Here is a 57,671-nt window from a genome sequence, read left to right on the forward strand (position 1 = left end):
GTCAGTTCCAGATACGCCCGCCCGAGCTCCGCGCCATCGCGGCTCACCCGCGCCGCGCCTTCCCAGTACACCGCGCCGGTCGACTGCCGCGAGTCGAGTTCCTGATCGTCCATCAGCGGATCGGGCTGCCAGGTCAGCAGGCCAGGTAAGTCATCCCCGCGTTCCTGAACCGACGGACACACAACACATCGTCCCGTCCCCGACTTTCCGTCCTACTTCTCTACCGCCAGAAACCGCTGCGCAAGCCGCACCCAATACGTCGAGCCGATCGGCAGCAACTCATCGTTGAAGTCATAGCTCGCGTTGTGCAGCATGCAGGGGCCTGCACCGTGGCCGGCGTCGCGATGGCCGCCCTCGCCGTTGCCAAGAAACGCATAACATCCCGGCTTCGCCAGCAGCATGAACGAGAAGTCCTCCGCGCCCATCGTAGGTTCGACCGAGTCGTCCACCTTTTCTGCGCCGACAACTTCCTTCATAACGGCGGCCGCAAAGCGCGCTTCCTCACTGCTGTTGATGGTGGGCGGATAGTTTCTGTGGAAATGAACGTCGACCGTGCAATCGTAGGCGTCCGCCGTGCTTTGAGCGATTTTGCGCATGCGCGCTTCGATCAGATCGAGCGTTTCAGTCGTAAAAGTCCGTACGGTGCCCGCGATCCACGCATCATTAGGGACGACGTTGACTGCATCGCCGGCATGAATTTGCGTGATCGAAAGCACAGCCGTATCCAGCGGCTTCTTGTTCCGCGTGATGATGCTTTGCAAGCCGTTAGCGATCTGCACCGCGGTAAAAACCGGATCGCGTCCGTTGTGCGGCAGCGCTGCGTGCGAGCCAACACCTTTGATTTCAATGCGGAATTCGTTACTGGACGCCATGATCGGCCCTTCGGTTACGCCGAAGTGGCCCGCCGGCATGCCCGGCCAGTTATGGATGCCGAACACTGCGTCCACGGGAAATTTTTCGAAAAGGCCGTCGTCGATCATGGCCTGCGCGCCGGCGCCGCCTTCTTCGGCAGGCTGAAAAATGAAAACGATGGTGCCGTCAAAATCGCCATGCTTCGCCAGATGCCGGGCTGCGCCGAGCAGCATCGCCGTGTGTCCATCGTGACCGCACGCGTGCATTTTTCCATCGTTTTTCGACCGATGTTCGAAGCTGTTCAGCTCCTGAATCGGCAACGCGTCCATGTCGGCGCGCAGCCCGATCGAGCGCTTGCCATTGCCACGCTTGAGCACGCCGACAACACCTGTCTTGCCCAGTCCGCGATACGTTTCTATACCCCATGACTCGAGCGTCTTCGCGACCAGCTCCGAAGTCGCTGTTTCTTCATAACGCAGTTCGGGATGAGCGTGGATCGTTCGTCGAAGAGTCTGGATTTCTCCGTGAGCAGCCTGAATTTCGGGGATCAGTTTCATAATAGAGTGCCGATGTGCTTGCGCTTTGACTTGCATGGAATCGCTCGGGCGACATGCGCCCGGACGCAGTGCTAACGATTCTACGCCGAAGGCTTTTTGGCGGCAGCATGCAGGCAACCGCCGGCGGACGTAATAAAATCCCGCGTTGCGCCCTGCTTACCGTCTCCTGAATGGTTACCCAATGAACGCTCCGACCGAATTCGTTCGCGCAGTTTGCCCGCACGACTGCCCCGACACCTGCGCGATGCGGGTAACAGTCGAAGGCGATCGGGCAATCAAGGTCGTCGCCGATCCAGATCATGCTCCGACCCAAGGCGCGTTGTGTACCAAAGTCAGCCGCTATGCGGAGCGCGTTCATCATCCGCAACGCCTGACGACGCCCATGAGGCGCGTCGGCCGCAAGGGCGAGGGCCGTTTCGAGCCGATCGGCTGGGAAGAAGCGTTGGAGCTGGCCGCAAAGCGCCTGCGGGAGATAGCCGGCCGCGTGCCGCAAGCCATCCTTCCATATAGCTACGCGGGCACGATGGGCCTCGTCCAGGGCGACAGCATCGCGCAGCGGTTCTTCCACAAGCTGGGCGCGTCGCAACTGGACCGTACCATCTGCGCGGCAGCCGGCGCCGCTGGCTTGAAATACACCTACGGCGCGAGCATCGGCATGCTCACCGAGTTTTTCGAGGAAAGCGAGGTCATCCTCATCTGGGGCTCCAACCCGATTGCGTCGAACCTGCATTTCTGGACGCGCGCGCAGCAGGCCAAGCGCCGAGGCGCGCGCCTCATTGCAATTGACCCATATCGGTCGCTCACCGCGGAGAAGTGTCATCAGCACATTGCGCTGAAACCGGGCACCGACGGCGCCTTGGCGCTCGGCATGATGCACGTCTTGATCTCCGAAGACCTGCTGGATCACGCTTACATCGCCGCGCACACGTTGGGCTTCGCCGAACTGAAGGCTCGTGCGCTCACCTATCCGCCGTCGCGGGTGGCAGAAATTTGCGGCATCGACGAGCAGGTTATCGTCGACCTCGCGCGACTTTACGGCAGCACGAAGAAAGCGGCGATTCGCCTGAACTATGGTCTGCAGCGAGTGCGCGGCGGCGGCAACGCGGTGCGCGCGATCGCGTGCCTGCCATCGCTCACCGGCGCGTGGCGCGAGCGCGCGGGCGGCGCCTTGCTGTCGTCGTCCGGTTGGGCGCCGGTGGACTCGCATGCGCTGCAGCGTCCGGACCTGATGCCCGGCTGGCCGGCGAGCCCGAGCCGCGTCATCAATATGAATGCAATCGGCGACGCGCTGCTGCACCCAGGCGACGCCGAGTTCGGTCCGAAAATTGAGGCGATCGTCGTGTATAACTCGAATCCGGTTGCTGTTGCGCCGGATTCGGAGCGCGTCGCCGCCGGCTTCGCTCGAGAAGACCTCTTCACGATCGTGCTTGAGCACTTCCAGACCGACACCGCCGATTACGCCGACCTTCTGCTGCCCGCCACCACGCAGCTCGAGCATCTCGACGTGCATAAGTCGTACGGCCACACGCACGTCATGGCGAACTTGCCGGCGATTCCGCCGGTCGGCGCGGCGCGTCCCAATACGGAGATCTTTCGCGGCCTCGCGCGGCACATGGCGCTGGATGAACCGGCGCTCTTCGAAAGCGACGAGGCCGTTGCTCAAAACGCATTCCGCTGGCAGGACAAGAAGCTCGAAGGCGTGAACTGGGAAGCGCTCAAGCAGGCCGGCTGGGCAAAGCTGAACCTGCCCGACGCGCCTTTTGCGGAAGGCGGCTTTTACACGCCATCGGGGAAGTGCGAGTTCTACAGCGAGCGGCTCGCGCAGCAGGGTCTTGACCCGCTTCCGGATTATCTGCCGCCCTATGAGTCGGCGGAATTCGCGCCTGAACTGGCCGCCCGCTATCCGCTCGCGATGATCTCGCCGCCCGCGCGCAACTTTCTGAACAGCACGTTCGTCAACGTCGAAAGTCTGCGGTCGACGGAAGGCGAGCCGCATCTCGACATCCACCCGGCGGACGCCGAGCCGCGTCACATCGCCGACGGCGATTACGTGCGCATTTTCAACGACCGCGGCTCGATGCAGGCGCGCGCCCGCGTCACCGACCGTGCGCGCGAAGGCCTTGTGGTCGGCTTGTCGATCTGGTGGAAAAAGCTCGCGCCCGACGGCCGCAACGCCAATCAGGTCACGAGCCAGGCGCTTACCGATCTCGGTGGATCGGCAACTTTCTACGACTGCCTCGTCGAAGTGGAGCGCGTCTGACGCGCTCTTGCAACATCGCGCAAGCCTCGCCAACAAGGCTTCCGAAGGTTCGAGGCAGCAGTCTAACGCAGCCGTTTTTCGCGAATAGCGCAGGGACGCCCATGCTACGATGCGTTTTTAGCACGACCATTCGAAAATAAAGAAGGAGACGCTGCATGGATAAAATCTGGCTGAAATCCTACCCGCCCGGCGTTCCCGCAGAGATCGACCCGACCCGCTATTCGTCCGTCGCCGAACTGCTCGAGGAAGCATTCCGCGAGCACCGCAACAAGCCGGCGTTCGTCTGCATGGGAAAGGGCATCAGTTACGGCGAACTCGACGCGCTTTCGCGCAAGCTGGCCGCGTGGTTTCAGTCGAAGGGCCTTGCGCGCGGTGCCCGCATCGCAATCATGATGCCGAACGTGCTGCAATATCCGGTCGCGATTGCGGCGATTCTGCGGGCGGGTTATGTGGTCGTGAACGTCAACCCGCTCTATACGCCGCGTGAGCTCGAGCATCAGTTGAAAGACAGCGGCGCGGAAGCAATCGTCCTGCTCGAAAATTTCGCCGTCACGTTGCAGGCCGTCGTACGCAATACCGCTGTCAAGCACGTCGTGGTCGCCGCAATGGGCGATCTGATGGGCGTGAAGGGCGCTGTCGTGAACTTCGTCGTGCGCCGCGTGAAGAAAATGGTGCCCGCCTGGAGTTTGCCCGGTCACGTCAAATTCAACGCGGCCATCGCCGAAGGCGAGCGCCAAACTTTCAAGCCCGTCCAGCAAGGCCCCGACGATGTCGCGTTCCTTCAGTACACCGGCGGCACGACCGGCGTGGCCAAGGGCGCCACGCTGCTGCACAGGAACCTGATTGCGAACGTGCTGCAGTCCGAAGTGTGGCTCAATCCGGTTCGCGCAAACCGCACGGACATCGAGCAGTTCATCACGGTTGTGGCCTTGCCGCTGTACCACGTGTTTGCGCTGGCGGTGTGCGGTCTGCTGACCATCCGCACAGGCGGACTCGGCGTGCTGATCCCCAATCCGCGCGATATTCCCGGCACGATCAAGGCGCTCCAGGGTTACGCAATTACCACCATCCCGGCGGTCAACACGTTGTACAACGCGCTGTTGAACAGTCCCGACTTCGACAAGCTCGACTTTTCGAAACTGATCGCGGCAAACGGCGGCGGAATGGCCGTCCAGGAAGCTGTCGCAAAGCGCTGGTTCGAGCACACGAAGACGCCGATCATCGAGGGCTATGGCTTGTCCGAGACCTCGCCGTGCGTCACCTGCAATCCTGTGACGGTGACCGAATATAGCGGCACGATCGGGCTGCCGTTGCCGTCGACCGAAGTCTCCATCCGCGACGACGACGGCAACGAAGTGCCGCTCGGGCAACCGGGCGAGATCTGCATCCGCGGCCCGCAGGTGATGGCTGGCTATTGGAACCGGCCTGAAGAAACCGCGAAAGTCATGACGCCGGACGGCTTCTTCAAATCGGGCGATGTCGGCTTCATGAACGACCGGGGTTTCGTGAAGATCGTGGACCGCAAGAAGGACATGATTCTGGTTTCCGGCTTCAACGTGTATCCCAACGAGATCGAGGACGTGGTCGCGAAGCTGCCCGGCGTGTTCGAAGTCGCGGCGGTCGGTGTGCCGGACCAGCATTCGGGCGAGGCGGTGAAGTTGTTTGTCGTCAAGAAAGACGACGCGCTGACGGACGCCGACATATTCGCCTACTGCAAACAGCAGCTAACCGGCTACAAGCGGCCGAAGATCGTCGAGTTCCGCACCGAGCTGCCGAAGAGCAATGTCGGCAAGATTTTGCGTCGCGAACTGCGTGATGGGCGGGTGTGAGCGGAAGCCCAACATCGCGGACGCTGACACGCCGTAACGCATAGGCATCAGCAGCATTCGAAGGCCCGGCTGACGCGACAGGTCAGCCGGGCTTTTTCGTTTCCCCGCATCCCGCCACAGCCATAAAAAAAGGCGCCCGAAGGCGCCTTTGAGGCAAACTGCTTTTTTACGACTTATTAGAACTTGTGGCGGATGCCGACGCGAGCTGCGAGCTGGTTCTGGTTCGACGAGCCCGACAGGCCGTTGATGCCAGCCGTTGCCGTGACGACGGCGCCTGCCGCATTCACGGTTTCGCCCGTAGCGTGCTGGTACACACCGATCACGTAGACGTCGGTACGCTTGGACAGGAAGTAGTCCACGCCCAGCGCGCCTTGGTGGTACTGAGCGCGCGAGTTGCCGTTGACTTCCGAACCGCGCGTGTAGTCATACGCTGCGCCGACCAGCAACGCCGGGGTCAACTGGTACTTGAAGTTGACTTCCGCGTTGTTGAACGTAGCCGTTTGGCCCTTGAACGGCGATGCGTACGACGCGCCCAGGTTTGCAAAACGGATGTTCGAGTACGTCAAGCCGAGGGTTGCTGCGCCGAACGTGTAAGCACCGCCTGCACCGATAACCTGGTACGTGTTAGCCGATGCGAAGCCAGCGTAGACCGGCGACGTCACTGCGCCAGCCGGCGTAGCTGCCGTGCCGCCGTTGTTGAACAGACCACCCGAAGCTGCCGGCGTGCGCGCGTTCAAATAACCAACGCCCAAGACCAACGGACCGTTGTTATAGCCAGCGCCCAACGACCAGATCTGGTTCTGCGAGAAGTTGCCTGCAACACCGCCGAAGCTGTACGTGCCGCCGAACTTCAGGCCGCCGTAATCCGCGCTCGTGTACTTGACCGTGTTGTTCGTACGGTATGCGTTGTTGAAGTTGTCGATGTCGCCCGGGTGAGCAGCGATGTAGCCGCCCCACTGGTCGCCGGCTTCCAGCGGACCGACGTAGTCGACGACGGAGTCGTACTGACGACCCAGCGTGACCGTGCCGAACTGGCTCGACAGACCGACGTAAGCTTGACGACCGAACATCAGGCCGCCTTGACCCAGCTTGCCGTTGTTCACGTCAAAGCCGTTTTCCAACACGAAGATTGCCTTCAGACCGCCGCCCAGATCTTCCGTGCCACGCAGGCCGAAACGCGAGCCTTGCATGACGCCGCTGGACAGGTTGTACAGGTGCTTGCCACCCGAGTTGGTGTTGATGTTGAAGCCTTCGTCAATGATACCGTACAGGGTCACGCTGCTCTGAGCATGTGCGACGCCTGCGAATGCGCCCAGTGCTGCGAGAGCGAGAAGCGACTTTTTCATCGAATGATCTCCAAGGATTACGAATCTTTTTTACAAGGCGAATATTTATGTAGCGTTGAGGCCTTGCTTGTCCAACTTCGCGAGAAGTTGCACGTAATGTAACAAAAGGGCTACATGGCACAAAGAAAAAGGACGCTGCCTGGACGGCTCCTGTTTCGTTTACGCAACATGATCTAAAATCGAAATCTTGATGCCTTCAGCGGCTGGATCAGCCCCGCGCGAAGGCCGTGTTTTTTCCCGCGAAGCCTTGTCGCGCGGGCCATGAAGAACGCGAAGCAAGTTGTCGAATCACGGAGTGCCGAATGTTTCTGGACGAGTTGATTACTGAATTTGATCGGGGTTTACGCTCAATGACGGGCGTTTCGCGCATGAGCCGTCCTTTGCCAGTTCCGCAAGAATCGGCGGCTTCGGCGGAGGCGCCCGAGCTCTCGCCGGCCGAGCGCGCGCACTCCGCGGGTCTGATGCGCGTGAACCACGTCGGCGAAGTCTGCGCGCAGGCGCTTTACCAGGCACAGAAGCTCGCGACCAGTTCGCCGTCGTTGAGAAGCGTGTTCGATCGCGCCGCAGTCGAGGAAGAAGATCACCTCGCGTGGACGGCGAAGCGTCTCGAGGCGCTCGACTCGCGTCCCAGTCTGCTGAATCCGCTTTGGTACGCAGGCGCGCTCGCCATCGGGCTCGCGGCCGGACGCATGGGCGACCGCGTGAGCCTCGGCTTCATGGCCGAAACCGAGCGGCAGGTCGAACAGCATCTGGACAGCCACCTCGATCGTCTGCCGGTCGGTGATCGCGAATCGCGCGCGATTGTCGAGCAGATGCGCGTCGACGAAGCCGGACATGGAAAAGCCGCAATTGACGCCGGCGGCATCGAGTTGCCGTTCCCCGTGCGCGCCATGATGCGCGCGATGTCGAAAGTGATGACCCGCACCGCGTACTACATATAAGAACCGCCGAGTTTCCGTCTCACCACGCAAGGTGGGACGACGCCCCGCGCGTCGTCCCCGCGTAGCCGCCGAAAACCCCGCCGCACACCTTCCAGACGCCCTTCACGATCGCTTACGCCCCGCGCTGTTCGCCCGCACTTTTCACGTATCACCTTCAGAAGCCTCAGTAGTCCCTTCATTTATAACGATTTTCCGTTTTTCGTCTGACATGAAGGACTCGCGCTAAGTCCTTGTTCTAACAAACAAAATTCGCTCGAAAACGGCCTGTCTCCCTTGACCCGTGTTTAGCGTTCCTCTAAAGTGGGAGACAGTGTGAGAAAGTGTATTTTTGTGTGATCTCACGGGTGGTTTCGGGTAGATTTTTACGAATTGGGCAGCCGGCGCAAAGGCGCGGGCCAAGAGGGAGAGCGAAGTGTTCCAAGGGGCGTCGGCGCTGACGCTCGATGCGAAAGGGCGGATGTCTATTCCGTCCCGCTATCGGGATGCGCTGCAAACACAGGCAGAGGGCCGGGTGACGATCACCAAGCACCCGGACGGCTGCCTGTTGCTCTTTCCGCGCCCGGAGTGGGAAATCTTCCGCGACAAAGTCGACAAGCTGCCCATGAACGCAGCCTGGTGGAAGCGCATCTTTCTCGGCAATGCAATGGACGTCGATATGGACGGCGCGGGCCGCGTGCTCGTGTCGCCGGAATTGCGCGCGGCCGGTTCGCTGGAAAAAGAAGTGACGCTGCTCGGCATGGGGCGCCACTTCGAACTGTGGGACGCACAGATTTACGCCGCGAAGGAACAGGCGGCCATCGCCGAGGGCATGCCCGAAGCGTTGAAGAATTTCACGTTCTGATCGCGGCATACATATATGGCATCTGCGATGAGAAACGAATTGCAGCATCGCACGGTGCTGCTGGAAGAAGCGGTAGCGGCGCTGGTCACGCGCGCGGACGGCGTCTATGTCGACGGCACGTTCGGGCGCGGCGGCCACAGCCGTCTGGTGCTGGACAAGCTGGGGCAAGCGGGGCGTCTGATCGCGTTCGACAAAGACCCGCTCGCCATCGCCACGGCGCAGCAGATCGGCGATCCGCGCTTTGGCATCGTGCACGAGAGTTTTGCTTCACTGCGCACCGCGATTGCGGAGCGCGGGATTGAACGGGTGTCGGGCGTTTTGCTGGATCTGGGCGTGTCGTCGCCGCAAGTCGACGATCCGGAGCGGGGTTTCAGTTTCCGCGCCGACGGCCCGCTCGACATGCGGATGGACCCGACGCGCGGCGAGTCTGCCGCTGACTGGCTGGCGCGGGCCACGGTGCAGGAACTGACGGAGGTGATACGAGATTATGGGGAAGAACGGTTTGCTTTTCAGATTGCAAAGGCGCTTGTTGCTCGCCGGGCAGAGTCCGACCGTCTTGGGCCTCTCGTCAGCACGGGCGAGCTTGCCCAAATCGTGGCTAACGTCGTCAAAACCCGTGAGAAGGGCAAGGATCCGGCAACCCGCACCTTTCAGGCTATACGGATTCACATCAATCAAGAGCTTGCGGAGCTGCAAGTCGTTTTAGAAGCAGCGTTGTCGCTGCTGGAGCAAGGGGGGCGGCTGGTGGTCATCAGCTTTCATTCGCTCGAGGACCGGATCGTCAAGCGATTCATGCAGGCACACGCCAGTGCGCCCGCGGTCGATCGTCGTCTGCCGATTCGTGCCGTCGACCTGCCGAGCCCTCCGCTCAAAATCATCGGCCGCGTGTTTGCGAGCGACGCTGAAGTCGCCGCGAACCCGCGCGCCCGTTCTGCCGTGATGCGCGTGGCGGAGCGGATCGCACCATGAATCGCCTCAATATCTTCCTGCTGATGATCGTGATGGGCTGTGCGTTGTCGGTTGTCAACGCAACGAACCAGCAGCGCCAGATCTTTATCCAGTTGCAGCGCGCGCAGTCGCAGGAGCGCCAGTTGCAGCAGGACTATTCGCAGCTTCAATATCAGCAGAGCGCGCTCTCCAAGACGTCGCGCATCGAGCAGTTCGCGACCACGTCGCTGAAGATGCAGGCGGTCAGCACCGGGCGCACGCAATACCTGACGCTCGATCCCGGCGCCGCAAAGGCCGAAGACGCGCCGATTCCGACTTCGGCTCCGGCATCGGCGCCGTCGGCGACTCGCAGCGGAGGCGTTCGATGAAAAAATCGTCCAGCCGCAAGAGCGTCGCTTTCTCGGCTAATCCGATCCTGTCCGTGCGCCTGCCGATGTGGCGCTCGAAGCTCGTCGTGTTTCTGCTTTTCATGGCGTTTGTCGCGCTGACCGCACGCGCCTTCTGGATTCAGGGACCCGGCAACGCGTTCTATCAGAAGCAGGGCGAAATCCGCTATCAGCGCCGCCTCGAATTGCCGGCCACGCGCGGCAAGATTCTCGACCGCAATGGCCTCGTGCTGGCCACGAGTCTGCCGGTGCGTGCGATCTGGGCGATTCCGGAATCGGTGCCGGACGACCTCGGCGCGGACAAGCTGAACTCGCTCGGCAAACTGCTCGGCATGACCGATAAGGAGTTGCGCAGGAAGCTCTCGGAAGACAAGAACTTCGTGTACGTCAAACGTCAGGTGCCGGTGGATATTGCCGAGAAGGTGAAGGCGCTCGACATCCCCGGCATTTACGCGCGCGACGAGTACAAGCGTTTCTATCCGGAAGGCGAGATCACGGCTCACCTGATCGGCTTCACCAACGTCGAGGACGAAGGCCAGGAAGGCGTCGAACTCGGCGACCAGAAGCTGCTCGCCGGCATGTCGGGCAGCCGTCGCGTGATTAAAGACCGCATGGGCCACATCATCGAGGACGTGGACGAGCAGGTCGTGCCGCACAACGGCCAGGACGTGGATCTCTCGATCGACAGCAAGATCCAGTACATCGCGTACACGAACCTGAAAGCGGCCGTCGAAAAGTTCAAGGCGAAGGCCGGCGCGGCGATGGTGATCGACGTGCGGAGCGGCGAAGTCCTCGCGCTCGTCAATTACCCGACCTACAACCCGAACGACCGGTCGCACATGACCGGCGACCAGTTGCGCAACCGCATCCTCACCGACACGTTCGAGCCGGGCTCGATCATGAAGCCGTTCACGGTGTCGCTCGCGCTCGACCTGCACCGCGTCACGCCGACTACACTGGTTGATACAGGCGGCGGCCGCTTCGTGCTCGACGGTGCGCCGATTACCGACGACAGCGCGTTCGGTGTCCTGACGGTCGGCGGCGTGATCCAGAAGTCGAGCAACATCGGCGCGACGAAGATCGCGATGCAGTTGAAGCCCGAAGAGATGTGGAACATGTACACCAGCATCGGTCTTGGCCTCGCGCCGAAGGTCGGTTTCCCGGGTGCGGCGGCGGGACGTCTGCGTCCGTGGAAGAGCTGGCGCCGTATCGAGCAGGCGACCATGTCGTACGGCTACGGCCTGTCGGTGTCGCTGTTCCAGCTCGGCCGCGCGTACACGGCCATCGCGCACGACGGCCAGATCATGCCCGTGTCGATTTTCCGCACGCCTGGCGACCAGCCGGCAACCGGCCCGCAAATCTTTTCGCCGACCACCGCCCGCGAAGTGCGCGCGATGCTCGAAACCGTCGTCTCGCCGGGCGGCACGTCGCCGGATGCGGCGGTGCCGGGCTATCGCGTCGGCGGCAAGAGCGGTACGGCGTATAAGCACGGCCCTCACGGCTACGATCACTCGAAGTATCGCGCGTCGTTCGTCGGCATGGCGCCGATGCCGAATCCGCGCATCGTCGTCGCGGTATCGGTCGATGAACCGACGGCGGGCAGTCACTTCGGCGGTCAGGTGTCGGGTCCGGTGTTCTCGGGCATCGTCGGCGATACGCTGCGCTCGCTGAACGTGCCGCCGCAAATGCCGGTCAAGCAGATGGTCGTGTCCGACGACTCCGCGTCCGCTGCGCCTTCGGCCACTCCCGCGCCGTCCGCAACGAAGAAGATTTCGGCGAACGCGAGCGCGAAGAAGATGACGATTTCCGCGAATGCGAAGACCCATGCGGGAGTCGTTCGATGAGCGCGCTGCGCAACAATCATCCGTCGCATCGGCAAATTGCCGAAGCGTTGAACTGGCTGCAAGCGCACCTGCAGCGAGGCGCGCATCTGCACGCGGACACGCGTTCGCTCACAGCCGGCGACGCGTTTTTCGCCTACGCCGTGGATGGCGCGGACAACCGCGCGTTCATCGACGGCGCGCTTGAACGCGGCGCTGCCGCGGTGCTCGTTCAGCCGGAAGGTTTCAGCGGCGCGATCGACGCGTCCACCACGCTCGCGGTGCCCGCGTTGAACGAGCTCGCGGGCTCGATTGCCAGCGCGTGGTACGGCGATCCGAGCGACAGCATGCTCACGGTCGGCGTCACGGGAACGAACGGCAAGACGTCGTGCAGCCAGTGGATTTCGGCGGCGCTCACCGCGCTTGGCAAACGTTGCGCGATCATCGGCACGCTCGGCACCGGCTTGCCGGGCCAACTCGTGCACACCGGCTTCACGACACCCGACGCGCCGCAACTCCAGCGCAGTCTCGCGCAGTTGCGCGACGCGGGCGCAAAGGCCGTTGCAATGGAAGTGTCGTCGCACGCGTTGCACCAGGGGCGCGTGAACGGCACGGCGTTCGACATCGCCGTGTTCACGAATCTCACGCAAGACCATCTGGACTATCACCACACGTTCGAGGCGTATGAGGCCGCGAAGGCGCGCCTCTTTGCCTGGCCGGAACTGCGTGCGGCCGTGATCAATCGCGACGACGCGGCGGGTCGCCGTTTGCTGGCAAGCACGCAAGGCCACGCACGCACGATCGCGTATGGTCTCGATTCCGCACAACAAAGCGCGCCGCAAGCCGACGCGTCGCTGCTCGCATCGAACGTGCGCGCGACGCCCACCGGCACCGCGTTCCACCTGAGCACATCAGACTGGGGCAATGCCGAAGTCGAAGTGCAAACGCTCGGCGCATTCAACGTCAGCAATCTGCTCGGCGTACTCGGCGCGTTGCTCGCCGCTGAGATTCCCTTCGATGCCGCCCTCGCCGAACTCGCGAAGCTCGAATCGGTGAACGGCCGCATGCAGCGCCTCGGCGGCCGCTTGCAAAACGACGAACCGCTCGTCGTGATCGACTACGCGCACACGCCCGACGCGCTGGAAAAAACACTCGAAGCGTTGCGTCCGATGGCGGCCGCGCGAGGCGGCGAACTGATCTGCATGTTCGGCTGCGGCGGCGATCGCGATGCAACCAAGCGTCCGCTGATGGGCGCCATCGCCGAAAAGATGGCGGACGGCGTGGTGGTCACGAGCGACAACCCGCGCAGCGAAGATCCGCAATCCATCATCGAGCAGATCGCAGCGGGAATGAAAGACGCGTCGAAGGCACGCCGCATCGAGGACCGCGCGAGCGCGATCCTTCAGGCGATCCGCGGCGCCGCGCGCGAAGACGTCATCGTGCTGGCTGGCAAAGGGCACGAAGCAACACAGGAAATCATGGGTAAAAAGCGCGCTTTCTCCGACCAGGACCACGCCCGCCTCGCGCTCGCCGCGCGGGCCACGCAGGCACGCGGAGGTGGCGAATGAGCGCGCAAGGCAATGCGATGTTCACGCTGCGTGAAGCGGCCGCGCTGATTCCAGGCGCAACGGTTATCGGCGACGACAGCGTTGCGTTCGAACGCGTGTCGACCGACAGCCGCAGCGCAGGTCCCGGCGATCTGTTCGTCGCGATCAAGGGCGATCGCTTCGACGCGCATGACTTCCTCGCCGACGTCGCCGCGCGCAACGTGAGCGCCGCGCTCGTCGCGCGCGTGCCCGGCGGCTGGAGCGTGCCCGCCTTGCGCGTGGCCGACACGCGCGTTGGACTCGGCGCGCTGGCTCGCGGCTGGCGTCGCAAGTTCAGCATGCCGCTCGTCGCCGTGACCGGCAGCAACGGCAAGACCACGGTCAAGGAAATGATCGCGTCGATTTTCGCCGCAGCCGTCGGCGTCGATGCGCGCCTTGCCACCGCCGGCAACTTCAACAACGACATTGGCTTGCCGCTCACGCTGTTTCGTCTGAATGCCGCGCATCGGTTGGCGGTCGTCGAACTCGGCATGAATCATCCGGGCGAAACGTCGCTGCTCGCGAAAATCGCCGAGCCGACCGTTGCCGTGGTGAACAACGCGCAGCGCGAGCATCAGGAATTCATGGCGACCGTCGAAGCGGTCGCGCTCGAGCATGCGAGCGTGATTCACGCGCTCACGCCTGATGGAATCGCTGTCTTCCCCGCCGACGATGCCTACGCAAGCATCTGGCGCGTGGCGGCCACGGGCAACCGCATCGTCGACTTCGCGCTGAACACGGCCGAGCGCACAACGGAAGCGGCGGTTACGGGCACGTTCGACGGCAAAGTACTCAGCATCCAAACGCCCGAAGGCCACACAAATATCACGCTGCAAGTGCTCGGCAATCACAACGCGCACAACGCGTTAGCTGCGACGTCAGCGGCGCTTGCCGCAGGCGTTTCGCTCGACGCTATCAAGCGCGGCCTCGAATCGTTCGGCGCGGTGAAAGGCCGCCTGCAGGTCAAGCACGCCGCGCTCGGCACGCTCGCGGGCGCGACCGTGATCGACGACACCTACAACGCCAACCCCGATTCGATGCGCGCCGCGATCGACGTGCTCGCGTCGCACGCATCGCCGCGTGTGCTGGTGATGGGCGACATGGGCGAAGTCGGCGACAACGGGCCGGAATTTCACCGCGAAATCGGCGCCTATGCGAAGGAACGCGGTATCGACGCGCTGTACGCAATGGGCGACGCCTCGCGCGACGCCTGCACCGCGTATGGCGCAAGCGCGCATCACGTCGCCGACGTCGGCACGCTGGTCGCGCAATTGCAGCAGGCCGGTTTCGGTCCCGCTGCAACGCTTCTCGTGAAAGGCTCGCGCTTCATGCAAATGGAGCGCGTGGTGGACGCCGTAACGAGTCCACAACCCAACGCAGCGGGCAGCGCGCCCGCTGCACACTGAAATAGAAGGACCGAAGCATGCTACTGGCGCTGGCGCAATGGCTGCAGAATGACGCAAGCTTCTTGCGCGTGTTCAGTTATCTGACTTTCCGCGCGGTGATGGCCACCATCACCGCGCTGTTGATCGGGCTCGTCTGCGGCCCGGCTGTGATCCGCAAGCTGACCGCGATGAAGGTCGGCCAGGCTGTCCGTAAAGACGGCCCGCAAACGCATCTCGTGAAATCCGGCACGCCGACGATGGGCGGCGTGCTGATTCTGCTCGGCATCGCCGTCGCTACGCTGTTGTGGGCCGATCTGACCAACCGCTTTATCTGGATCGTGATTCTGGTCACGTTCGGCTTCGGCGTGATCGGCTGGGTCGACGACTATCGCAAGGTCGTCTACAAGGACCCGCGCGGCATGTCGTCGCGCGAAAAGTATTTCTGGCAGTCGGTGATCGGTCTCTTCGCCGCCGTGTATCTCGCGTTCAGCGTGTCCGAAGCGAGCAATGTGCGCGTGTTCGATCTGTTCATGGCGTGGGTGCGCAGCGGTTTGTCGATGGGCTTGCCCGCGCGCGCCGATTTGATGCTGCCGTTCGTCAAGTCGATCAGCTATCCGCTCGGCGTGTGGGGCTTCATCGTGCTGACATATCTGGTGATCGTCGGCGCGAGCAACGCGGTGAATCTCACCGACGGCCTCGACGGTCTCGTGATCATGCCGGTCGTGCTGGTCGGCGCATCGCTCGGCGTGTTCGCTTACGTGATGGGCAGCTCGGTCTACTCGAAATACCTGCTGTTTCCGCACATTGCAGGCGCAGGCGAATTGCTGATTTTCTGTTCGGCGATGGGCGGGGCCGGCCTCGCGTTCCTCTGGTTCAACACGCACCCGGCGCAGATGTTCATGGGCGACGTCGGCGCGCTCGCGCTTGGCGGCGCGCTCGGCACGGTGGCGGTGATCGTGCGTCAGGAAATCGTGCTCTTCATCATGGGCGGCATCTTCGTCGCGGAAACGCTTTCGGTGATGATGCAGGTGACGTGGTTCAAATTCACGAAGCGCCGTTTCGGCGAAGGGCGGCGTCTCTTCAAGATGGCGCCGCTGCATCACCATTTCGAGTTGTCGGGTTGGAAGGAAACGCAGGTGGTCGTGCGCTTCTGGATCATCACATTGATGCTGTGTCTGTTCGGATTGTCCACGCTCAAGCTGCGTTAAGCAGAAGGTATTAAAGGGAAGCAGACGATGTTCGGCGAGAAGTTTCGGGATCGGCAAAAGCCGATGGTGCTCGTGCTGGGACTGGGTGAATCCGGTCTCGCGATGGCGCGCTGGTGCGCGCGGCACGGCTGTCGGCTGCGTGTGGCCGATACGCGCGAAGTGCCGCCGAACCTGTCCGCGCTGGAAGCGCACGGCGTCGACGCTGCGTTTGTCGGCGGCCCGTTTTCGCCGGTGCTGCTCGAAGGCGTGGAACTCGTCGCGATCAGCCCCGGTTTGTCGCCGCTCGCCGCCGATTTGTTGCCGCTGATCACCGCGGCGCGCGAGCAAGGCATCCCTGTGTGGGGCGAACTCGAACTCTTCTCGCAAGCGCTGAAGACGCTCGGCGAAAGCGGTTATGCGCCGAAGGTCGTCGCGATCACCGGCACCAACGGCAAGACCACGACGACGAGCCTCACGGGGCTGCTGTGCGAACGCGCGGGCAAGAAGGTCGCGGTCGCGGGCAACATCAGCCCGGCGCTGCTCGACAAACTGAGCGAAGCCATCGACAACACCGCGCTGCCCGACGTGTGGGTGCTCGAACTGTCGAGCTTCCAGTTGGAGACTTCGCATACGTTCGAGCCGGACGCGGCGGCGATCCTCAACATCACGCAGGATCACCTCGACTGGCACGGCGGCCTCGATGCGTATGCCGCTGCGAAAGGCCGCATCTTCGGTACACAAACCGTGCGCGTGCTCAATCGCGACGACGCGCGCGTCATGGCGCTCGCGCCTTCGGAGCCGGGCGATGTCGACGTGGTGACCTTCGGCGTAACCGAACCGAAGAACGACGGCGATTACGGTTTGCTGCGCGATAACGCGATGATCTGGCTCGTCGAAGCACACGATCTCGACGCGAGTGACGAAGTAGCGCCGAAGCGCCGCCGCAAGAACGAAGCGGTCACGCCGCCGAATATTGCGCTCAAGCGCCTGATGCCTGCCGACGCGCTGCGCATTCGCGGTCTGCACAACGCGGCCAACGCGCTCGCCGCGTATGCGCTCGCACGCGCGATCGGCTTGCCCGCCGCGCGTCTCTTGCACGGCTTGCGCGAGTACCGCGGCGAGCCGCATCGCGTGGAATTGATTGCGTCGATCGACGGCATCGACTACGTGGACGACAGCAAGGGCACCAATGTCGGCGCCACGGTCGCCGCGCTCGACGGCCTCGCGCAACGCGCGGTGCTGATTGCAGGCGGCGACGGCAAGGGCCAGGACTTCGAGCCGCTCGCCGCGCCCGTCATGCGCTGGTGCCGCGCGGTGATGCTGATTGGCCGCGACGCGCCGCAGATTCGCGCGGCGCTCGAAGACACCGGCATCGCGATGACCGATCACGCGACGCTCGAAGAAGCGACGCGTGCCGCCGCCGTACTCGCACAACCTGGCGACGCCGTGCTGTTGTCGCCCGCTTGCGCGAGCTTCGACATGTTCAAGGGTTACGCGCATCGCGCCGCGGTGTTCCGCAGCACGGTGGAAGAAATCGCGGCCGAACGGGGGACGATGATATGAGCTGGTCCGAACGATTCGGTTCGCGCACAGGCGCAGGCGCCGGTGACACGGCCAACGCAGCACGCGTCGGTGGCCGCACGGGCGGCAGCGGTCTCGCGAGCGCCGTCAATGGCGTGCGGCCGCTGCGCTCGCGCATGCTCGACTACGATCATTCGCTGCTGTGGGTGGTGGTCGCGCTGCTCGGGCTCGGCGTCGTGATGGTGTATTCGGCGTCGATCGCGATGCCCGATTCGCCGAAGTACGCGTCGTATCGCGACTACGCATTCCTTGTGCGTCAGATCATCTTCGTGACGATGGGCGCGGTGGTCGGCGTCATAGCGTTCCGTATTCCGATTTCGACGTGGGACAAGTACGCGCCGAAACTCTTTCTGATCGCGCTCGTCGCGCTGGTCATCGTGCTGATTCCGCACGTCGGCAAGGGCGTGAACGGCGCGCGCCGCTGGATTCCGCTCGGCATCACGAACATGCAGCCGTCCGAAATCATGAAGCTCGCGGTGACGATCTACGCGGCGAACTACACGGTGCGCAAACAGGAATACATGCACAGCTTCGCCAAAGGCTTTCTGCCGATGGCGATGGCGGTCGGCTTCGTCGGCGCATTGCTGCTGCTCGAGCCGGACATGGGCGCGTTCATGGTGATCGCGGCGATCGCGATGGGTCTGCTGTTTCTCGGCGGCGTGAACGGCAAGCTGTTCGGCGGCCTCGTCGCCACGGCGGTCGGCACGTTCAGCTTGCTGGTGTGGGCGTCGCCGTGGCGGCGCGAGCGGATTTTCGCGTACCTCGATCCGTGGGACGACCGTTATGCGCAGGGCAAGGCGTATCAACTGACGCACTCGCTGATCGCATTTGGCCGCGGCGAGTGGTTCGGCGTGGGACTCGGCGGCAGTGTCGAGAAGCTCAACTATCTGCCGGAAGCGCATACCGACTTCATCCTCGCTGTTATCGGCGAGGAGCTCGGCTTTGTCGGCGTACTCATCGTGATCGTGATGTTCTACTGGATCGTGCGCCGCGCGTTCGAGATCGGCCGCCAGGCGCTCGCACTCGACCGCACGTTCGCGGGCCTCGTTGCGAAGGGCGTCGGCATCTGGTTCGGCGCGCAGACGTTCATCAACATGGGCGTGAACCTCGGCCTGCTGCCGACTAAAGGTCTGACGTTGCCGCTCGTCAGCTACGGCGGCTCGGGCATCGTGCAGAACTGCATCGCCATCGCGGTGCTGCTGCGGGTGGATTACGAAAATCGTGTGCTGATGCGGGGAGGGAAAGTATGACCTCCACGCAGCAACGCACGCTGATGGTGATGGCCGGCGGTACCGGGGGACACGTGTTCCCTGGGCTCGCGGTCGCTCACCTGATGCAGGCGTGGGGCTGGAAGGTCGTATGGCTCGGCAATCCCGCGGGCATGGAAGCGACGCTCGTGCCGAAGCACGGCATCCCGATGGAATACGTGCGCTTCGGCGGACTGCGCGGCAAGGGCCTGAAAACGAAGCTGATGCTGCCGCTGAATCTGCTTCGCGCATGTACGCAGAGCTTGAGCGTGCTGCGTCGCGTGAAGCCGGATGTGGTGCTCGGCATGGGCGGCTACATCACGTTTCCGGCCGGCCTGATGACCGCGTTCAGCGGACGTCCGCTCGTGCTGCACGAACAGAATTCGATTGCGGGCCTTGCAAACAAGGTGCTCGCGAAGCTCGCCAAACGCGTGCTCGTTGCGTTTCCGAATGCGTTGCCGCACGGCGAATGGACCGGCAATCCGATTCGTGCGGAACTTGCGCGCGCGATTGCGCCCAAAGCACGCTATGCAGAACGCAACGGTCCGTTGAATGTGCTGGTGGTCGGCGGCAGTCTCGGTGCCGCGGCGCTCAATGAAGTCGTGCCGCGCGCGGTCGCGCTGCTGGCCCCGAACGAACGTCCGCGCATCGTGCATCAGGCGGGCGCAAAACATATCGACGCGCTGCGCGAGAACTACGCGGCAGCCGGTTTGCAAACGGGCGCTGACGTGCAACTCGTGCCGTTCATCGACGACATGACGAGCGCCTATGCAAGCGCGGACCTCGTGATTTGCCGCTCGGGGGCGATGACCGTGTCGGAGATTTCAGCGGTTGGTGTGGCCGCGTTGTTCGTGCCGTTCCCGTATGCGGTGGACGATCATCAAACCACTAATGCAGCGTTTCTCGCCGACAACGGCGCGGCGCTGGTCGTGCAGCAACGCGATCTGTCGGCGGAAAAACTCGCCGGCTGGTTGCGCAGCCAGACGCGGGAAAGTCTCGCGGAGATGGCGGAGCGTTCGCGCTCGCTCGCGAAACCCGACGCCACTGAACAGGTCGCGCAGATTTGCGCGAGCGTGGCGGGTTCGATTTCGGGCGCGAGCCCAGAAGGAAAGCAATGAAACACATCGTCAAACATATTCACTTTGTCGGCATCGGCGGTGTCGGCATGAGCGGCATCGCGGAGGTGCTGCTCAATCTCGGCTATCAGGTGAGCGGCTCGGACTTGTCGAGCAACGCTGTCACGGATCGCCTCGCCGCACTCGGCGCACGTATCGCAATCGGTCACGCGGCGGAGAACATCGAGGGCGCGAACGCGGTGGTCGTCTCGACGGCGGTGCGCAGCGACAACCCGGAAGTGCTGGCCGCGCGTCATCGCCGTATTCCGATCGTGCCGCGCGCGGTCATGCTCGCGGAACTGATGCGCCTGAAACAGGGCATTGCGATTGCCGGCACGCATGGCAAGACCACGACTACGTCGCTGGTCGCAAGCGTGCTCGCCGCAGGCGGACTCGATCCGACCTTCGTGATCGGCGGACGGCTGATCAGCGCGGGCGCGAACGCGCGGCTCGGCACGGGCGACTTTATCGTCGCCGAAGCGGACGAATCGGACGCGTCGTTCCTGAATCTCTTTCCGGTGATCGAAGTCATCACGAACATCGACGCCGATCACATGGACACCTACGGCCACGACTTCGCGCGGCTCAAGCAGGCGTTCATCGAATTCACGCACCGTCTGCCGTTTTACGGCATCGCCGTGTTGTGCGTCGACGATCCGAACGTGAAGGAGATTCTGCCGTTCGTGTCGAAGCCGATCATCCGTTACGGCCTCGCACCCGACGCGCAAGTGCGCGCGGTCAACGTCGAAGCGCGCGACGGCAAGATGCATTTCACCGCGATGCGCGAAGACGCGGCGCCGCTCGACATCGTGTTGAACCTGCCGGGCGAGCACAACGTGCAGAACGCGTTGGCCGCGATCGCGATTGCGACTGAACTCGAAGTGAAAGATGCCGATATCCAGCGAGCGCTGGCGGATTTCAACGGCGTGGGCCGGCGCTTTCAGCGCTACGGCGAGGTGCCGGTCACAAGCGACGGCGACACGCGCGGCGCATACACGCTGGTCGACGACTACGGACATCATCCGGTCGAAATGGCGGCAACGGTCGCGGCGGCGCGCGGCGCATTTCCGGGGCGGCGTCTCGTGCTCGCGTTCCAGCCGCATCGCTTCACGCGCACGCGCGATTGCTTTGAAGATTTCGTCAAGGTGCTGTCGACGGTCGATGCGCTCGTGCTGACCGAAGTGTATTCGGCCGGCGAAGCGCCCATCGTCGCCGCGGACGGCCGGGCGCTCGCGCGCGCGTTGCGCGTCGCGGGCAAGGTCGAGCCGGTGTTTGTCGATACGGTGGATGAAGTGCCGGACGCGCTCGCAGCATTGGTGCGCGACGGCGATGTGGTGATCACGATGGGCGCAGGTTCGATCGGCGGTGTGCCGGGTCGCCTCGCTCAGGAAACGAAGGTGTGAGATGAGCAGTATCGACCCGAAAAAATTTGGCAAGGTGGCCGTGCTGCTCGGCGGCAATTCGGCCGAGCGCGAAGTGTCGCTCAATTCCGGGCGCCTCGTGCTGCAAGGTCTGCGCGACGCCGGCATCGACGCGCATCCGTTCGATCCGGCCGAGCGTCCGCTCGCCGCATTGAAGGACGAAGGCTTCGTGCGCGCGTTCAATGCGCTGCATGGCGGCTACGGCGAAAACGGCCAGATTCAGGGCGCGCTCGATTTTTACGGCATCAAGTACACGGGCAGCGGCGTGCTCGGCTCGGCGCTCGGGCTCGACAAATTCCGCACCAAGCTCGTGTGGCAGCAACTCGGTATTCCGACGCCACCGTTCGAAGCCGTGCTGCGCGGCGACGACTACGAAGCGCGCGCGCAGGAGATCGTCGCGAAGCTCGGCTTGCCGCTCTTCGTGAAGCCGGCGAGCGAAGGGTCGAGCGTCGCGGTCATCAAGGTGAAGAGCGCGGACGCGTTGCCTGCGGCGCTCGTCGAAGCGGTGAAGTACGACAGGATCGTGGTGGTCGAGAAGAGCATCGAGGGCGGCGGCGAATACACCGCGTGCATCGCAGGCGATCTGGACCTGCCGGTGATCCGCATCGTGCCGGCCGGCGAGTTCTACGACTACCACGCGAAGTACATCGCCAACGACACGCAGTATCTGATTCCGTGCGGCCTCACGCCCGCCGAAGAGACGCGCATGAAAGTGCTGGCGCGCCGCGCGTTCGACGTGCTCGGCTGCACCGATTGGGGCCGCGCCGATTTCATGCTCGACGCGGACGGCAACCCGTACTTCCTCGAAGTGAACACGGCGCCCGGCATGACCGATCACTCGCTGCCGCCGAAGGCGGCGCGCGCGGTGGGCATCAGCTATCAGGAACTGGTGGTCGGCGTGTTGGCGCTGACCTTGAAGGATTGATCAGGACTACGCGGGGCAACCCGGAAGCAACACCATGTGGAACAACGTTCGCCAGCTCAATCTCGCCGCCAGCGCATTGCATGCGTTGCTGGTGCTCGTGCTGCTGGCGGCTGGCGCTTACTGGATGATCCAGCGTCCGAATTTCGCGCTGCGCGAGATTCAGATCGACGGCGATACGGAGCACATCAATTCGCCGACGGTGCGCGCGGGCGTGGTAGGTCGTTTGAAGGGCAACTTTTTTACGGTGGATCTCGACGTCGCACGTCAGGCGTTCGAGCAGATGCCGTGGGTGCGTCACGCGAGCGTGCGGCGAGTTTGGCCCAATGCGCTGGCTGTCACGCTCGAAGAGTACAAACCGCTTGGCACGTGGGGCAGCGATCAACTGGTGAGCGTCGACGGCGAGCTGTTCACCGCGAATCAGGGCGAGCTCGAACAGGAGCTTCCCGCGTTCGACGGCCCGGACGGCACGGCGAAAGAAGTGGTCGCGCGTTATCACGACTTTCAGAAGTGGTTCGCGCCGCTGGGCGCCACGCCGGAAGAAGTCACGCTGTCGCCGCGTTACGCGTGGACGGTGAAGCTGTCGAACGGAACGCAGGTGGAGTTGGGACGCGAGCGCAATCAGGACACGCTGCTCGATCGGAGCAAGCGCCTGACGGCGGCCTGGAACGCCGTGACGCAACGTTGGGGGAAGGATATCGAGTATGCGGACTTGCGCTATCCGAACGGTTTCGCGATTCGTGCCGCTGGCATGCGCTTTATCAGCGAACCCGACAAGGGCAAGAAGTAAACGGACATCACACGCAATGAGCACGCTATGAGTAAAGACTATAAAGATCTGCTGGTCGCCCTCGACATCGGGACGTCGAAGGTGGTGGCCATCGTCGCCGAATTGAAGGGCGAAGGTCACTACGAGGTGATCGGCCTCGGCCAGAGCGAATCGAAGGGGCTCAAGAAAGGCGTGGTGGTGAACATCGAAGCCACTGTGCAGTCCATTCAGCGTGCGCTCGAAGAAGCCGAACTGATGGCCGACTGCAAGATCACCAACGTTTTCACCGGCATCGCCGGCAGCCACATTCGCAGCTTCAATTCGAGCGGCATGGTGGCGATCAAGGAGAAGGAAGTCACGCAGGCCGATGTGGCGCGCGTGATCGAAACGGCGAAGGCGATCAACATTCCGACCGACCAGCAGGTGCTGCATATCCTCACGCAGGAATTCATCATCGACGGTCAGGAAGATGTGCGCGAGCCGATCGGCATGAGCGGCATTCGCCTCGAAGTGAAGGTGCATATCGTCACCGGCGCGGTGAGCGCGGCGCAGAACATCGTGAAGTGCGTGCGCCGCTGCGGCCTCGAAGTGAACGATCTGATTCTGCAGCCGCTCGCGTCGTCGCTCGCGGTGCTGACGGAAGACGAGAAGGAACTGGGCGTGGTGCTGGTCGATATCGGCGGCGGCACGACGGACATTGCGATTTTCAGCGAAGGCGCGATCCGTCATACGGCCGTGATTCCGATTGCCGGCGACCAGATCACGAGCGACATCGCCATGGCCTTGCGCACGCCGACGCCGGACGCGGAAGACATCAAGGTGGATTACGGCATCGCCAAACAGGCGCTGGCCGATCCGGACGAAATGATCGAAGTGCCGGGTCTCGGCGAGCGCGGTCCGCGCACGCTGTCGCGCCAGGCACTGGCCGCGGTGATCGAGCCGCGTGTCGAAGAACTGTTTTCGCTCGTGCAGCAGGTGGTGCGCGAGTCGGGTTACGAGGAACTGCTGAGCTCGGGCGTGGTCCTGACCGGCGGCGCGTCGATGATGCTCGGCATGGTCGAACTGGGTGAAGACATTTTCCTGAAGCCGGTGCGTATCGGCGTGCCGGAATACGCGGGCGGTCTCGCCGACGTGGTGCGCAATCCGCGTTATTCGACGGCGATGGGTCTGCTCGTCGAAGGACGCTCGCAACGCATGCGCGGCCGCAAGGTCGCGGTGCAATCCGGTTCCATGGGACAGGTGTTCACGCGCATGAAGGACTGGTTCCTCGGCAACTTCTAACGCATTCGTTTTCAAAATACGCGCTGGTGCCGGCGGCTGGCGCGCGACAGGAGGTTGCCCGATCTCCTGCCGAATAACGGCCGAGTGGCTGCAATTTTTTATCTTGACGGAGGCATCATGGATTTCCAAATGCTGGAAACCGAAACGAACGGCACCATCATCAAGGTGGTCGGAGTAGGTGGCGCTGGCGGCAATGCTGTTCAGCACATGATCAACAAAGGCGTGCAAGGCGTCGACTTCATCGTGATGAACACGGACGCGCAGGCTTTGTCGCGTTCGCGCGCCACCGCGGTGATCCAGTTGGGCAACACGGGTCTGGGCGCCGGCGCCAAGCCGGAAATGGGCCGCGCCGCAGCGGAAGAAGCACGTGAGCGCATCGCCGACGCACTGCGCGGCGCGCACATGGTCTTCATCACGGCCGGCATGGGCGGCGGCACGGGCACGGGCGCAGCACCCGTGGTCGCGCAGATCGCGAAAGAGATGGGTATCTTGACTGTTGGCGTGGTCAGCAAGCCGTTCGAGTTCGAAGGCGGCAAGCGCATGCGTGTGGCAGAAGCCGGTTCGCAGCAACTGGAGGATCACGTCGACTCGCTGATCGTCGTTCTGAACGACAAGCTGTTCGAGGTGATGGGCGACGACGCCGAGATGGACAAGTGCTTCCAGTGCGCAGACGACGTTCTGAACAACGCAGTTGCCGGCATCGCGGAAATCATCAACGTCGACGGTCTGGTGAACGTCGACTTTGAAGACGTGAAGACGGTGATGGGCGAGCAGGGCAAGGCGATGATGGGCACGGCGACCGTTGCCGGCGTCGATCGCGCGCGTCTCGCTGCCGAGCAGGCTGTTGCAAGCCCGCTGCTGGAAGGCGTCGATCTGTCGGGCGCGCGTGGCGTGCTGGTCAACATCACGTCGAGCCGTTCGCTGCGTCTGTCGGAAACGCGCGAAGTGATGAACACGATCAAGAGCTACGCGGCGGAAGACGCAACGGTGATCTTCGGCGCGGTGTACGACGATGCAATGGGCGACGCGCTGCGCGTGACGGTCGTCGCAACGGGTCTTGGCCGTGCAGCGAAGAAGCAGCAATCGGCACCGATGACGCTGCTGCGCACCGGCACCGACAACCAGCCGATCGCCGCACAACACGGCTCGTACGCAACGCCGTCGCACGCCAGCACGGCGGACTACGGCGCGCTCGACACGCCGGCTGTATGGCGCACGTCGCGCGACACCGCGGCTTCGCACGTGCAGGCGCTGCAGGAAAAGGGCGTCGACACGTACGACATTCCGGCATTCCTGCGCAAGCAGGCGGACTGAGCGCACGGGAGGCTTCGCTGTCCGCGCCGTTTTAGTTTCCGGCGTTGGCGGACGAATGCACGAGCGTGGCGGGTGAACGGCTAACAAGCCGCGTATCGTCGGATTCGCGGCAAGGACAAGTGCCCTCTTCGGAAAACGAAGTGGTTTGGGCAACTGTCGCCGATTCACTGCGACACGATAACGTGCGGGCGATGCTTCGCATCGATGCAAAGGACTGAGCAATGATTCAAGCAGGTGACAAGCTGCCCGACGCAACGCTCTTCGAGTATGTCGAAGACGAGCGCGCGGGCTGCACGATCGGGCCTAACAGCTTCGACGTGCGCGAGCAGACGGCGGGCAAGCGCGTGGTGATCTTCGGATTGCCTGGCGCGTTCACGCCGACCTGTTCTGCCAAACATGTGCCGGGTTACGTCGAACACGCTGAGCAGTTGCGCGCGGCCGGCATCGACGAAATCTGGTGTGTGTCCGTGAACGACGCGTTCGTAATGGGCGCGTGGGGACGCGATCTGCATGCCTCGGGCAAGGTGCGCATGATGGCGGACGGCAGTGCGGCTTTCACACGAGCGCTCGGTCTCGAGCAGGATTTGTCGGCGCGCGGCATGGGAATCCGTTCCCAGCGCTACGCGATGGTTGTCGACGACGGCGTGGTCAAGACGTTGAACGTCGAGGCTGCCGGCAAATTCGAAGTAAGCGATGCAGGGAGTATTCTCGCAACGTTGAGCTAGTTATCAGCGCGTCGGCGCCTTCGCCTTCGCACGCGGTTATCCGCGTGGCGCAATGGCAACGGTTGCGACGACGCTTTGTGACAGGCCGTTACGCGGGCCGACGACCGGAAACGCCTCCGTTCCGGACGTCGGCCCGTCACGCTTTCCCTCACGGGCGCCCGTTGAAAAAGACGGGTAATGCAGCGAAACAGATTGATACTTTCCGCGCGAAGACGCTGCTTAGGGTTATGGAGTATAATTCGCGCTATGGAATAAAAAGTCCCGATTGGGATTTTCAATCGAGCAAAAGATGACCATGTTGAAGCAGCGCACTATCAAATCAATCGTCAAGACGGTCGGCATCGGCTTGCACTCCGGCCGTAAGGTCGACCTGACGCTCCGCCCCGCAGCGCCGGACACGGGCATTGTCTTTTCGCGCGTGGATTTGCCCACGCCGGTGGACATTCCTGCGTCGGCAATGGCGATTGGCGATACACGTCTCGCTTCCGTATTGCAGAAAGACGGCGCGCGCGTGTCGACTATCGAGCATTTGATGTCCGCCTGCGCCGGTCTCGGCATCGACAATCTGTATGTCGACGTGACCGCGGAAGAAATCCCGATCATGGACGGCAGTGCCGGCTCATTCGTGTTTCTGATTCAATCCGCGGGAATTGAAGAACAGAACGCGCCGAAGAAATTCATCAAGGTGACGAAGCCGGTCGAGATTCGCGACGGCGACAAATTCGCTCGCCTCGATCCGTATTTCGGTTTCAAGCTCAAATTCACGATTGATTTCCGCCACCCGGCCGTCGATAAAACCGGCCAGGCGCTGGAAGTCGATTTCGCCAATACGTCGTATGTGCGCGAAATCGCGCGCGCCCGCACGTTCGGCTTCGCGCATGAAGTCGAGATGATGCGCGAACTGGGCCTCGCGCGCGGCGGCAGCATGGACAACGCGATCGTGCTCGACGAGTACCGCATTCTGAATAACGACGGCCTGCGTTACGACGACGAGTTCGTGAAGCACAAGATGCTCGACGCGATCGGCGATCTGTACGTGATCGGGCATCCGTTGCTGGCTTCGTACAACGCGTACAAGTCGGGCCACGGCCTGAACAACGCGCTGCTGCGCGAACTGCTGGCGCACGAAGATTCGTACGAGATCGTCACGTTCGACGACACGCAAAAGGCGCCGCGCGGCTTCGCATACGAGACGCAGACGGCTTTTGCGTAGGGAATCCGCGTCAAGTCTTCGGTGAAACTTCCGAAGCAGGCGTACGAAAAATAAGCGGCTCATGTGAGCCGCTTATTTTTTGTTCAACGATTTCTCCGATGCCGCGCCGCCATCTTCGCCAACGCTTCGCGTAGAGGCGACGGCGCGAGCGATTCGCTCAACGCATGCAGCGCATCGGCGCCGGCTGGCGTCATGCGCGCCTGCTTGGGCTGCGGCGGCTCCTTGACGGGCTGCGGCCGCACCCGAATGCGCAGCGCATTGACCGGCCAGCCGCGCTGCTGCAAATCCGACAGCAGTCGCGGTTCGAGATGGCGCAGCCGCGCCGCCAGCGCGTTATGCGCGGCGAACAGCGACAGCACGCCTTCCTTGATGAAGCCCGGCTCCACGCTCGATCCCAGATAATCGGGCAGCAGCTCGCGCAAGTCCTTCTCGAGCGCGGCGATCTGCTCGACGCCCGCGCGCAGCGCGGCAAACGCGTCGGTGCGCCTGAGCACCTCGGCGACCGGCTGCGGCCGGCGCACGTTGAACTGCTTGGGCGGCGGCCTTGAAAAGGAAGGAAAACGGCTCATGTTTGACAGTGAGGGCGCGTTCGCACCCGATGTGCGCACACGTCGCGATTGTACCGTGCGAGATGCCCCGCGACGCGCCCGTATGCACGCCGCCGAAGCTCCGCGCGACGGGCGTTGCTGCCCCGCCGACGTCGCGCCGCGGACACAGGCGCGGGCGGGGGCGCGTGCTAAAATGCCCGATTCGAATTCACTCTTGGACTAAGCCGCCGAGGCCATTCCGACCCCGGAGCGCGCGTGCTTTTAACCGCACGCCGCGACCAGCCGAAGCCGCGACGCAGACACCGATCCGATGACCACCGGTTTTCTACAGAAGATTTTTGGCAGCCGCAACCAGCGGCTAGTCAAGCAATATCAAAAGACCGTCGCGGCGATCAATGCGCTCGAGCCGCAGATCGAGCAATTGACGGACGATCAACTGCGCGCCAAAACGGACGAGTTCCGCCAGCGCATCGCGAGCGGCGAGTCGCTCGACAAGCTGCTGCCGGAAGCCTTCGCGGTTTGCCGCGAGGCGAGCAAGCGGGTGCTGAAAATGCGCCACTTCGACGTGCAGCTGATCGGCGGCATGGTCCTGCACTACGGCAAGATCGGCGAAATGCGCACCGGCGAGGGTAAAACGCTCGTCGCCACGCTGCCGGTCTACCTGAACGCGCTGTCGGGCCGCGGCGTTCACGTCGTCACGGTGAACGACTACCTTGCGCAGCGCGACGCCGAATGGATGGCGCGCCTCTACAACTTCCTCGGGCTGTCCGTCGGCATCAATCTGTCGCAGATGGATCACGACGCGAAGCAGCAAGCGTACGCGGCCGACATCACGTACGGCACGAACAACGAGTTCGGCTTCGACTACCTGCGCGACAACATGGTGTACGAGCCGGAAGCGCGCGTGCAGCGGGGGCTGAACTTCGCCGTCGTCGACGAAGTGGACTCGATCCTGATCGACGAAGCCCGTACGCCGCTGATCATCTCGGGCCAGGCCGAAGACCACACCGAACTCTACGTGCGCATGAACGCGCTGCCGCCGCTGCTCGAGCGCCAGATCGGCGAAGAGAAGGCGGACGGCACCGGCGTCGAAAAGCCGGGCGACTATACGCTCGACGAGAAAGGCCGCCAGGTTTTCCTGACCGAATCGGGCCACGAAAAGGCCGAGCGCCTGCTCGCCGAATGGGGCTTGATCGGTGAAGGCGAAAGCCTCTACGCGCCGCAAAACATCACGCTGATGCACCATGTGTATGCCGCGCTGCGCGCACACACGCTGTTCTACAAAGACCAGCATTACGTGGTGCAAAACGGCGAAGTGATCATCGTCGACGAATTCACCGGCCGTCTGATGGCGGGTCGCCGCTGGTCGGACGGGCTGCATCAGGCTGTCGAGGCGAAGGAGCACGTGAAGATTCAGAGCGAGAACCAGACGCTCGCTTCCATCACGTTCCAGAACTACTTCCGCATGTACGCCAAGCTCGCCGGCATGACCGGCACGGCGGACACGGAAGCCTACGAATTCAACGAGATCTATGGTCTCGAAACGGTCGTCGTTCCGACCAATCGTCCGCCCAAGCGGATCGACAAGCAGGACCAGATTTACAAGACCGCGAAGGAACGCTACGACGCGGTGATCCGCGACATCCGCGATTGCTATGAGCGCGGGCAGCCGGTGCTGGTCGGCACGACGTCGATCGAAAATTCCGAGCTGCTGTCGCACCTGCTGAAGCAGGCCGGTCTGCCGCACGAAGTGCTGAACGCGAAGCAGCATGCGCGCGAAGCGGAGATCGTCGCCGAAGCGGGCCGTCCGAAGCGCATCACGATCGCCACGAACATGGCCGGTCGCGGCACCGACATCGTGCTCGGCGGCAACGCGGAAAAGCAGGCGTCGTTCATCGAACTGGACGAAACGATTCCCGAGGACGAAAAGCGCCGCCGCATCCAGAAGCTGCACGACGAATGGCAGGCGCTGCACGACCAGGTGAAGGCCGCGGGCGGCTTGCACATCATCGGCACCGAGCGCCATGAATCGCGCCGGATCGACAATCAGTTGCGCGGCCGTGCGGGCCGTCAGGGCGATCCGGGTTCGTCGCGCTTCTATCTGTCGCTGGAAGATCCGCTGCTGCGCATTTTCGCGGGCGACCGCGTGCGCGCGATCATGGACCGCCTGAAAATGCCGGAAGGCGAGGCGATCGAAGCGGGCATCGTGTCGCGCTCCATCGAATCGGCGCAGCGCAAGGTCGAGGCGCGCAACTTCGATATTCGTAAGCAACTGCTCGAATACGACGACGTCTCGAACGATCAGCGCAAGGTCATCTACCAGCAGCGCAACGAACTGCTCGAGGCAAACGACATCACGGAAACCATCGGCGCAATGCGTCATGGCGTGATTGCGGACATCGTTCACCAGTTCGTGCCGGCGGGCAGCATTGAAGAACAGTGGGACGTGCCGGAACTCGAGGAAGTGCTGCGCAACGAATGGCAGCTCGACCTCGCGATCCAGGAAATGATCAACGAGTCGAACTCGATCACGTCGGACGAGATTCTCGAGGCGGTGGAGGCTGCCGCGGACGAAGCGTACGAGGCGAAGGTCGAACTGGTCGGCCGCGAATCGTTCAGCGCGTTCGAGCGCTCGATCATGCTGCAAACGCTCGACCGTAGCTGGCGCGAACATCTGGCGGCGTTGGACCACTTGCGTCAGGGCATCCATCTGCGCGGCTATGCGCAGAAGAACCCGAAGCAGGAATACAAGCGCGAGGCGTTCGAACTGTTCGCCGCGATGCTCGACGCGGTCAAGCTCGAAGTCACCCGCATCGTGATGAACGTGCAGATCCAGTCGCCGGAGCAGCTCGAACAGGCGGCCGAACAGATGGAAGAGCAGGGCGGCCATCTGGAGAACGTCGAGTTCCGTCATGCGGAATTCGCCGAAGCGTCGGCTGCAGCGCCCGCCGCCGTGGAAGCCGCGACTGCCGCGATGATCGGCGACGCAATGAGCCACGCGTCGTCGTCGCAAGCGGCGTCGGCTGTCGGCGCGGACGGCGTGCCGAAGGTCGGCCGCAACGATCCGTGCCCGTGCGGCAGCGGCAAGAAGTACAAGCAGTGTCACGGCAAGATCGCATAATGCCGAAAGCGGCGCGCCCCTGAGCGCGCCGCGTCGCTTTGCCAGTATGTTGTGCTTGATTTCGCGGTGCTCCGGCATCTTGCCCGAGCCACCAGTTCCGTTTTCCTCGATGCCGGCGCCCGCCGGCATTTTCTTCGACAGGTCGCGACCATGGCTGTCAATTTCCCCTCGATCGATCCCGCTCAACTGCATCCCGTCGCCGGCGTCACGCTCGGCTGGGCGGAGGCGAACATTCGCAAGCCGAACCGCAAGGACGTGCTGGTCATTTCCGTCGACGAAGGCGCGACGGTAGGCGGCGTGTTCACGCAGAACCGTTTCTGCGCGGCGCCCGTCACCGTGTGCCGCGAGAATCTCGAGCGCGTGCGCGCCGGCGGCAAGCCGATTCGCGCGCTCGTGATCAACACCGGCAACGCGAACGCGGGCACCGGCGAACCGGGCCTCGCGCACGCGCGCGAAACCTGCGCGGAACTCGCCCGCCTCGCGGACATCGCGCCGGAACAGGTGCTGCCGTTTTCGACCGGCGTGATTCTGGAACCGCTGCCGGTCGATCGGCTGAAGGCCGGTTTGCCTGCCGCGCTGGCCAATCGCAAGGAAGCCAACTGGTACGACGCCGCGCAGGCGATCATGACCACCGACACGCTGCCGAAAGCCACCTCGCGCCAGGTCACGATCGACGGCCACACCGTCACGCTGACCGGCATTAGCAAGGGCGCGGGCATGATCAAGCCGAACATGGCGACCATGCTCGGCTTCCTCGCGTTCGACGCGGCGCTCGCGCAGCCCGTGCTCGACGCGCTGGTCAAGCACGTGGCGGATCGCTCGTTCAACTGCATTACGATCGACGGCGACACGTCGACCAACGATTCATTCATCCTGATCGCGTCGGGCAAATCCAGCCTGCCGGCGATCACGTCCACCGACTCGCCCGCTTATGCAGCGTTGCGCGACGCGGTGACCGAAGTCGCGCAGACGCTCGCGCAATTGATCGTGCGCGACGGCGAAGGCGCGACCAAATTCATGACGGTTCAGGTGGAAGGCGGTTCGAGCGTCGGCGAATGCCGCCAGATCGCGTATGCGATCGGCCATTCGCCGCTCGTGAAGACGGCTTTCTACGCATCGGACCCGAACCTCGGCCGCATCCTGGCGGCCATCGGCTATGCCGGCATCGACGATCTCGATGTCGGCAAGATCGATCTGTATCTGGACGACGTGCTGGTCGCGACTGCCGGCGGCCGCAATCCGGCGTACCGTGAAGAAGACGGCCAGCGCGTCATGAAAAAGAGCGAGATCGGCATTCGCGTCGTGCTCGGTCGCGGCAATGCGCAAGCCACGATCTGGACTTGCGATCTGTCGCACGACTACGTGAGCATCAACGCCGACTACCGCTCGTAATCCGGTTCATCACGCGGCCTCGGGCCGCTCATTCATTGTCATGGACAAACTCGAACAGTTTCTGACACGGGCCGAAGCCGTGCTCGTCCGCCTCGAAGCGATGCTTCCGCCCGCCGCGCCTGAAATCGACTGGTCGGCGGCGGTGGCGTTTCGTTGGCGCAAGCGCCAGGGGCGCGGCTATCTGCAACCGGTGCCGGCCATCTCGGACATCACGCTCGACGATCTGCAAAACATCGATCGCCAGAAAGCGCTCATCGAGCAGAACACGCGCCAATTCGTCCACAAGCTGCCCGCGAATAACGTGCTGCTGACGGGCGCGCGCGGCACCGGCAAGTCGTCGCTGATCAAGGCGTGCCTGAACGCGTACGCGAAAGACGGCCTGCGTCTCATTGAAGTGGACAAGGACGACCTGCACGACCTGGGCGACATCGTCGATCTGATCGCGAAACGGCCGGAACGCTTTGTCGTGTTCTGCGACGACCTCTCGTTCGAAGACGGCGAGTCGGGCTACAAGGCGCTGAAAGTCGCGCTCGACGGCTCGGTCGCCGCGCAATCGGACAACGTGCTGATTTACGCGACGTCGAACCGCCGCCATCTGCTGCCCGAGTACATGAGCGACAACGAGACCTACAAGCACACGTCCGATGGTGAGATTCATCCGGGCGAGCTTGTCGAAGAAAAGATCTCACTGTCAGAACGTTTCGGGCTGTGGGTCAGCTTTTATCCGTTCAAGCAGGACGACTACCTGTCGATCATCGCGCATTGGCTGCGGCATTTCGGCTGCAACGACGCCGAAGTCGAGGCGGCGCGCGGCGATGCGCTGGTGTGGGCGCTGGAGCGCGGGTCGCGTTCGGGGCGTGTGGCGTGGCAGTTCGCGCGCGACTGGTCCGGCCGGAAAGCTCAGGCATGAGCGACGCGCTGAAAAACGCAGCGGGCCGCCCGGTCACAGAGGTTGCCGTCGGCGTGCTCGTGCAGCCGGACGGGCGCTATCTGCTCGCGCAGCGTCCGGCCGGCAAGCCGTACGAAGGCTACTGGGAGTTTCCGGGCGGCAAGCTTGAGGCGGGGGAATCGGTCGAGGCGGCGCTCGCGCGCGAGTTGCACGAGGAACTCGGCATCGACGTAAAGGCCTGTCACCTCTGGCATACGCTCGAACACGACTATCCGCACGCCTACGTGCGGCTCTTTTTCTGCAAGGTGACGCAGTGGACGGGCGAGCCGCATGGCCGCGAAGGTCAGGCGTTTGTCTGGCAGGCGTTGCCCGCCGACGTGTCGCCGCTGTTGCCCGCCACCATTCCAGTGCTGGAATGGCTCGCGGCGGAGAAACAGTAATCGGGAAAGGAAACGGCGCGGTTGCGGCCACTCGCGCTCAGGTGCGGCGCGAACGGGGCGCGCCGTGCCGTACCGTACCGGTCAATGCGGGTTGTAGTCCCCGTCAGGCGTCTCGTCCGACGACGCTTCCTGATCGGTCCCGCCGATCTTGTACTTCTCGGCGGCCCAGGCGCCTAGATCCATCTGCTTGCAACGCTCGGAGCAGAATGGGCGAAACCGGCTTTCAGGTGTCCAGCGGACGTCCTTTCCGCAAGTGGGGCATTTGACGACGGTTGGCATACGGTCAGGCAACTAGTGCAATTTGAACAGTAACGAATATAAGGGCATTTGGCGCCGCTTTAAAGGCGCGGCCGACCGGGGGGGCGCCTGCTGTACGTATCTGTGAATCCGAATCTGTCCGACAGTCGGAACGGACGGGGCTTACAGGCTGCAAAGCGTGAGCTGGAAGGGCACGTCGACGTCCACCGCGCGCGGACGCAAGTCGCCGTCCTGCACCGTGAAGCGCACCCACAGCATGTACTTGTTCGCGCTGGCCTCGGGAATCACACGCAATTCGGGCGCCACGCGTACCTGCATCAACTGATACGAGCGGCCCGACAGCATTTGCTGATAGCTGCCCGCCATCGCCATGACCTTCGACGCCTGGCCGGACTCCCGTGCAAGCCTCAGCACGATCGTGGCGGCGTCGCGCAGCGGCAGCAGCGGCATGACCCATTTCGCGATGTCCTGACGGCGCTGATCCGGATGAAGCTGCTGCCACGCATAGTACGACGGCAGATCGAACTTGCAGGTGCCGCCCGGAATGATCGCGCGGCTGCGGATGCTCGCAAGCCATTCGTTCTCTGCAAGATGCTGGCCGGTCTTGCCCTGCATCTGCGAAAGCCCCGCCAAGGTCTGCTCGATTTCGCCGAGCACGGCTTCAAGCGCGCTCTGCTCGATTCCCGGATTGCCGCGAAACGGCGCGAGCGTTTGCCGCTGCCGCTCGAGTTCCTTCATCAGATCCGACTTGAGATCCGCGCGACCCGCTACCTCGGAGATTTCGAACAGCGTAGTCAGTGCGACGTGATGTTCCCTGGCGTCTTGCTGCGTCAGAAAGAACGTGAAGCGCTCGAACAGATCTTCGAGGCGCAATAGCGTCCGGATTCGCTCGTTGAAGGGGTACTCGTAAAGGATCAAGCGGGCTCGCCTCGGGCGTGGTCGGTGACGGGAATGCAGGACATTCTAATGCCGTGGGACTACCCTAGCAATCGCGCGCTTTTTGTGCGCGTCTGTGCAAACTTTTCTGCGCGTTTTCGGCGGTTTTCAACTGCTTCGGCATGCAGACTGTGCCGAAGTTCAACGATTCGCGCCAACGGCTGACGTCAGGCATCGGCGCGCGGTTTTGTCGTCAAAGCGAGATGCCCGCGACATGCGTGCAGACGCTCGCGCTGCGCCGCTGACTTCTGTGCCGCTTACGCTCCCACGAGCGCAAGGTACGCGCGATGCTGCGCGTCGACTTGCGCCGCCAACGGGGCAAGCGGCGCGTTGTCGTTCACGATCACGTCGTCGGCGGCGGCGAGGCGCGCTTCGCGCGTTGCCTGGCGCGCGATGATCGCAAGCACCTGATCGCGGCTGAAACCGTTGCGGCTCATCACGCGCGAGATTTGCGTCTCCACGCTGCAGTCCACGGCGAGCACGCGATCCACGCGGTTTTTCCAGCTCCCCGACTCGACGAGCAGCGGGACCACGACGATCACATACGGCCCCTTCGCCTCGCGTTGTTCGCGTTCGGTCTCGGCGCGAATCAAAGGGTGCGTGATGTTCTCGAGGCGCTTGCGCGCCGCGTCGTCGCTGAAGACGAGTGCGCGCATGCGCGCGCGGTCAAGCGAGCCATCGGCGGCGACGAATGCATTGCCGAACTCGGCGGCGATCTGCGGCATCGCCATGCCTTGCGGCGCGGTGAGGCGATGCGCGATCACATCGGTGTCGACGAGCGGCACGCCGTGCGCCGCGAAGAGATCGGCCACCGTCGATTTGCCGCTGCCGATGCCGCCAGTCAGTCCCACCACGAACATGCTTCAGCCTCCGAGAGCCAGATAAAGCGGTGTGCCGAGGAACAGCGTGAGTGCGCCGCCCGCTGCCAGAAACGGACCGAAAGGCAGCGGTTCTTCGAAGCGCATGCGGCCGCGCCACGTGGCCGCGAGGCCCACGACCGCGCCCGCCACGGCGGCCACCAGCACGATCTGCGGCAGCGCGGCCCAGCCGAGCCACGCGCCGAGCGCGGCGAGCAGTTTGAAGTCGCCGTAACCCATGCCGTCGATACCTCGCACCAGCCGGAACAGCCAATGCACGGCCCACAGCACGAGGTAGCCGAAGATTGCGCCCAGCACCGCATCGTGCAGCGTCGCGAACATACCGTTGAAATTGACGACGATGCCCGCCCACAGCAGCGGCAACGTCATCGAGTCGGGCAGCAGATGCGTGTCCATGTCGATCGCGCTCATTGCCAGCAGCGCCGCACACAGCCCGAATGCGGCCAGCGCGGCGAGCGTCGGGCCGAACAGCGCGAGCGCGACCGCCGCGAGCGCTGCGCTGGCCAACTCGAGCAGCGGATAACGCAGGCTCACGCGCGCCTTGCATGCCGAGCAGCGGCCGCGCAACAGCAGGTAGCTCAGCACCGGCACGTTCTCCCACGCGCGCAGCACGTGCCCGCAGTGAGGGCAGGCGCTACGCGGCACCCACAGGTTATAGCGCGCCGGCAGGCCGTCTTCTTCGAGAGCTTCGTCCGTCGCTTCGCTCACTTCGATACGCCACGCCCGCTCGAGCATGATGGGCACTCTATGCACGACCACGTTCAGAAAGCTGCCGATCACGAGACCGAACACGATTGCAAAAGCGAACTGCAATGCAATGGGCAGGCTGCCGAATGCCTGGCCGGAGCCGGCCGCGAAATGCGCCGGCAGCAGGCTTGAAAGCGGGCCCGAAAGCAGGCTGGATGAGGTGTCTGGCACGAGTGAATGAGCTGCCTGCATGGATAAACAATGGATTCGGCTGCGATGCTACACCACGTTGCCGAGTTGAATAATGGGAAGATACATCGCGATGACGAGGCCGCCGACGAGCGCCCCCAGCACAATGATGACGAGCGGTTCGCACAGGCTCGACAGCGTGCCGATTTTTTCGTCGACCTGACGATCGGCCAGCGACGCCACGTCGAGCAGCATGGTGTCGATTGCTCCGGACTCCTCGGCAACCGCGATCGGCTGCACGACCTCGGGCGGAAAGCAGCGCGCCGCGCGCATGGCCGCGGCAAGCCGTTCGCCGCGCCGCAGCCTCACCGCGATGTCGACGGTCGCGCGATCGAAAAATGCATTGCCGGTGGCGTGCGTGAGCGAGTCGAACGCATCGGCGAGCGGCGTGCCGGCGCAGAGCAAGGTGCCGAGCGCACGGCTCCAGCGCGCGGCACAAAGCGTCGCGAGCAGCGCGCCGGCGATTGGCATTTTCAACGACAAGCGCGCGAAGCGGATGCGCGCCGCTTCCGAACGTCGCAGGAGAAACGTCACCGCCGAACATGCGCCGACGATGACTGCGATCGCGGGCACGCTCCACGTCGCGACGCCGGACGACAGCGCCAATACGAATTGCGTGGGCGCGGGCAACCGGGCGCCGAAGCCGTCGAAGATCTGTTTGAAGGTCGGCACGACCCAAACGAGCAACGCAGCCGTGATTGCGAGAGCAAGCAGCAGAATCGCCACCGGATACGTCAACGCGGCGCGCACTTTTGCGCGTTGTGCGGCGGCGCGTTCGCGGTCGTCGGCGATTCGCGCGAGAACGGCGGGCAAGGCGCCTGCCGCTTCGCCCACCTCCACCAGCTGGCAATACAGTGCGTTGAACTGCGCTGGGTGCCCGTGCAACGCAGCGGAAAAACGCAGACCCGCGGTGATGTCGCGTGCCAGCGCTCCGACGATGCGCGGCATACCCGCACGGCGTGAGTTTTGCGGCTGAGCCAGCAGATCGAGTGCGGGCGCGAGCGGCAAGCCGGCGCGCAGCAGGCTGGAAAGCTGGCGTGTGAACAGCGTGACCTCCGCGGCATTCGCTCTAGGGCGCGGCGCCGGTCCTTCCGTCTTCAGGTCGGCCAGGAAGACATTCTCGCGCTTCAGAAGTGTCCGCGCAGTGGCTGCGTCCGGTGCGATGAGCACGCCGGTTTTGCGGCTGCCATCGACGTCGACGCCGCGCCATCGGAAGCGCGTATCGGTCGATGCAGGCGGGCGCTTTGTCTGTGTGCTCACGCGAGATCCGTTGCCGCAAGCGCTTCGGCGAGGCTCGTGGTGCCGTCGCGCACCAAGGCCAACGCGGCGGCGCGCAGCGTGCCGACCCGTTCGCCGTGCGCCTGCCGCGCGAGTTCATGGCTGCCGGCACGCGCGACGATCAGATCGCGCATGGCATCGGACACCGGCATGACCTGATGGACGCCGACGCGGCCCCGATAGCCGATGCCGTGGCAAGCGGCGCAGCCTGTGGCGGCGTACGGCTGCCAGTCGCCGAGCTGATCGTCGGCGAAACCGGCGGCACGTAGGGCGGCGGCCGAATGTGGCGCGGGCGCCCGGCACGCCGCGCACAGGCGCCGCACGAGCCGCTGTGCGGTCACCATGCGCAGCGCGGCGGCCAGGTTGTACGGCGCGACGCCGATGTCGATCAGGCGCGCGACGGCGGCCGGCGCGTCGTTCGTGTGCAATGTGGACAGCACCAGGTGGCCGGTTTGCGCGGCTTTTACGGCGACGTCGGCGGTCTCCTCATCGCGTATTTCGCCGACCATGATCACATCCGGGTCCTGGCGCAAAAACGCCCGCAACGCGACCGCGAAAGTCAGCCCGGCCTTCTCGCGCACGCTGACCTGATTGATGCCGGCTAGCTGGATTTCGGCCGGATCTTCGACGGAACAGAGATTGCGCGCCTCGCTATTGAGCAGGTTCAGAAAGCAGTACAAGGACAGCGTCTTGCCGCTGCCTGTCGGTCCCGTGACGAGCACGAGACCGTGCGGCGCGCGAATTGCCGCATCGACGGCATCGCGCTGCTGCGCGTCGAGCCCGAGCAAGTCGAGCGAAAGATCCGCCGGCAGCGCGTCGAGCCTGCGCAACACGAGCTTTTCGCCGAACAGCGTGGGCAGCGAGTTGACGCGGTAGTCCTCGAGCCGTCCGGGCGAAGTGGCGATGCGCAGCCGGCCGTCCTGCGGCACGCGCCGCTCGGCAATGTCCATGCGCGCAAGCACCTTCACACGCGTGATGAACGCGTCTCGCAGATGAGCCGGAGGCGGCGAGATTTCGTGCAGCACGCCGTCGATACGCAGGCGCACCCGCCAGCCGTTTTCAGCCGGCTCGATGTGCAGGTCCGACGCGTTGCGGCGCGTCGCTTCGCGCAGCGTGTCCGTCAAGAGACGCACGGCGGGGGCGTTGTCTGGATCGTTGAGCGTTGCCGCGCCTGAGTCGGCGGTGAGCGGGTTGGGCTTGTTGCGCGACGCGTTTGCGCCATCGGCGGGCAGCGGCCGCAGCGATGCGGCGGGTTGAAAAGAAGCTTGCATGAGGAGCCGGCGATGCGCCGCCTGTAGAACACGACGGCTCCAGTTTCCGGCAAGGCGCGTCTGAATGACACTCGGCCATTCGGCTAATGGTGCGCGCTCGGACCTTGTGCGATGCTGTGTGTGCAGGCGAGGAGGCGAGCGGTTGGTCCGCATGCGAGGCGACCGACGACCGCCCGCGCAATCCGCTAACCGAGCAGCGCCTTGCCCTTTGCGCGCGCCGGCGGTTTGAACAGCTTGACGGTGCGGATCGCCTGATCGTCGCTGCGCATGACTTCGAGTTTGACGTCGCGGATCTGCACGCACACGTCGCCGTCGGGAATGTCTTCGAGAATTTCGAGGATCAGGCCGTTGAGCGTTTTCGGGCCGTCAGTAGGCAGCGTGAGTTGAAGCCAGCGGTTGAGTTCGCGCAGCGGCATGCTGCCCGCGACGATGCATTCGCCATGCTCGTTCCAGCCGCCGCGTGAACTGGCGCCACGCGGGATCGAGGTAGTGAATTCGCCGATCAGTTCCTCGATGATGTCTTCCGGCGTGACGAGCCCTTGCAGTTCGCCGTATTCGTTGACGACGAGCGCAATGCGGTGGCGGCTCTCCTGGAAATACTGCAACTGCTGGAACACGGGCGTGCCGGTCGGCACGAAGTAAGGCTCGGTGAGCAGTTCGCGCAGCGTCTCGCGCTCCAGTTCCTGGTTATGCAGAGCCGCGAGCGTCTTGCGAACGTGCAGTACGCCGAGCACGCGGTCGATGTCGCCCTGATAGACGATCAGCTTGTTGTGATAGCAGGTTTCGAGCTGATGCAGGATCTGTTCGAACGGCGCGTCGAAGTCGAGCGCTTCGATGCGGCGGCGCGGGATCATCACGTCGTCGACGGAGATGTTTTCGAGGTCGAACAGATTGAGCAGAATACTGCGGTGCTTGGTCGGCATGAAGCTGCCGGACTCGAGCACGATGGTGCGCAATTCCTCGGTGGACAGGCGCTGGTCGCGCGCGCCTTTTGTGTTGATGTGCAGCACCCGCAAGATGCCGGTGGCGAACAGGTTGACGAACCACACGAGCGGTCTGGCGACGCGCATCATCGGCGCAATCAGCAGACTGGCGGGCAGCGCGATTTTCTCGGGGAAGGTCGCGCCGACGATCTTCGGCGTGATCTCGGCAAAGACGATGATCAGGAAGGCGACGATGCCGGTCGCGATCGACAGTACGAGGTTGTTGCGCCCGAACGTGTGCAATGCGATCGAAGTCGTCAGAACCGGGATGATCGTGTTGAACAGATTGTTGCCGATCAGCACGACGCTCAGCAGTTGATCGGTATGCGCCAGCAGACCCTGCGTGGTCTTCGCGCCGAGCGCGTTTTTGCTAGCGAGATGCTTCAGCCGATGGCGGTTGAGCGCCATCATCGCCGTTTCGGAAATCGAGAAGAAGCTCGAGCAGACAAGCAGCAGGAAGACGGCGCCAATCTGCGCCCATAAGGGAAGTTGTTCCACGCGTCGCGAAGGATAGAGGGGGAAAGGATGGAGAGAATATAGCAGAGGGGGCTGCCGAAGCCGTGCGCGGCGCCGCCCTGAAAACAGGGCCTTTGCGCTCGACATGGCCGCGGCATGCGGGCTCTAACGAACATGCGCCGCAAAAACAAAAAACCGCCGAGCAAGCTGGGCGGTTTTTCGAGCCTTGAACTAACAAGGCAAATCTGGTCGGGGTGAGAGGATTCGAACCTCCGGCCTCTACGTCCCGAACGTAGCGCTCTACCAGGCTAAGCTACACCCCGAAAAGTACTGCGAACTCGATTCAGACTAAACCGGCTTTTCCGTCTCGTTTAAGACTGTCTCGCCGTCGAGTAAGAACATAATTCTAGCAGGCTTTCTTTGTAAATGGAATCCGGAAACGAAGAAATTGCGGCGGCGGCTGCTTGCGCCTCCTGCTTCGCGCATTCGAGCGTGTGGTCGAGCGCGCCTGAACGCGTGATGGCTTCGAAAATCGTTTCGAAACGGTCGGTGCCGCCTTGTTCGATGGCCTCGCGGGCAAGCGCCGATTGCTCGGGCGTGCCGCGCTCGATCAGATAGATGAGCGGCAGCGTGGGCTTGCCTTCGCGCAAATCGTCGCCGGCATTTTTACCCATGGACTCTGCCGTGCCCGTGTAGTCGAGCCAGTCGTCCATGATCTGGAAGGCCGTGCCGATGCGCCGGCCGAATTCCGCCGCGGCCGCTTCGATGCGGGCGTCCGCGCCGGCCAGCACCGCGCCGAGTTGCGCGGCGGCCTCGAACAGCTTCGCCGTTTTGTAACGGATCACCTGCATGTAGCGGGCTTCGTCCACGTCGGCGTCGTGCATGTTCAGCAGCTGCAGCACCTCGCCTTCCGAGATGATGTTGGTCGCCTCGGCCAGGATCTCCATCACGCGCATCTTGCCTACCCCGACCATCATCTGGAACGAGCGCGAATACAGAAAATCGCCGACGAGCACGCTCGCCGCGTTGCCGAAGAGCGCGTTGGCCGTCTGGCGGCCGCGCCGCAGATCGGATTCGTCGACCACGTCGTCATGCAGCAGCGTCGCGGTGTGGATGAATTCCACGACCGCCGCCAGTTCATGCCGATGCCCCGTGGTTTCTCCGAGCGCGCCGGCCACCAGCAGCAGCAGCGCGGGCCGCAGCCGCTTGCCTCCGGCACTGATGATGTACTCGGAGATCTGATTGATCAGCATCACCTCGGACGCAAGACGGTGCCGGATGACGCGATTCACCTGCTGCATGTCTTCGGCTATCGGAGCGAGCAGGCTGGCGGCGTTGGAGGAGGGGGTGGCAGTCGACGACATGATGGCTGAATTGGGTAGTGCCGCGAATTATAAGGCGAATCGCGGTGGTTCCGGGTCGCGGACTGCCGTGCGCCGCGCCTTACGGCAGCGCACAGAGCAGCGTGGAGCGGCGCCCGGCGGCGGGCCGCGCGTCACCCGGACGGCACGGCGGCTCTCAATGAGTTTTGACCGAGCAGCTAACTCTATGTATAATCACGGGTTTCCGCGCGCGGTGCGTGGAAAAAATGAACACAGAGTGAGGTTCTCAATGTACGCGGTCATAAAAACCGGTGGCAAGCAGTATAAAGTTGCCGTCGGCGAAAAACTTAAAGTAGAACAGATACCGGCAGACATTGACGCTGAAATCACGCTCGACCAGGTTCTCGCAGTGGGCGAAGGCGAATCGATTAAGTTCGGTGCGCCGCTGGTCAGTGGGGCTTCCGTCAAGGCTACCGTCGTGTCGCAAGGTCGTCACAAGAAAGTGACCATCTTCAAGATGCGTCGCCGGAAGCACTACCAGAAGCATGGCGGCCACCGCCAGAACTATACCGAACTGCGCATCGACGCGATCAACGCGTAAGCGCACCGGTTAAGGAGCAAATCAAATGGCACACAAAAAGGCAGGCGGATCGTCCCGGAACGGCCGCGACTCCGAGTCGAAGCGACTTGGCGTGAAAGTGTACGGCGGTCAGGCTATCAACGCTGGCGGCATCATCGTTCGTCAACGTGGCACGCGCATGCACGCTGGCGAGAACGTCGGTATCGGCAAGGATCACACCTTGTTCGCGCTGACGGACGGCCACGTCAAGTTTTCGACGAAAGGCGCCGCGAAGAAGCATATGGTCAACGTGATCCCGGCAGCAGTCTGAGCTTGCTCAGGCACGGGCTTCAGGACCGGAAAAAGGCCCCGCGAAGTTAGCGGGGCTTTTTTTATTGCGGTAGCGGCTGTTGCCGCCGCGAATTCTGACGTCGTCCTATGCCGTTCGGTCGATTGATCATCGCGCGGCGGGCGCGGCAAAATAGCTGTATCAGGCAGTATCCGGCAACAACACATCTGGCAGCACCATCTGGCTGTACACCACGGGACGGAGTTACGCATGAAGTTCATTGACGAAGCGAGGATTGAAGTCATCGCCGGCGACGGAGGGGATGGCAGCGCGTCGATGCGCCGCGAGAAGTTCGTTCCGTTCGGCGGCCCCGATGGCGGCGACGGCGGGCGGGGCGGCAGCGTGGTTGCGGTAGCAGACCGCAACATCAACACGCTGATCGACTATCGCTACGCGAAAAAACATATGGCGCGCAACGGCGAAAACGGCCGTGGCGCGGACTGCTACGGCAAGGGCGGCGACGACATCACGCTGCGCATGCCGGTCGGCACCACGATTACCGACATGGAAACCGGCGAACTGATCGCCGATCTGACCGAGCACAATCAGAGCGTGAAGATTGCGGAGGGCGGTGCCGGCGGTTTGGGCAACCTGCACTTCAAGTCCAGCACGAACCGCGCGCCGCGCCAGAAAACGGACGGCAAGCCGGGCGAGCGCCGCATGGTGCGCCTCGAACTCAAAGTGCTGGCCGACGTCGGTCTGCTTGGCATGCCGAACGCGGGCAAGTCGACGTTCATTTCTTCGGTATCGAACGCGAAGCCGAAGATTGCCGACTATCCGTTCACCACGCTCGCGCCTAATCTCGGCGTGGTGCGCGTCGGGCCGAGCCGCAGCTTCGTGATCGCGGACATTCCGGGCCTGATCGAAGGCGCGGCTGAAGGCGCGGGGCTCGGTCACCAGTTCCTGCGGCACTTGCAGCGCACAGGTCTGCTGCTGCATATCGTCGACATCGCGCCGTTCGACGAATCCGTCGACCCGGTCGCGGAAGCCAGGGCGATCGTCAACGAACTGCGCAAGTACGACGAGCAGCTGTATCAGAAGCCGCGCTGGCTGGTGCTCAACAAGCTCGACATGGTGCCCGAGGACGAGCGCGAAGCGCGCGTGTCGGCGTTCCTCGAAGGCTTCGGCTGGGACGGTCCGGTGTTCGAAATCTCGGCGCTGACCGGTCAGGGTTGCGAGAGCCTTTGCTACGCGGTGTTCGACTACATCGCCGCGCATTCCGAAGCTCAGCGCGCGGCTGAGGCCGAAGATCTCGCCGCCGACGTGCGCTTTCGCGACAAGCCCGAAGCGCCGGCCGCCGCCAGCGAATCCAGCGCCGATCCGCAGGAATAAACAACGGGAGCGCCGGCCTTTCGGGGCCGGTGCGTGTCAGGCGTCATCTTGGGAGACCACGCACAATGCGTTCCGTCATCGCAGATTCACGGCGATTGGTAGTGAAAGTCGGCTCGAGCCTCGTCACGAACGACGGCCGGGGTCTCGATCATGCTGCGATCGGCCGCTGGGCTGCGCAGATCGCCGCGTTGCGCGCTCAAGGTAAGGAAGTCGTGCTGGTGAGCTCCGGCGCGATCGCGGAAGGCATGCAGCGGCTCGGCTGGACCAAGCGGCCGCGCGAAATCGACGAATTGCAAGCGGCCGCCGCCGTCGGTCAAATGGGCCTAGCCCAGGTCTACGAAAGCCGCTTCGCCGAGCATTCCATTCAGACCGCGCAAATCCTGCTGACGCATGCCGACCTCGCGGACCGCGAGCGCTATCTGAATGCGCGCTCCACGCTGCTGACGCTCTTGCGGCTCGGCGTGGTGCCCATCATCAACGAGAACGACACGGTCGTCACCGACGAAATCAAGTTCGGCGACAACGACACGCTCGGCGCGCTCGTCGCGAACCTCATCGAGGGCGACGCACTCATCATCCTCACCGATCAGCAAGGGCTTTTCACCGCCGATCCGCGGAAAGATCCGAACGCGACGCTGGTTCAGCAGGCGGATGCCGGCGCGCCCGACCTGGAGGCGATGGCCGGCGGCGCGGGTTCGAGCCTCGGCCGAGGCGGCATGCTGACCAAGATTCTCGCCGCCAAGCGCGCCGCGCACAGCGGGGCGAATACGGTGATAGCCAGCGGCCGCGAAGCCGACGTGCTGTCGCGGCTCGCCTCGGGGGAAGCGATCGGCACGCAACTGATCGCACGCACCGCGCGCATGGCAGCACGCAAGCAGTGGATGGCCGATCACTTGCAGGTGCGCGGCCACGTCGTGATCGACGACGGCGCCGTCGAGAAGGTGACCGCGGGCGGCAAGAGCCTGCTGCCCATCGGCATTGTCGGCGTGCAGGGTGCGTTTGCGCGGGGCGAGGTGATCGCTTGCCTGAACGCAGCCGGCCGGGAGGTGGCGCGCGGCCTCACCAATTACAGCAGTGCCGAAACCAAGCTGATTCAGCGGCGTCCGAGCGGCGAGATCGAATCGGTGCTCGGCTATATGCTCGAACCGGAGCTGATTCATCGGGACAACCTGGTGCTGGTTTGAGCGGGTAATCAGCGGCCAGTGGCCAGCGGCCGGCAAAGAGACATCAGGCGGCAATTAAAAAAGCCGTTCCAGTCACCACTGGAACGGCTTTTTTGCCTACTGCATCGTCAACGGTTCAATGAATCAAAGACGTCGCCGTGCGCTTATAGCGGATGTTCTCGATAATCGACTTGGCGCTGCCTGTCGGCAGCTTGTTCGCGCACAGATAATCCTGATACAGCGCCGCGTGATAAGCGTTCAGCGCGCCGTTCTCGATGCGCGTGAAGTCGTTGGCAACGGTTCTGTCCCAGCCGTCGTGATCGGCGTTCAGACCGGCATACAGACGCCATTCGTAGGTGTCGCAGCGAATGCCCTCGTAGTTCACATTGCGCGCGCCGCTCGGGCTCGTGACCACCACCGTGTAGCGCACCACGCCGTCGGAACCCACCGTGAGCGACGTCGGATCTATCGCGAAATGCAGCGGCGTATTGCCCGACACTTCGAACGGAAGGAGGCTGGAGTCCTGCGGCAGCGGCGGCAACGTCTCGACCTTGTTTTCCACCCAATTGGTAGGCCGGTCGAGCAGATAGGTAAACGCGCTGTCATCCTTATTGGTGGGTTTGCCGGCACTCGAACAGCCAGCCAGAAGGGCGCCGGTGGCGACGCACGCCACGACGAGAGCGAGAGCTTTCAATATGGTTTTCCTCAAAAAACGGGCGCGGCTCCCGGGTCCGCGCCCGCATAGCGGCACGGAAAGCCGCGCAGAACGATCAACTACGCACGCCCTGGCGAAGCAACGAAACGGCAGCCTCGCGAACTGCGTCTTCTTCGAGCTCCGACGCGGCGCTGGCCTCGTCCGTTGACGCGGCATTTTCACCGCAGTCGGACGCGCTTGTTGTGCGAACCGAAGTTTCGATTCTGACGGACGTGACCGTTGTCACCGTCATTACCGTGGAATCCGGCGGACTTTCCATTGACGACGCTATCCGTGGATAGCGCGGCCCATGATGAGCGCCGGGTTTTTCCGCACGCGGCACAGTCCGGCGCATGAAACGGGACAGCTCCGTCAGCGCCAACTGATACACATCCCGCTTGAACTCGATCACACAGTCGAGCGGCACCCAATATTCGTTCCAACGCCAGGCATCGAACTCCGGGTGGTCGGTGGCGCGCAAGCAGATGTCGCAATCGCGCCCCACCATTCGGAGCAAAAACCAGATTTGTTTCTGGCCGCGGTAATGACCGCGTACCTCACGCTTGATGAACTTGTCAGGCACCTCGTAACGCAACCAGTCGCGCGTGCGACCAATCACCTTGACGTGCTCAGGAAGCAGGCCGGTTTCTTCGTGTAACTCCCGATACATCGCTTGCACGGGGGTCTCTCCGTACTTGATGCCCCCTTGCGGAAACTGCCAGGAATGTTCACGGAGCCGTTTGCCCCAAAACACCTCGTTGTGCGCGTTCAAGAGGATGATGCCGACGTTCGGGCGAAAGCCTTCACGATCCAGCATACAACCACCTTCGAATCCTTTAAAATTGCTTTGATTATAAACAGATAACGGCCCTGACGCACCGATTCGCACCAGAATGGAACGATTCGCCGCAAAAGGCCTGCATTTGCGGTAGCCTGTCAAGCTTCCCGCGCGTCATCCCTTGTGCAGAAGGCTTTGCGCGGCGCCGTCGCCGGCGCTTTGGCGTCGGTGCGGCGCAGTGCAGCACACCGCGGGTTCTGGCGCCGCAGCCGTGTCGATTTCCCGTTTCACCCTTTCGGGCGGTCCCTCCGGAGCCGCCGCTTTTGGAAAATCTGAATGAAAGCTTCCCGTTTCTTTATCGGCACCCTGAAAGAAGCTCCGGCAGACGCCGAGATCGTCAGCCACAAGCTCATGGTGCGCGCCGGCATGATCCGCCGCGTCGCCGGCGGTATCTATAACTACCTGCCGATCGGCCTGCGCTCGATCCGCAAGGTGGAAGCCATCGTGCGCGAGGAAATGAACCGGGCGGGCGCTATCGAATTGCTGATGCCGGCCGTGCAGCCGGCCGAGTTGTGGCAGGAGTCGGGCCGCTGGGAAAAATACGGCCCCGAATTGCTCCGCTTCAAGGACCGCAAGCAGTCCGATTTCGTCATCGGACCGACGCATGAAGAAGTGGTGACGGACATCGCGCGTGGCCAGATCAAGAGCTACCGTCAGTTGCCGGTCAACTTCTATCAGATCCAGACCAAGTTCCGCGACGAAATCCGTCCGCGTTTCGGCGTGATGCGCGGCCGCGAGTTCATCATGAAAGACGCGTACTCGTTCGACAAGGACGCGGCGGGTCTGCGCGAGTCGTATCGCAAGATGTACGACGCGTACGTGCGCATTTTCACGCGCCTCGGTCTCGACTTCCGCGCGGTCGCGGCGGACAACGGTTCGATCGGCGGCAGCGGCTCGCATGAGTTTCACGTGATCGCCGAAACGGGTGAGGACGCAATCGCCTATTGCCCGACTTCCGACTTCGCCGCGAATGTCGAAGCGGCCGAAGCATTGCCGCTGTACGCGCAACGCGCCGCTCCCACCGAGGAGCTGAAGAAGACGCCCACGCCGGGCAAGGCAAAGTGCGAGGCCGTCGCCGAGTATCTGAACATTCCGCTCGAACGCACCATCAAGTCGATCGTGCTCGCGACCGAAAACGAAGGCGCCGAGCCGACCATCTGGCTGCTGATGCTGCGCGGCGATCACGATCTGAACGAGATCAAGGCAAACAACTTGCCGGGCCTCGCTGACTTCCGCATGGCGACCGAGGCTGAGATCATCGAGACCTTCGGCACGCCGCCGGGCTATCTCGGCCCGCTCAACACGAAGAAGCCGGTGAAGGTCGTGGCGGACCGCACGGTCGCGAACATGAGCGACTTCGTGGTCGGCTCGAACGAGGTGGACTTCCACACCACCGGCGTCAACTGGGGCCGCGATTTGCCGGAGCCGGTCGTCGCGGACATTCGCGACGTCAAGAAGGGCGATCCGTCGCCGGACGGCAAGGGCGTGCTCGACATTTGCCGCGGCATCGAGGTCGGCCATGTGTTCCAGCTCGGCACCAAATATTCCGAAGCGATGAACGCGACCTGCCTCGACGAAAACGGCAAGCCGCAGCCGATGGAAATGGGCTGCTACGGCGTCGGCATCACGCGTATTCTGGGCGCCGCGATCGAACAGAATTTCGACGACAAGGGCATCATCTGGCCGGAATCGATCGCGCCGTTCGAAGTCGTCCTGTGCCCGATGGGCTATGACCGCAGCGAAGCCGTGCGCGAGCAGGCCGACAAGCTGTACGCGGAACTGGTGGAGGCAGGCATCGACGTGATTCTGGACGACCGCGGCGAACGCCCCGGCGTGATGTTCGCCGACTGGGAGCTGATCGGCGTGCCGCATCGTCTCGTGATCGGCGACCGCGGCCTGAAGGAAGGCAAGCTCGAATATCAGGGCCGCCGCGACGCCGAGGCGACCCTGCTGCCGGTCGACGAAGCCGCGCAAACGGTGATCGCGAAGGTGCGCGCGGCGCTCGCGCGCTAAGCGGAGCGGACGGTGGAGTACACCTTCCTGTCCGCGACCGTCCTGCTGATTCTCATCACCGATCCGCTCGGCAACATTCCGCTCTTCATCAGTTGTCTGCGCGGTGTGTCGCCGAAGCGTCGCACCGCTGTGATTCTGCGTGAGGTCGCGATTGCGTTTGCGATCCTGCTGCTGTTCATGGTGCTGGGCGACGCGTTCTTGCGGATGATGAGTCTCACGGACCAGTCGTTGCGAATCGGCGGCGGCATCGTGCTGTTTCTGATTGCGCTGCGCATGGTGTTCCCGCATCCGGACGGCCCGTTCGGTGGCGACGCGCGCGGCGGCGAGCCGTTGATCGTGCCGCTGGCCATTCCGGCGCTGGCCGGGCCGTCGGCGCTCGCAACGGTGATGCTGTTGACGTCGCAGGCGCCCGGCAAGATGTTCGAATGGATCGGCGCGCTGACCGTCACCATGATCGTTTGCGCTGTGGTGCTAATGCTGGCCGAGCGCATTCAGGCATGGCTCGGCGAGCGAACCATGATGGCATTCGAGCGTCTGATGGGACTCGTGCTGGTGGCGATTTCCGTCGAGATGATGCTCGGCGGTATCCGCGCCTTCGTGCATCAACTCTGAAGCCGGCGGCGCGCCTTATCGCTGCGCAATGAAAAAAGCGGCCCAGGTAGGCCGCTTTTTCGTTCCAGCGCAAGACAGATGAAGAACTCACGCGCCTTCGGTCAGCGCGCGAATGGTCGGCAGGTTGCGCCAGTAGCCTTTCGCGTCCATGCCGCAGCCGAACACATAGCGGTCCGGCACTTCGAAGCCGCAGTAGTCCGGGCGCAGCGGCTTGGCCTTCGGAATGATCTTCTCGCACAGCACCGCGCTCAGGAAGCGCTTCGCGCCCATCGCGAGAATGCGGTCGCGAATCGCGGCCATGGTCTCGCCTTCGTCGAGAATGTCGTCGAGCACCAGCACCACGCGATCCTTCACCGACTCGGCCGGCGCCACGCGCCACTGCATCTCGTTGCCGCCTTTGGTGGTGTTGCGATAGCGGGTCAGGTGGATGTAGTCGAACTCGAGCGGAAAGTCGAGGTGCGGCAACAGCATGCCGGTGAACACCGCGGCGCCGCCCATCACCGAAAGCACGAGCGGGAAGTCCTCGCTTATTTCGGCGCGGATGGCGGCAGCCATGCCGCTGATCGACGCGTTCACGTCGTCGGCCGAAACGATTTCTTCGGAGTGGCTAAAAATGTGGAGAGCTTCTTCGCGGTTCATGACGTCTGACGGGCGGTGACTGTATACATAGTGTGAGCGGGAATGCTCTCAACCAATTCCTTTTCCGAGGCGGCGGCTATCGGCGGGCGCAGTGCAACCCGCACGACGCGCGTGCCGCCGTCTTGCTAAAGCTTAGCGCATGCCGGGCAACATGCCCTTCATGCCGCGCATCATCTTTTGCATGTTGCCGCCCTTCAGCTTTTTCATCATCGTGCGCATCTGGTCGTACTGGTTCAGCATGCGGTTGACTTCCTGCACCTGCACGCCCGCGCCCGCGGCGATGCGGCGCTTGCGCGTGGCCTTGATGAGATCCGGCTTGGCGCGCTCGAGCGGCGTCATCGAGTTGATGATGCCTTCCATGCGGCGCATCTGCTTTTCAGCCTGGCTCATGTCGGCGCCGGCGGCGGCCTGCTGGAATTGCGCGGGCAGCTTGTCCATCAGCGACGACAGCCCGCCCATGCCCTTCATTTGCGTGAGCTGCGCGCGGAAATCGTTCAGGTCGAAGTCGCCGCCTTTCTTGACTTTGTCGGCGAGTTTTTGCGCGGCCTGAACGTCGACGCCCTTCTGCGCTTCTTCGACGAGCGCGAGAATGTCGCCCATGCCGAGAATCCGGTTCGCCATGCGATCCGGATAAAACACTTCGAGGCCGTCGAGCTTTTCCGCGACGCCGACGAACTTGATCGGCTTGCCCGTGACGTGACGCACGGAGAGTGCCGCGCCACCGCGCGAGTCGCCGTCGAGCTTGGTCAGCACGACGCCGGTGAGCGGCAGCGCGTCGCTAAACGCCTTCGCCGTGTTGACCGCGTCCTGACCGAGCATCGCATCGACGACGAACAGCGTTTCCGCCGGCTTCAGCGTGGTATGCAGCGCGGTGATTTCCTGCATCATCGCTTCGTCGATACCGAGACGGCCGGCCGTGTCGACGATGAGCACGTCGTGATAATGACGCTTGGCCCAATCCACCGCCGCACGCGCGATGTCCACCGGCTTCTGATCCGGTTCCGACGGGAAGAAATCCGCGCCGACCTGCTCGGTCACCGTCTTCAACTGCGCGATAGCAGCAGGGCGATAGACGTCGCACGAAACGGTCAGCACTTTCTTCTTGTACTTCTCGCGCAGCAGCTTGGCGAGCTTGCCGACCGTGGTCGTCTTACCCGCGCCCTGCAAACCCGCCATCAGGATGACGGCCGGCGGCGTGACGGCCAGGTTCAGCTCCGAGGCCTTGCCTTCGTAATCGCCGCCGATCACCGCGGTCAACTCGCGCTGCACGACGCCGACGAGCGCCTGACCCGGCGACAGACTGCTGATGACTTCCTCGCCGAGCGCCTTCTCTTTCACCTTCGCGATGAACTCGCGCACGACGGGCAGCGCCACGTCCGCCTCGAGCAGCGCAAGGCGCACTTCGCGCAGCATTTCCTGGGTGTTCGCCTCGGTGAGCCGGGCTTCGCCGCGCAGCGTCTTGACGACGCGCGCCATCCGTTGAGTCAGATTGTCGAGCATGGGGAGCGATGAACAGTGCGGCCCGGGCGGGCGCGAAGCGGAAGACGTCGCGGGGCGGGGGCCTAGTGTAAACTTCGAATATGGATATTGTACTGTATGCCCTCACCGCGCTCCTGTACGGCGGACTCGCCGTAGCGGGCTGGCGCTCGCACCGGCACGCCGGATCGCGCTCCATGCTGGAGAGCGTCGCGCCCATGCCGGCCGGCGCGGCAACCGCGGCCGACGCGCGTTCCGGGTTCGCCGGGGCCGCGGCGTCGGGCATGAGCTCATCGGGCCGCGCGCTGCTGTTCGTCGCGCTGCTCGCGCACGGCGTGCTGCTGCACACCACGATCTTCCCGCAGAACGCGATGGTGTTCGGCTTCGCCTTCGCGCTCTCCGCGATGTTCTGGCTCGGCGCCGGCATCTACTGGATAGAGAGCTTTTTCTTTCCGCTCGACGGGCTGCGTCTGCTGGTGTTGCCGCTCGCCTGCGTCGCGTCGCTGTTGCCGCTCGCGTTCAACGGCGTGCGTGTGCTGCCGTATTCGGCCGCGCCCATGTTCAAGCTGCACTTCCTGATTGCTAACATCGCGTATGGCCTGTTCGCGATCGCGGCGCTGCACGCCGTTCTGATGCTGCTCGTCGAGCGGCGTCTTCATGCGATGCGCGGCGGCATCGCGCAGCGGCATGTGGCCGCAGCGGGTAACGGCTGGCTCTCCAGTTGGCTCGATACACTGCCGCCGTTGCTCACGCTCGAGAAGCTGCTGTTCCGTCTGATCGGCGCGGGCTTCGTGCTGCTCACGCTGACGCTGGTATCGGGCATTCTGTTTAGCGAGCAACTGGTCGACCGCGCGCTGCGGCTCGATCACAAGACCGTGTTCGCCATTCTTTCGTGGGTGATGTTCGGCGCGCTCCTGACGGCGCGCAAGGTGTCCGGCTGGCGCGGCCGTGCCGCATTGCGCTGGGTGCTGGCGTCGTTCGTCGCGTTGCTGCTGGCGTACGTCGGCAGCCGTTTTGTTTTCGAGGTGCTGTTGCACCGAGCTGTAGTGTGAGCGTGTCCCATGCGACAAATCTTTTTGCTGATCCTGTTGTTCATCGTCGGGCAGTGGCTTGTGAAGGCGCTGCGCCGTCACGATGCGCACACCGCGCAACGTACCGGCGCAGGCGGCGCGCGCGGCGCTGCCAATAACGGCAACGGCGCCGCGCGTCAGCCCGAGGCGCCGCAACTCGCGGAGCCGATGATCCGTTGTGTCGAGTGCGGCGTGCATGCGCCGAAGAGCGACTCGGTGGTCGTCGCGGGCCAGGTGTTCTGCAGCGCCGCGCACGCGCAGCGGCACGGCACGCGACCCACGGGCCGCGACGCCCGATGAGCGTCGAGTTCACCGTCGACGCAGACGGTTGGGCCGCGCAAGCACGCAAACTGCCGTCGCCGAACTTCGAGGCGCGGCCACAAGGCGCGGTGCCCACGCTGATCGTGGTGCACAACATCAGCTTGCCGCCCAATGAATTCGGCGGCACGGCTATCGCCGAACTCTTCCTCAATACACTCGATTGCGACGCTCACCCGTATTACGACGCGCATCTGCGCGGCGTGCGCGTGTCGGCGCATTTCGTGATTCATCGCGACGGCGCGCTCGAACAGTTCGTGTCATGCAACGAGCGAGCGTGGCACGCGGGGCCGTCGAATTTCTTCGGCCGCGAGCGTTGCAATGATTTCTCCATCGGCATCGAACTCGAAGGCAGTGACACAACTGCTTTCGAGGCGGCTCAATACCGCACGCTGAGCGCGCTCGTGAGAGCGCTCGCGGCACGTTATCCGATCGAAGCCCTCGCCGGACACTCCGACATTGCGCCCGGCCGCAAGACCGATCCGGGCCCCCACTTCGAATGGGCGCGCCTGCAACGCGACACCTCGCTCGCGGATCGGTATTTCCCCTATCTCAAGTTTTCCAAAACGCGGTAACGGCCGTTCGCGCGAGCTCGCGTGATGCGAGGAGAACGAGGCGCAGCCTCGCTCTCCGGGGAGCCGGCTTCGCGTCGCGCGAGCCAAAAGTCAATACGTTTCGGATAAATAAAACGATTTGATCTGTCTTGAAAGTCCACTATACTTGGTGCCACAAATTCAGTTACGCACTAGATGTTGTGTGTCCTGTGTATAACTGTGTGAATAACCAAGTGCATAACATAGTGCACAAGTCTGCGGCGCCCCGCTCTCCGAGCATGGCGCCGCAAGCATTCCAGGCAGCGAAAAAGAATTCCTGCAGGGCGGCCGGTGAAACGTAAGAGCGGGTAGAGCGCGGGGCAAGCGCGAACCAACCGGCGGCAACCATAAGCATCAGGAAAGGGGCTGAGAGTGATCGCGAGAACTACGACGAAGACCGTTACGAATTCGAATCAGGCTTCATCGCAGTCGCATTCCGTCAGCCGCCGAGGCCGGCCTCTTTCCTGCACCCCATCGCTCGCGCACGCGGCGCAGCGTTCGTTTTAATCCGCGGCACTCGCCGCAACATTTCCAGGACCAGGAGCTTTGCACATGCAAACCACCGACAACGCGACGACCCGGTATGAGGGATCACCGACTGGCCAGGCTTTCGGCCAGGCACAAGGCGCCCAGGCGCTCGCGCCGCAAGCGACGTACGCCGACTACAAGGTGATCCGCCGCAACGGCAGCGTGGTGTCGTTCGAGCCGTCGAAGATCGCCATCGCCGTGACGAAGGCATTCCTCGCTGTCAACGGTGGTCAGGGCGCGGCATCCGCACGCGTGCGCGAACTGGTCGAGCAACTCACGCAGAACGTGGTGCGCGCGCTGGTGCGCAGCCGTCCGAACGGCGGCACGTTCCATATCGAAGACATTCAGGATCAGGTCGAACTCGCGCTGATGCGCGGCGGCGAGCACAACGTCGCGCGTGCTTACGTGCTGTATCGCGAGAAGCGCACCCAGGCGCGCGGTCACGACGAACAGGTGGCCGGCAGCACGCCGGGTCTCACCGTTACCGACAACGGCGTCTCGCGTCCGCTCGACATGGCTGCGCTGCGCGGCATCATCGAGTCCGCTTGCGCGAACCTGGGCGACGCCGTGAGCGCCGAGCCGATCGTCGCTGAAACGGTGAAGAATCTGTACGACGGCGTGCCGATGAGCCAGGTCTACGACTCGGCGATCCTGGCCGCTCGCACGATGATCGAAAAAGATCCGGCTTACAGCCAGGTCACCGCGCGCATTCTGCTGCACACGATCCGCCGCGAGATTCTCGAAGAAGAAGTCACGCAAGCCGAAATGGGCGAGCGTTACGCCGAGTACTTCCCGCAGTTCATCAAGCGCGGCGTGCAAGCCGAGTTGCTCGACGACAAGCTGCTGCAGTTCGACCTGAAGCGTCTGGGCGCCGCGCTCGATAACAACCGCGACCTGCAGTTCGGCTACCTCGGTCTGCAAACGCTGTACGACCGCTACTTCCTGCATCACGACGGCGTGCGTATCGAAATGCCCCAGGCATTCTTTATGCGTGTTGCGATGGGCCTGTCGCTGAATGAGATCGACCGCGAAGCGCGCGCGATCGAGTTCTACAACGTGCTGTCGAGCTTCGACTTCATGTCGTCCACGCCGACGCTGTTCAACTCGGGCACGCGCCGCTCACAACTGTCGTCGTGCTACCTGACCACGGTCGACGACGACCTCGACGGCATCTACGAAGCGCTGAAGGAAAACGCGCTGCTCTCGAAGTTCGCCGGCGGCCTCGGCAACGACTGGACGCGTGTGCGCGCGCTTGGCTCGCACATCAAGGGCACCAATGGCAAGTCGCAAGGCGTCGTGCCGTTCCTGAAGGTCGTCAACGATACGGCCGTCGCCGTGAACCAGGGCGGCAAGCGCAAGGGCGCAGTGTGCGCGTACCTGGAAACGTGGCACCTCGACATCGAAGAATTCCTGGAGCTGCGCAAGAACACCGGCGACGACCGTCGCCGCACGCACGACATGAACACGGCGAACTGGATTCCCGACCTGTTCATGAAGCGCGTGATGGAAGGCGGCGACTGGACGCTGTTCTCGCCGTCCACCTGCCCGGATCTGCACGACAAGTTCGGCGCCGAGTTCGAAGCGGCTTACACGGCTTACGAAGACAAGGTCGCGCGCGGCGAGATCAAGCTCTTCAAGAAGGTTCCGGCGGCGCAACTGTGGCGCAAGATGCTCGGCATGCTGTTCGAAACCGGCCATCCGTGGATCACGTTCAAGGACCCGTGCAATGTGCGCTCGCCGCAACAGCACGTCGGCGTCGTCCACTCGTCGAACCTGTGCACCGAAATCACGCTGAACACGAGCGACGCGGAAATTGCCGTCTGCAACCTCGGCTCGGTGAACCTCGTCGCGCATCTGAAGGAACAGGCCGACGGCACGCTCGTGCTCGACCACGACAAGCTCAAGCGCACAGTCAGCGTCGCGATGCGCATGCTCGACAACGTGATCGACATCAACTACTACGCAGTCGCCAAGGCGCGTAACTCGAACCTGAAGCACCGTCCGGTCGGCATGGGCATCATGGGCTTCCAGGACTGCCTGCATCTGCTGCGCACGCCGTACGCGTCGGAAGAAGCGGTGAAGTTCGCCGACACGTCGATGGAAGCGGTCTGCTACTACGCTTACTACGCGTCGACGGAACTGGCGCAGGAGCGCGGCCGTTACTCGAGCTATCGCGGCTCGCTGTGGGATCGCGGCATTCTTCCGCAAGACTCGGTCAAGCTGCTGGCCGACGCGCGCGGCGGCTATGTCGAAGTCGATTCGAGCGAGTCGATGGACTGGACGGAACTGCGTCAGCGCATCGCCACCTACGGGATGCGCAACTCGAACTGCATCGCGATCGCGCCGACCGCGACGATCTCGAACATCATCGGCGTGTCGGCCTGCATCGAGCCGACGTTCCAGAACCTGTATGTGAAGTCGAACCTGTCGGGCGAATTCACGGTGGTCAACGACTACCTGGTGCGCGACCTGAAGGCACGCGGTCTGTGGGACGAAGTGATGGTCGCCGACCTGAAGTACTTCGACGGCACGCTCTCGCGCATCGACCGCATTCCGGCGGACCTCCGCGCGATCTACGCGACCGCGTTCGAAGTCGATCCGAAGTGGCTGGTCGAAGCGGCGTCGCGTCGTCAGAAGTGGATCGACCAGGCGCAGTCGCTGAACATCTACATGGGCGGCGCATCGGGTAAGAAGCTCGACGAGATCTACAAGCTCGCATGGGTGCGCGGTCTGAAGACCACGTACTACCTGCGCACGATGGCGGCCACGCACGTCGAGAAGTCGACGGTCGCTCACGGCGCGTTGAACGCAGTGAGCTCGGGCGGCGGCGAAGGTGCGGGCGGTGCCGGTGGTGTCGGCGGCGGCGCGGCAGGCGGCTTCGGCGTGAGCGGCGGTGCGGGTGTCGGCGGTTTCCAGGCAACGGCGGCAGCGCCGGCAGTTGCAGTGGAAGCAGCGCCCGAAGCGGACGGTCCCGTGTGCATGATGCGTCCGGGCGATCCTGGCTTCGACGAGTGCGAGGCTTGCCAGTAAGCGGCAAGAGCGAGCAGTCGCAGTGAGTAGTCGCAGTAGGCAGTCGCAGTAAGCAGGTTCGTTGTTTGCTGAAGCGTTCTAGGTAATGACCCGCATGCAGCGATCGACGAACCTGATAGAGATGAAGCGGAGATAAGCCGACGAGCGGCGCGGCAAGCAAGGTGGATGAAGTCGAAGGCCGCACCGCTCATCGTCGGACCGTTGCAAAGTGAAGTAGAGAAGC

Annotated in this window: 49 protein-coding genes, 1 tRNA gene and 1 pseudogene; 34 read left to right on the plus strand and 17 right to left on the minus strand. The window is 63.3% G+C overall.

The features are described 5' to 3' along the window. Both C8K18_RS30595 and C8K18_RS30600 read right to left on the minus strand, forming a co-directional pair. Nucleotides 1-143 (minus strand): annotated as a pseudogene (locus C8K18_RS30595) (lipocalin family protein); the annotation flags it as partial. 69 nt (nt 144-212) lie between these two features. Beyond that, nucleotides 213-1,409, minus strand: coding sequence for a M20 aminoacylase family protein (locus C8K18_RS30600; protein ID WP_044022067.1), 1,197 nt, complete (start codon nt 1,407-1,409; stop codon nt 213-215). Nucleotides 1,410-1,590: 181 nt separating this feature from the next. On the opposite strand from C8K18_RS30600, the gene C8K18_RS30605 reads away from it, so the two are divergent. Beyond that, a complete protein-coding gene (locus C8K18_RS30605) occupies nt 1,591-3,669 on the plus strand; it encodes a molybdopterin-dependent oxidoreductase (RefSeq protein WP_107710831.1) in 2,079 nt (692 codons plus the stop codon). A gap of 155 nt (nt 3,670-3,824) precedes the next feature. Beyond that, entirely contained in the window at nt 3,825-5,498 is a 1,674-nt protein-coding gene (locus C8K18_RS30610) for a long-chain fatty acid--CoA ligase (protein WP_107710832.1), read from the plus strand. Nucleotides 5,499-5,674: 176 nt separating this feature from the next. Here C8K18_RS30610 and C8K18_RS30615 read toward each other — a convergent pair whose 3' ends face one another. Next, complete coding sequence (locus tag C8K18_RS30615; RefSeq protein WP_006053201.1) at nt 5,675-6,844, minus strand: porin; 1,170 nt, start codon at nt 6,842-6,844, stop codon at nt 5,675-5,677. A 302-nt stretch (nt 6,845-7,146) separates the two neighbouring features. Here C8K18_RS30615 and coq7 point away from each other — a divergent pair, with 302 nt between their 5' ends. The 18 genes from coq7 (at nt 7,147) to lpxC (ending at nt 27,526) form a co-directional block, all read left to right on the plus strand. Then, nucleotides 7,147-7,785 (plus strand): 2-polyprenyl-3-methyl-6-methoxy-1,4-benzoquinone monooxygenase, encoded by a 639-nt coding sequence (gene coq7, locus C8K18_RS30620; protein WP_006053202.1) that lies wholly within the window; start codon nt 7,147-7,149, stop codon nt 7,783-7,785. 412 nt (nt 7,786-8,197) lie between these two features. Continuing rightward, nucleotides 8,198-8,626: a division/cell wall cluster transcriptional repressor MraZ gene (mraZ, locus tag C8K18_RS30625; protein WP_006053203.1), complete on the plus strand. Its 429-nt coding sequence runs from the start codon at nt 8,198-8,200 to the stop codon at nt 8,624-8,626. A gap of 15 nt (nt 8,627-8,641) precedes the next feature. Beyond that, the gene (rsmH, locus tag C8K18_RS30630; protein WP_107710833.1) at nt 8,642-9,595 is read left to right on the plus strand and encodes a 16S rRNA (cytosine(1402)-N(4))-methyltransferase RsmH; all 954 of its coding nucleotides are present in this window, start codon (nt 8,642-8,644) and stop codon (nt 9,593-9,595) included. Next, on the plus strand, nt 9,592-9,942 hold the full coding sequence (ftsL, locus tag C8K18_RS30635) for a cell division protein FtsL (RefSeq protein ID WP_006053205.1): 351 nt from the start codon (nt 9,592-9,594) through the stop codon (nt 9,940-9,942). The genes rsmH and ftsL overlap by 4 nt, the downstream gene beginning before the upstream one ends. After that, a complete protein-coding gene (locus tag C8K18_RS30640; protein ID WP_006053206.1) occupies nt 9,939-11,804 on the plus strand; it encodes a penicillin-binding protein 2 in 1,866 nt (621 codons plus the stop codon). Before ftsL ends, C8K18_RS30640 begins: the two co-directional genes overlap by 4 nt. Further along, nucleotides 11,801-13,348 (plus strand): UDP-N-acetylmuramoyl-L-alanyl-D-glutamate--2,6-diaminopimelate ligase, encoded by a 1,548-nt coding sequence (locus tag C8K18_RS30645; RefSeq protein ID WP_006053207.1) that lies wholly within the window; start codon nt 11,801-11,803, stop codon nt 13,346-13,348. The genes C8K18_RS30640 and C8K18_RS30645 overlap by 4 nt, the downstream gene beginning before the upstream one ends. Next, on the plus strand, nt 13,345-14,772 hold the full coding sequence (gene murF, locus C8K18_RS30650) for a UDP-N-acetylmuramoyl-tripeptide--D-alanyl-D-alanine ligase (protein WP_006053208.1): 1,428 nt from the start codon (nt 13,345-13,347) through the stop codon (nt 14,770-14,772). The genes C8K18_RS30645 and murF overlap by 4 nt, the downstream gene beginning before the upstream one ends. A 17-nt stretch (nt 14,773-14,789) precedes the next feature. After that, nucleotides 14,790-15,959, plus strand: coding sequence for a phospho-N-acetylmuramoyl-pentapeptide-transferase (gene mraY / locus C8K18_RS30655; RefSeq protein ID WP_107710834.1), 1,170 nt, complete (start codon nt 14,790-14,792; stop codon nt 15,957-15,959). 27 nt (nt 15,960-15,986) lie between these two features. Further along, complete coding sequence (murD, locus tag C8K18_RS30660) at nt 15,987-17,501, plus strand: UDP-N-acetylmuramoyl-L-alanine--D-glutamate ligase (RefSeq protein WP_107710835.1); 1,515 nt, start codon at nt 15,987-15,989, stop codon at nt 17,499-17,501. Then, a complete protein-coding gene (ftsW, locus tag C8K18_RS30665) occupies nt 17,498-18,769 on the plus strand; it encodes a putative lipid II flippase FtsW (RefSeq protein WP_006053211.1) in 1,272 nt (423 codons plus the stop codon). Before murD ends, ftsW begins: the two co-directional genes overlap by 4 nt. Next, nucleotides 18,766-19,884, plus strand: coding sequence for an undecaprenyldiphospho-muramoylpentapeptide beta-N-acetylglucosaminyltransferase (gene murG, locus C8K18_RS30670; protein WP_107710836.1), 1,119 nt, complete (start codon nt 18,766-18,768; stop codon nt 19,882-19,884). The genes ftsW and murG overlap by 4 nt, the downstream gene beginning before the upstream one ends. Next, nucleotides 19,881-21,284, plus strand: coding sequence for a UDP-N-acetylmuramate--L-alanine ligase (gene murC, locus C8K18_RS30675; protein WP_107710837.1), 1,404 nt, complete (start codon nt 19,881-19,883; stop codon nt 21,282-21,284). Before murG ends, murC begins: the two co-directional genes overlap by 4 nt. A 1-nt stretch (nt 21,285) precedes the next feature. Beyond that, on the plus strand, nt 21,286-22,227 hold the full coding sequence (locus C8K18_RS30680) for a D-alanine--D-alanine ligase (protein WP_029971516.1): 942 nt from the start codon (nt 21,286-21,288) through the stop codon (nt 22,225-22,227). A 34-nt stretch (nt 22,228-22,261) separates the two neighbouring features. Beyond that, nucleotides 22,262-23,014 carry a cell division protein FtsQ/DivIB gene (locus C8K18_RS30685; RefSeq protein WP_029971515.1) on the plus strand — a complete coding sequence of 251 codons (753 nt, stop codon included), beginning with the start codon at nt 22,262-22,264 and terminating at the stop codon, nt 23,012-23,014. A gap of 27 nt (nt 23,015-23,041) precedes the next feature. Then, the gene (ftsA, locus tag C8K18_RS30690) at nt 23,042-24,274 is read left to right on the plus strand and encodes a cell division protein FtsA (protein ID WP_013340575.1); all 1,233 of its coding nucleotides are present in this window, start codon (nt 23,042-23,044) and stop codon (nt 24,272-24,274) included. Nucleotides 24,275-24,391: 117 nt separating this feature from the next. After that, complete coding sequence (ftsZ, locus tag C8K18_RS30695) at nt 24,392-25,588, plus strand: cell division protein FtsZ (protein ID WP_029971514.1); 1,197 nt, start codon at nt 24,392-24,394, stop codon at nt 25,586-25,588. Between the two features lie 221 nt (nt 25,589-25,809). Next, nucleotides 25,810-26,313, plus strand: coding sequence for a peroxiredoxin (locus C8K18_RS30700; protein WP_029971513.1), 504 nt, complete (start codon nt 25,810-25,812; stop codon nt 26,311-26,313). Between the two features lie 295 nt (nt 26,314-26,608). Beyond that, nucleotides 26,609-27,526 carry a UDP-3-O-acyl-N-acetylglucosamine deacetylase gene (gene lpxC / locus C8K18_RS30705; protein ID WP_029971512.1) on the plus strand — a complete coding sequence of 306 codons (918 nt, stop codon included), beginning with the start codon at nt 26,609-26,611 and terminating at the stop codon, nt 27,524-27,526. 83 nt (nt 27,527-27,609) lie between these two features. On the opposite strand, the gene C8K18_RS30710 is transcribed toward lpxC, so the two are convergent. After that, complete coding sequence (locus C8K18_RS30710) at nt 27,610-28,095, minus strand: DciA family protein (RefSeq protein WP_006051822.1); 486 nt, start codon at nt 28,093-28,095, stop codon at nt 27,610-27,612. Between the two features lie 289 nt (nt 28,096-28,384). Between C8K18_RS30710 and secA the strand changes: the two genes are divergently transcribed. The 4 genes from secA (at nt 28,385) to C8K18_RS30730 (ending at nt 33,916) form a co-directional block, all read left to right on the plus strand. Beyond that, nucleotides 28,385-31,195 (plus strand): preprotein translocase subunit SecA, encoded by a 2,811-nt coding sequence (gene secA, locus C8K18_RS30715; RefSeq protein WP_006051823.1) that lies wholly within the window; start codon nt 28,385-28,387, stop codon nt 31,193-31,195. A gap of 150 nt (nt 31,196-31,345) precedes the next feature. Then, on the plus strand, nt 31,346-32,587 hold the full coding sequence (argJ, locus tag C8K18_RS30720) for a bifunctional glutamate N-acetyltransferase/amino-acid acetyltransferase ArgJ (RefSeq protein ID WP_053858767.1): 1,242 nt from the start codon (nt 31,346-31,348) through the stop codon (nt 32,585-32,587). 40 nt (nt 32,588-32,627) lie between these two features. Continuing rightward, a complete protein-coding gene (locus C8K18_RS30725) occupies nt 32,628-33,497 on the plus strand; it encodes an ATP-binding protein (RefSeq protein ID WP_006051825.1) in 870 nt (289 codons plus the stop codon). Then, entirely contained in the window at nt 33,494-33,916 is a 423-nt protein-coding gene (locus tag C8K18_RS30730) for an NUDIX domain-containing protein (protein WP_029971509.1), read from the plus strand. The genes C8K18_RS30725 and C8K18_RS30730 overlap by 4 nt, the downstream gene beginning before the upstream one ends. Before the next feature lie 81 nt (nt 33,917-33,997). Here the strand turns inward: C8K18_RS30730 and yacG are convergent, their stop codons facing one another. The 9 genes from yacG to C8K18_RS30775 form a co-directional block, all read right to left on the minus strand. Beyond that, on the minus strand, nt 33,998-34,195 hold the full coding sequence (yacG, locus tag C8K18_RS30735; RefSeq protein WP_029971508.1) for a DNA gyrase inhibitor YacG: 198 nt from the start codon (nt 34,193-34,195) through the stop codon (nt 33,998-34,000). A 141-nt stretch (nt 34,196-34,336) separates the two neighbouring features. Then, nucleotides 34,337-35,092, minus strand: a complete 756-nt coding sequence (zapD, locus tag C8K18_RS30740; RefSeq protein WP_006051828.1) for a cell division protein ZapD — start codon at nt 35,090-35,092, stop codon at nt 34,337-34,339. A gap of 275 nt (nt 35,093-35,367) precedes the next feature. Further along, complete coding sequence (coaE, locus tag C8K18_RS30745) at nt 35,368-35,970, minus strand: dephospho-CoA kinase (protein WP_107710838.1); 603 nt, start codon at nt 35,968-35,970, stop codon at nt 35,368-35,370. Nucleotides 35,971-35,973: 3 nt separating this feature from the next. Continuing rightward, complete coding sequence (locus C8K18_RS30750) at nt 35,974-36,927, minus strand: A24 family peptidase (RefSeq protein WP_107710839.1); 954 nt, start codon at nt 36,925-36,927, stop codon at nt 35,974-35,976. A 27-nt stretch (nt 36,928-36,954) separates the two neighbouring features. Next, entirely contained in the window at nt 36,955-38,184 is a 1,230-nt protein-coding gene (locus C8K18_RS30755) for a type II secretion system F family protein (RefSeq protein ID WP_107710840.1), read from the minus strand. After that, entirely contained in the window at nt 38,181-39,473 is a 1,293-nt protein-coding gene (locus tag C8K18_RS30760) for a GspE/PulE family protein (RefSeq protein ID WP_107710841.1), read from the minus strand. Before C8K18_RS30760 ends, C8K18_RS30755 begins: the two co-directional genes overlap by 4 nt. 185 nt (nt 39,474-39,658) lie before the next feature. After that, nucleotides 39,659-40,954, minus strand: a complete 1,296-nt coding sequence (locus tag C8K18_RS30765; RefSeq protein WP_029971503.1) for an HlyC/CorC family transporter — start codon at nt 40,952-40,954, stop codon at nt 39,659-39,661. A 204-nt stretch (nt 40,955-41,158) separates the two neighbouring features. Continuing rightward, nucleotides 41,159-41,235: transfer RNA gene (locus tag C8K18_RS30770), tRNA-Pro, on the minus strand. 48 nt (nt 41,236-41,283) lie between these two features. After that, complete coding sequence (locus tag C8K18_RS30775; RefSeq protein WP_006051834.1) at nt 41,284-42,276, minus strand: polyprenyl synthetase family protein; 993 nt, start codon at nt 42,274-42,276, stop codon at nt 41,284-41,286. Between the two features lie 247 nt (nt 42,277-42,523). Here C8K18_RS30775 and rplU point away from each other — a divergent pair, with 247 nt between their 5' ends. From rplU to proB, 4 genes are all read left to right on the plus strand, one after another. After that, nucleotides 42,524-42,835 (plus strand): 50S ribosomal protein L21, encoded by a 312-nt coding sequence (gene rplU, locus C8K18_RS30780; RefSeq protein ID WP_006051835.1) that lies wholly within the window; start codon nt 42,524-42,526, stop codon nt 42,833-42,835. 25 nt (nt 42,836-42,860) lie between these two features. Continuing rightward, nucleotides 42,861-43,124 carry a 50S ribosomal protein L27 gene (gene rpmA, locus C8K18_RS30785; protein WP_006051836.1) on the plus strand — a complete coding sequence of 88 codons (264 nt, stop codon included), beginning with the start codon at nt 42,861-42,863 and terminating at the stop codon, nt 43,122-43,124. 228 nt (nt 43,125-43,352) lie between these two features. Then, complete coding sequence (gene cgtA, locus C8K18_RS30790; protein ID WP_107710842.1) at nt 43,353-44,474, plus strand: Obg family GTPase CgtA; 1,122 nt, start codon at nt 43,353-43,355, stop codon at nt 44,472-44,474. 65 nt (nt 44,475-44,539) lie between these two features. Next, the gene (proB, locus tag C8K18_RS30795) at nt 44,540-45,658 is read left to right on the plus strand and encodes a glutamate 5-kinase (protein ID WP_006051838.1); all 1,119 of its coding nucleotides are present in this window, start codon (nt 44,540-44,542) and stop codon (nt 45,656-45,658) included. 115 nt (nt 45,659-45,773) lie between these two features. On the opposite strand, the gene C8K18_RS30800 is transcribed toward proB, so the two are convergent. Next, complete coding sequence (locus C8K18_RS30800; protein ID WP_006051839.1) at nt 45,774-46,331, minus strand: CNP1-like family protein; 558 nt, start codon at nt 46,329-46,331, stop codon at nt 45,774-45,776. Between the two features lie 76 nt (nt 46,332-46,407). Further along, nucleotides 46,408-47,148 carry an RNA pyrophosphohydrolase gene (locus C8K18_RS30805; RefSeq protein WP_107710843.1) on the minus strand — a complete coding sequence of 247 codons (741 nt, stop codon included), beginning with the start codon at nt 47,146-47,148 and terminating at the stop codon, nt 46,408-46,410. Nucleotides 47,149-47,445: 297 nt separating this feature from the next. On the opposite strand from C8K18_RS30805, the gene C8K18_RS30810 reads away from it, so the two are divergent. Together C8K18_RS30810 and C8K18_RS30815 are read left to right on the plus strand one after the other, a co-directional pair. Next, nucleotides 47,446-49,182: a proline--tRNA ligase gene (locus C8K18_RS30810; RefSeq protein WP_029971501.1), complete on the plus strand. Its 1,737-nt coding sequence runs from the start codon at nt 47,446-47,448 to the stop codon at nt 49,180-49,182. A gap of 12 nt (nt 49,183-49,194) precedes the next feature. After that, nucleotides 49,195-49,794: a MarC family protein gene (locus C8K18_RS30815; protein ID WP_006051842.1), complete on the plus strand. Its 600-nt coding sequence runs from the start codon at nt 49,195-49,197 to the stop codon at nt 49,792-49,794. A gap of 87 nt (nt 49,795-49,881) precedes the next feature. Here the strand turns inward: C8K18_RS30815 and C8K18_RS30820 are convergent, their stop codons facing one another. Both C8K18_RS30820 and ffh read right to left on the minus strand, forming a co-directional pair. Continuing rightward, a complete protein-coding gene (locus tag C8K18_RS30820) occupies nt 49,882-50,433 on the minus strand; it encodes a hypoxanthine-guanine phosphoribosyltransferase (protein ID WP_006051843.1) in 552 nt (183 codons plus the stop codon). Nucleotides 50,434-50,565: 132 nt separating this feature from the next. Further along, complete coding sequence (gene ffh / locus C8K18_RS30825; RefSeq protein ID WP_029971500.1) at nt 50,566-51,933, minus strand: signal recognition particle protein; 1,368 nt, start codon at nt 51,931-51,933, stop codon at nt 50,566-50,568. Nucleotides 51,934-52,013: 80 nt separating this feature from the next. Here ffh and C8K18_RS30830 point away from each other — a divergent pair, with 80 nt between their 5' ends. The 4 genes from C8K18_RS30830 to C8K18_RS30845 all read left to right on the plus strand — a co-directional run bounded on the left by C8K18_RS30830 (nt 52,014) and on the right by C8K18_RS30845 (nt 57,448). After that, nucleotides 52,014-52,961: an inner membrane protein YpjD gene (locus C8K18_RS30830; protein ID WP_107710844.1), complete on the plus strand. Its 948-nt coding sequence runs from the start codon at nt 52,014-52,016 to the stop codon at nt 52,959-52,961. Nucleotides 52,962-52,970: 9 nt separating this feature from the next. Next, complete coding sequence (locus C8K18_RS30835) at nt 52,971-53,279, plus strand: PP0621 family protein (protein ID WP_029971498.1); 309 nt, start codon at nt 52,971-52,973, stop codon at nt 53,277-53,279. Then, a complete protein-coding gene (gene ampD, locus C8K18_RS30840) occupies nt 53,276-53,872 on the plus strand; it encodes a 1,6-anhydro-N-acetylmuramyl-L-alanine amidase AmpD (protein ID WP_006051847.1) in 597 nt (198 codons plus the stop codon). The genes C8K18_RS30835 and ampD overlap by 4 nt, the downstream gene beginning before the upstream one ends. A gap of 570 nt (nt 53,873-54,442) precedes the next feature. Next, nucleotides 54,443-57,448: a ribonucleoside-diphosphate reductase subunit alpha gene (locus C8K18_RS30845; protein ID WP_006051848.1), complete on the plus strand. Its 3,006-nt coding sequence runs from the start codon at nt 54,443-54,445 to the stop codon at nt 57,446-57,448. The last annotated feature ends 223 nt before the right edge of the window (nt 57,449-57,671 follow it).

Source organism: Paraburkholderia sp. GV068 (assembly GCF_003058125.1).
In the GTDB taxonomy this organism is placed as follows: Bacteria; Pseudomonadota; Gammaproteobacteria; order Burkholderiales; family Burkholderiaceae; genus Paraburkholderia; species Paraburkholderia graminis.

Coding starts and splice junctions, on each gene's coding strand:
- C8K18_RS30600 (WP_044022067.1), bottom strand. CDS start 1,409: ATGAAACTGATCCCCGAAATTCAGGCTGCTCACGGAGAAATCCAGACT.
- C8K18_RS30605 (WP_107710831.1), top strand. CDS start 1,591: ATGAACGCTCCGACCGAATTCGTTCGCGCAGTTTGCCCGCACGACTGC.
- C8K18_RS30610 (WP_107710832.1), top strand. CDS start 3,825: ATGGATAAAATCTGGCTGAAATCCTACCCGCCCGGCGTTCCCGCAGAG.
- C8K18_RS30615 (WP_006053201.1), bottom strand. CDS start 6,844: ATGAAAAAGTCGCTTCTCGCTCTCGCAGCACTGGGCGCATTCGCAGGC.
- coq7 (WP_006053202.1), top strand. CDS start 7,147: ATGTTTCTGGACGAGTTGATTACTGAATTTGATCGGGGTTTACGCTCA.
- rsmH (WP_107710833.1), top strand. CDS start 8,642: ATGGCATCTGCGATGAGAAACGAATTGCAGCATCGCACGGTGCTGCTG.
- ftsL (WP_006053205.1), top strand. CDS start 9,592: ATGAATCGCCTCAATATCTTCCTGCTGATGATCGTGATGGGCTGTGCG.
- C8K18_RS30640 (WP_006053206.1), top strand. CDS start 9,939: ATGAAAAAATCGTCCAGCCGCAAGAGCGTCGCTTTCTCGGCTAATCCG.
- C8K18_RS30645 (WP_006053207.1), top strand. CDS start 11,801: ATGAGCGCGCTGCGCAACAATCATCCGTCGCATCGGCAAATTGCCGAA.
- murF (WP_006053208.1), top strand. CDS start 13,345: ATGAGCGCGCAAGGCAATGCGATGTTCACGCTGCGTGAAGCGGCCGCG.
- mraY (WP_107710834.1), top strand. CDS start 14,790: ATGCTACTGGCGCTGGCGCAATGGCTGCAGAATGACGCAAGCTTCTTG.
- murD (WP_107710835.1), top strand. CDS start 15,987: ATGTTCGGCGAGAAGTTTCGGGATCGGCAAAAGCCGATGGTGCTCGTG.
- ftsW (WP_006053211.1), top strand. CDS start 17,498: ATGAGCTGGTCCGAACGATTCGGTTCGCGCACAGGCGCAGGCGCCGGT.
- murG (WP_107710836.1), top strand. CDS start 18,766: ATGACCTCCACGCAGCAACGCACGCTGATGGTGATGGCCGGCGGTACC.
- murC (WP_107710837.1), top strand. CDS start 19,881: ATGAAACACATCGTCAAACATATTCACTTTGTCGGCATCGGCGGTGTC.
- C8K18_RS30680 (WP_029971516.1), top strand. CDS start 21,286: ATGAGCAGTATCGACCCGAAAAAATTTGGCAAGGTGGCCGTGCTGCTC.
- C8K18_RS30685 (WP_029971515.1), top strand. CDS start 22,262: ATGTGGAACAACGTTCGCCAGCTCAATCTCGCCGCCAGCGCATTGCAT.
- ftsA (WP_013340575.1), top strand. CDS start 23,042: ATGAGTAAAGACTATAAAGATCTGCTGGTCGCCCTCGACATCGGGACG.
- ftsZ (WP_029971514.1), top strand. CDS start 24,392: ATGGATTTCCAAATGCTGGAAACCGAAACGAACGGCACCATCATCAAG.
- C8K18_RS30700 (WP_029971513.1), top strand. CDS start 25,810: ATGATTCAAGCAGGTGACAAGCTGCCCGACGCAACGCTCTTCGAGTAT.
- lpxC (WP_029971512.1), top strand. CDS start 26,609: ATGTTGAAGCAGCGCACTATCAAATCAATCGTCAAGACGGTCGGCATC.
- C8K18_RS30710 (WP_006051822.1), bottom strand. CDS start 28,095: ATGAGCCGTTTTCCTTCCTTTTCAAGGCCGCCGCCCAAGCAGTTCAAC.
- secA (WP_006051823.1), top strand. CDS start 28,385: ATGACCACCGGTTTTCTACAGAAGATTTTTGGCAGCCGCAACCAGCGG.
- argJ (WP_053858767.1), top strand. CDS start 31,346: ATGGCTGTCAATTTCCCCTCGATCGATCCCGCTCAACTGCATCCCGTC.
- C8K18_RS30725 (WP_006051825.1), top strand. CDS start 32,628: ATGGACAAACTCGAACAGTTTCTGACACGGGCCGAAGCCGTGCTCGTC.
- C8K18_RS30730 (WP_029971509.1), top strand. CDS start 33,494: ATGAGCGACGCGCTGAAAAACGCAGCGGGCCGCCCGGTCACAGAGGTT.
- yacG (WP_029971508.1), bottom strand. CDS start 34,195: ATGCCAACCGTCGTCAAATGCCCCACTTGCGGAAAGGACGTCCGCTGG.
- coaE (WP_107710838.1), bottom strand. CDS start 35,970: ATGTTCGTGGTGGGACTGACTGGCGGCATCGGCAGCGGCAAATCGACG.
- C8K18_RS30750 (WP_107710839.1), bottom strand. CDS start 36,927: ATGCAGGCAGCTCATTCACTCGTGCCAGACACCTCATCCAGCCTGCTT.
- C8K18_RS30760 (WP_107710841.1), bottom strand. CDS start 39,473: ATGCAAGCTTCTTTTCAACCCGCCGCATCGCTGCGGCCGCTGCCCGCC.
- C8K18_RS30775 (WP_006051834.1), bottom strand. CDS start 42,276: ATGTCGTCGACTGCCACCCCCTCCTCCAACGCCGCCAGCCTGCTCGCT.
- rplU (WP_006051835.1), top strand. CDS start 42,524: ATGTACGCGGTCATAAAAACCGGTGGCAAGCAGTATAAAGTTGCCGTC.
- rpmA (WP_006051836.1), top strand. CDS start 42,861: ATGGCACACAAAAAGGCAGGCGGATCGTCCCGGAACGGCCGCGACTCC.
- cgtA (WP_107710842.1), top strand. CDS start 43,353: ATGAAGTTCATTGACGAAGCGAGGATTGAAGTCATCGCCGGCGACGGA.
- proB (WP_006051838.1), top strand. CDS start 44,540: ATGCGTTCCGTCATCGCAGATTCACGGCGATTGGTAGTGAAAGTCGGC.
- C8K18_RS30805 (WP_107710843.1), bottom strand. CDS start 47,148: ATGCTGGATCGTGAAGGCTTTCGCCCGAACGTCGGCATCATCCTCTTG.
- C8K18_RS30810 (WP_029971501.1), top strand. CDS start 47,446: ATGAAAGCTTCCCGTTTCTTTATCGGCACCCTGAAAGAAGCTCCGGCA.
- C8K18_RS30820 (WP_006051843.1), bottom strand. CDS start 50,433: ATGAACCGCGAAGAAGCTCTCCACATTTTTAGCCACTCCGAAGAAATC.
- ffh (WP_029971500.1), bottom strand. CDS start 51,933: ATGCTCGACAATCTGACTCAACGGATGGCGCGCGTCGTCAAGACGCTG.
- C8K18_RS30830 (WP_107710844.1), top strand. CDS start 52,014: ATGGATATTGTACTGTATGCCCTCACCGCGCTCCTGTACGGCGGACTC.
- C8K18_RS30835 (WP_029971498.1), top strand. CDS start 52,971: ATGCGACAAATCTTTTTGCTGATCCTGTTGTTCATCGTCGGGCAGTGG.
- ampD (WP_006051847.1), top strand. CDS start 53,276: ATGAGCGTCGAGTTCACCGTCGACGCAGACGGTTGGGCCGCGCAAGCA.
- C8K18_RS30845 (WP_006051848.1), top strand. CDS start 54,443: ATGCAAACCACCGACAACGCGACGACCCGGTATGAGGGATCACCGACT.